The organism is Companilactobacillus pabuli, assembly GCF_014058425.1.
In the GTDB taxonomy this organism is placed as follows: Bacteria; Bacillota; Bacilli; order Lactobacillales; family Lactobacillaceae; genus Companilactobacillus; species Companilactobacillus pabuli.
The window spans coordinates 2,191,515-2,249,185 of the sequence record NZ_CP049366.1 but is presented as its reverse complement, the minus strand read 5'-3'; the positions used below and the strand labels follow the sequence as shown (position 1 = coordinate 2,249,185).

The following is a 57,671-nucleotide window of genomic DNA, read 5'->3' as shown; positions in this document are numbered from 1 at the left end:
CTTGTGGATGATTTTCATAGCGTAGCAAAGCACAGACATCTGTATCTCGTAGCCCATTTAAATGAGAGAGCGGAACAAGCCTAGGAATCTCTGAGCATTTTCCTAACTTCATAATTTTCTCCATCAAAAAAGGACCATCCAAACGGATGATCCAATGCGAATGATTTAAATTTTGAATTTATATTATAGAACCTTAACAGCGAATGAAGGCATGAAGTAGCTTGAGATTGTTGAAATCTTAACTGATTCGCCTGGTTGTGGTGCAGCGATGTATTGGTTGTTACCTAAGTAGATAGCTACGTGGTAAGTTGAACCTTTGCTACCCCAGAACAATAGATCTCCGGCTGATGCTTGAGAAACAGCTTCTTGTGTACCAGCAGATTCTTGAGCTACTGTGTATGAACCAATGCTCTTACCAGTTGCTTGTTGATATACGTATGATGTGAAACCTGAGCAGTCAAATCCTGCAGGTGTCTTACCACCCCATACATAAGGTGTACCTAAGTATTGTTTTGCAGTACTGATAACACTGTCAGCAGTTGAAGCTGAAGTTGTGTCTGAGTTTGATGCAGCTTGTGTAGTAGCTGTTTGTGTAGTTACATCACTACCCTTAACCCATTCGTCTGTAGCAACAAGATACCACATGTTACCTTGGTCATCTTTAGCAGCTTCACCAACACGCCATGCACTATTTGAAGCTAAAGCACGACCAGCAGTCTTAGCTGATGATGATGGTGATGTGTAAAGCATTGCCATGTTCTTTGTTGTTACAACTGAAGGAACATTTTCTGTAACGATTTGTGTTGCGGCTTTAGTTGTAGTAGCGTTTGATAGACCTAAACCTGTAACTGCCAATGCAGCAGCTGCTGTAAATGAAACTAGACTTTTTTTAACGTTTGTATTCAAAATTGAAATCCCCCGTAGTAATTTGCTTTTTAATTTTTTAAATTTTTATTAATTATTAATTTCTTATCACTCAACGATGACTATAATACTCTATGAATATTGCAGAATTGTTACAGCAATTGAATAAGAATGTTACACTTTGTTATTCACAAAATAGAAAGCGCTAATCACTGATATATCAATGATTAGCGCTTTCTTGTGAAATTATTTTTTATTAATTTTTTCGTTTTTTAGTATTTTGTTGACGTTTTCTTTGGTTTTTTCGATGTTTTTGTTAATAATCTTATAGCATTTGCCTGATAATTCGTCAGGAATTTGCAGATCTCGTTGGAATTCATCACTATTAATTCGGGCTTTAAGACGATGAGTTTCATCGCCACGGTTCTCCAGACGTTTTGTCACAGTTTCCAAATCGACCTCTAAGAAAATCACGACTGCATTTTTACCGTACTTCTTTTTATATGAAATAGCACCTTGAGTATCGACAACGATGCTTGCTGTATCATATTTCTCCCAAGTTTTTTTAAGGCTTTCTTCTGAAGAACCATACCAATTGCCACTATATTCGACTTTTTCTAGGTAATGGTTCTTTAAAAAGCTTTCTTTTGTCTCAAAATAGTAGTCAATCCCGCTTTTTTCGCCTGCACGTGGTAATCTAGTAGTGTGAGTAATAACACTTGGTATATGATAAGTATCTTGCAGATATTTACTAATGGTAGTCTTGCCGGTTCCGCTGGCACCGGTTATAACAATAATCTTTTTATCCATCTTGGACTCCTATAATTTGAAATATTTCTTCTACTATATTATTATACTAATCTGTTAATTAATTAATCCGAGGAGACTTTACATATGAAAATTGAAGACCTAAAAGTTGGTAATGTTTACGATTGCTCCGTTGATGAAGATATGGATTATCCATTCCAAGGTAAAGTTGAAAAGATTTATGAACATTCAGCTTTGATGGAAATTGTCAAAAATGATCCTAAAGATAACTCCAACAAAATGGAATTGAACAATAAGATCGTTGTCAGCATCAAAAAGATCAAAAAAGCTAAATAATTAATACCTTAGGCAGTGTTCCTTTATCGGAATACTGCTTTTTTAGTCACCTTCATTTAAGTCAAAGTCATCATAAGTATCATAATAATCGTCATCTCGGTCGTCTGCAAAATCATACGTCTTGGATTCTATCTTATTATTTGGCCTTTGATAATATTCACTAGTTGGTTCTTCAATCCCCATCTTTTTTAAAGCTTGTTGTTTAGGATCCTTTTCCAAATAATACAATTGGTTCGTTGCATCATCCTTCAAACAAGTAGTCGATTTTTTAGAAAAAGTAACGTAATATTCAGTCGAGGCGTCATTAAGATTCAAAGTTTTTAACACGTATTTACCATTCTTAATCAAAACCTCCGTATGAAAATACCGCGGAAATTGCAATGAACCGTCACTCTGAACTATTGCTTCATAAGAATTACGAACTCCAGTATTGAAACTAATATAATCCCGAAAATCCAAACTATTAACGTAGTATTTATTATCTAAATCTTTCGGGGACAAGCGCAACCCATCTGGTAAAGAACCTAAATGATATAGTTTCTTATCCAAAGATTTCAGCGCTACTTGATAATCATCCCTACTTTCAAATAATTCTAAATCTTGATTATCCAATAAACGAATCTTTCGAAACAGATTTCCATTGTATAGTACATAAGTGTTCTTTTTCAAACGACGATACGAAACGTCAGATAATTCTTCAGTTTCCTGATCACTAGTTAAGTCATTGAGTAATATTTCATCTGATTTAATTATCAATTCTGACAATTGATCACTTTCATCCGAAGCATCACTAGTCGAATACTGATAAAAAGTATTCTGAAGCTGTCCTGGAATTCCTTTGGTAAAATCTAAAGTCTTCTCAACACTCTTTTTAGTAACATTAGCCTTCCTTTGAGGGTGATGTTTCACTTGAGAACATCCCCCAACAAAAAATACTACAAGGATTACTACTAAGCCCCACTCTTTTTTCATTCAAAATCCCCTCGTATCAAGATAAACATTAGTCTATCATGAGGTACGAGAATTTTTACCATAAATAACCGTTTATATCAAAATCGAATAAAAACCCCACTAGAACAAAAATCTAGTGGGATTTCTTAATTATTTTTCAACTTCAATAAATGATCTAGCTGGAACTCTCAAAACACGATATTCCATAGCGTAGCGGTTAGCTTTCAAACCTAAACCATTGATGAAATTATTCTTATATTTAGCTTGTACAGTAATTACATAAGCATATTGATATTTAGAATCTAGTTTTCTAATCTTCTTCATTGGCCAGTCTAAATGGATGCCAGAAACCGTAAATGGCAAGGTAGCATCTGAAATAGTTGAATCACGACTAGAAACAGTATAAGTCGAGTTGTTCAACCAATATTGATACACATCAGTACTGGAGTTAGATTGTTTCTTATCGATTTTTACATAGTATCCTTGACCGTCTTCAGTCGTTTGTACGATCATCGGATCATACTTGTACGAGACTGATACAGCTTCTTTATCAGTCAAATCAACTCTCGTAAATAAGCTCGTATACAAGAGTCCACTGACCATTAAAATTATTACTACAATTTCTAGCAGATCTGTCAAAATCGTCTTCCAAGTAATTTTTCCCTTTTTAACAACTAAAATATTTAAATGACGATTTCTAATATTGAATACAACAAAAATTAAGAGCGCAATTACAATGATCCACGCTATAATTCCTACAAAATTCCAAGAATTCATAGTCTTCTCCCAACTAAAATTAATTGTCTTAAACACTTCATAACTTTATAATAGTCATTACGCTAATTTTACCACGAATCGAAAAAATAATTGAAATAGAGATGCAAAACGATACAAATTCTGTGGGCATACTAGTTTGCGCGTTTTTTGTAATGACAGTATAACCACGCTATATCGTGTATATATCCGTTACAACGAGCACAATATATTGTGTTTATATTTTTTAATGATTATACTAAATGAGAATATGAGAGGAAGTAATACTATGAACAACGTAATCGTCTATAGCAAAAACAATTGCATGCAATGTCGCATGACTAAAAGATATCTAAAGGAACATAATGTACCTTTTGAAGAAAGAAATATCAATCAAAATCCACAATATCTTGATGCTCTAAAACAACAAGGTTTCCAAAGTGTTCCTGTCGTTATGAATGAAGCAATGGACCCAATCGTCGGTTTCCGTCCAGACAGCTTAAAGGAATTAGTTGGATAAAGTGAACTTAGCCTACTACTCTATCACTGGCCAAACTAAGCGTTTTGTTGACAAGTTGGGAATAGATGGATATGAAATAACCGATGCCGATCCGTTTTATCAAATGGGTCGGTCATTTATTCTCATCGTGCCTTCTTATGATGACGACATGATGGACCCAGTGATCGATTTTCTTCAATATGAAGATAATGCTAAAAATTGCGTCGGTGTAGCTGGTGGGGGAAACCGCAACTTCAACACCCTCTATAACCACACAGCTAAAGACATCGCTGCCGCTTTGAATGTTCCTGTCGTCTTCGAGTTCGAATTCAATGGAACAACTAAAGATGTCGAAAATTTTAAGAAAGTAGTGAATGAAATTGGGATTAAATAACCTCGATGCAACTAAACTCAGTTATTTCAAATTGAATAACGAAATCAACATCCCCGTTGATGGTAAGATTCCTTTGAACAAGGATAAAGAAGCTGTTCAAGCCTTCTTTAAAGAAAATGTTCAACCTAATACGAAAAAATTTGATACTTTCAAAGACCACATCGATTTCCTAATTGATGGTGACTACATCGAAAAGCCCGTCATTGATAAGTATCCTTTATCATTTATCGAAGACTTATACCACGACTTACTAGACCAACATTTCCAATTCCAATCATTTATGGCAGCATACAAGTTTTACAACCAATATGCTCTCAAAACAAATGACGGCGACCTCTATTTGGAAAATTACGAAATGAGGATTCTTTTTAATGCCCTTTTGTATGCTAATGGTAACCAAGATTTAGCTAAAGCCTTAGCCACAGAAATGATTGCTCAACGTTATCAACCCGCAACACCTTCATTTTTGAATGCTGGTAGAAAACGTCGTGGTGAATACGTTTCTTGTTTCCTATTACAAGTAACTGACGACATGAACAGTATCGGTCGAACAATCAATAGTGCCTTGCAACTATCACGTATCGGTGGTGGTGTCGGAATTACTCTATCTAACTTACGTGAATCCGGTTCACCTATTAAAGGTGTTGAAAACTCATCATCTGGTGTTTTACCAGTTATGAAATTACTCGAAGATAGTTTCAGTTACAGTAATCAACTAGGCCAAAGACAAGGTGCCGGAGCCGTCTATTTGAACGTCTTCCACCCTGACATTATCGATTTCTTATCTGCTAAAAAAGAAAATGCCGATGAAAAAGTCCGTGTTAAAACTTTATCCCTCGGTGTGATCGTACCTGATAAGTATTATGAATTAGTCCGTAACAACGCTGACATGTATTTATTTAGCCCTTATTCAGTTGAAAAAGTCTACGGTGTACCTTTCTCATATGTTGACATCACCAAAGAATACGACAATTTGGTCAACGACGACCGTATCAAGAAGTACAAGATTCCTGCTCGTGAACTAGAGGATGAAATCAGTAAACTTCAACAAGAATCTGGTTATCCTTACGTCTTGAATATCGATACTGTCAACCGCGCCAACCCTATCGACGGTAAAGTTATCATGAGTAACCTTTGTACCGAAATTCAACAAGTTCAGGTACCTTCTGAATTAAATGATGCTCAAGAATATTTGAAATTGGGTACCGATGTCAGCTGTAACCTCGGTTCAACTAACATTTTAAATATGATGGAAAGTCCCGACTTTGGTAAGTCAATCCGTTCCATGACTCGAGCACTTACTTTTGTCAGTGACGCTTCAAATATCACTGCTGTACCTCCAGTTGAAAATGGAAATAAACTCAGTCACGCTATCGGTTTAGGTGCCATGGGCTTGCATACTTTCTTAGCTTGCCATCACCTCGAATACGGTTCTCCAGAAGCAATTGAATTCATCAATGTCTATTTCATGTTGCTCAATTACTGGACTTTAGTCGAAAGTAACAACATTGCTAAAGAACGTCACGAAACCTTTGCTAACTTTGAAAAATCTAAATACGCTGATGGTTCATATTTCGACAAGTATTTAGCTAACAGTTATGCTCCAAAATTAGATACAGTTAAGGATCTCTTCAAAAATATCTTTATTCCATCAACAGCCGATTGGGCTGCTTTGAAGGACAAAGTTGCTAAAGATGGTCTTTACAACGCTTATCGTATGGCCGTTGCCCCAACTGGTTCTATTTCTTACATCAACAATACTAGTGCCAGTTTGCAACCAGTAACTCGTTTAGTCGAAGAACGCCAAGAAAAGAAAAATGGTAAGTTATACTTCCCTGCTCCTTTCTTGAGTAACGACACGATCAAGTATTACAAGTCAGCTTACGATACTGATATGCGTGAAGTTATCGATACTTACGCTTCAGCTCAAGAACACATTGATCAAGGAATGAGTTTGACTTTATTCATGCGTTCAGAAATTCCTGCTGGCCTATATGACTGGAAAGGTGCCACGGAAACTAAGCAAACAACTCGTGATCTAAGTATTTTGCGTAACTATGCTTATTACAAGGGCATCAAATCACTTTATTATGTCAGAACTTTCACTGAAAACAATGACGAAATCGGCAGTAACGAATGCGAAAGCTGCTCAATCTAGGAGGAAATTTTTAATGGTTGATACATATTACAAGTCAATGAACTGGAATAAGCTTGAAGACCAAATCGACAAGGAAACTTGGGAAAAGTTAACTTCACAATTTTGGCTCGATACGAGAATTCCTCTTTCCAATGATTTAGACGACTGGCGCACTTTAAGTCCTGCGGAACAAACAGTTGTCGGTCACGTCTTTGGTGGTTTGACTTTACTAGATACTTTACAATCTCAAGACGGTATTCAAGCCATGTTAAAAGATGTTAGAACTCAAGCGGAAACGGCTGTCTTCAACAACATCGAATTCATGGAATCCGTTCATGCTAAGAGTTATTCTTCTATCTTCAGTACTTTGAACAGCGCCGAAGAAATTGAGGAAATCTTCGATTGGACCGACCATAATGAATATTTGCAAAAGAAAGCTAAGTTCATCAATGACATCTATCAAAATGGTGATCCACTTCAAAAGAAAGTTGCTAGTGTTTTCCTAGAAAGTTTCCTATTCTACTCAGGTTTCTACACGCCTTTGTACTACCTTGGGAACAACAAGCTGGCCAACGTTGCTGAAATCATCAAGTTGATCATTCGTGATGAATCAGTCCACGGAACCTACATCGGTTATAAATTCCAACTTGGTTTCAATGAATTGAGCGACGATAAAAAAGCCGAAATGAAAGACTGGATGTACGATTTGCTTTATACGCTTTACGATAATGAAGAAAAATATACTCGTGATCTCTATAAAGAAGTTGGCTGGGTCGATGAAGTAATGGTTTTCTTGCGTTATAACGCCAATAAAGCTCTAATGAACCTTGGTCAAGAACCTCTCTTTCCTGATGGAAACGCTGAAGACGTCAATCCTATCGTTATGAACGGTATCTCAACTGGAACTAGTAACCACGACTTCTTCTCACAAGTTGGTAATGGCTACTTAATGGGTAAAGTTGAAGCTATGAAAGATTCCGATTACGATATTGGAAGAACTGGCGATAATAAAACACCTAATGGCAGTTCTCTTTTTGACAAAGTTAAAAAATTGAAATAAAAAATAACGTCACTCCTGCAATCACAGGAATGACGTTATTTTTTTACTTGGTAATATTCTTAAACATTTTTTTGGATAGAGTTTCTAAAGTATTCCACTCTTCATCAGTGAAACCACTCTTCTCTATCATAATCTTAGGAAGATCATTAACAGATTCACGTTTTTGAACTCCAGCATCTGTCAAATGAACATTAACTACTCGTTCATCAGATTTACTACGTTCACGAATTACTAAGTCTTCTTTTTCCAAACGTTTCAAAAGTGGCGTTAAAGTCCCTGAATCCAAAGACAATAATGCCCCTAATTTCTTAACTGTTAGTTCTTTATATTCATACAGAGCCACTAAGACTAAATACTGCGGATAAGTTAGTCCATTTTCACTCAACCCATCATGATACAATTTCTGAATTGCACGTGATGTTGCATATAAAGAGAAACACAAGTGATCATTCAGAGGGATTGGCCGACTTAAATTTATATCAGGCATAACCACGCCTCCTTGTCATTAATTTATAGTCCATATTTTATTCCTTTATAAAGAAATTGTAAATAATTTGATTTGGTACAATTAAATTGCTCTCCAAAAAGTCATTTTATCAAAATATTAGTAAATAATTATTTTATTTCACAATATAATTGATATATTTTTATGCTCTTATTTAATATATTTTATATCATAATATAATGGTTATTTTATGCTAAAACAGCAACTATAATTCACAAACCTGTTACAATTTTTATGAATAATGACGAAATGTCTTTGATGTGAGGATTTTATTATGAATAAGCATAAAATTAAATCAAATCCACTATACATTTTTTTATTTATTATTTTTGAGGGATTATTTATGATTTCTACTCTGAATCAAGTTGTTTTTGCGGCTACCGACGTTAATCCTACCAATAGTGTCATCGATGCTGGTAACGAGCAAAATTACAAGGATGCTTTAGCAAAGACCCCCAAAGGTTTGCATTGGAGCGATAAAGACTTCATTAAAGCAAACTTTGAGGATAATTCGGCCGAAATCGTCAATTCGACTAATCCTGCTACTTTAAACACTAGCGTTATTAAAATGACTAATACTAATTATCAAGTTGGAGGTATTTGGAGTAATTTATCCGAAGACAACTTCTTCAATATTAACGAAAATCAAACTGCTTCTATGTGGCTTTATTTTGGTTCGTACAAAAATTCCAACTATCCTGACAGTCTCTTCCCTGGTGACGGAATGGCTTTCGTCATGCACAATGATCCACGAGGAACAAATGCTCATTCAATCGGAAAAGATAAAGATGGTACAATCGAGCCCGGTAATGGTGAAACTTTAGGAGTTTGGGGAACAGATTGGGACTGGAATGAAACTAATCCTGCTAATATTGCTAAAAATGCTGTTCAAAACAGTTTAGCGATTGAATTTGATACCTTCGTCAACAAATTAACAACTTATAAAGATGTTTCTGGCGAGGGTGTTTCCTTTGATGCCCAAGGAATTAATGGCCAACACATTGCTATCGGTTATCCTGGGAATCCATCTGATGGAACTTTCCCAATAAATACCTACTTCCACAATTCCATAAAAAAGCCTGCTGGCGATACTAGTGGTGGACCCGCAACTAAAAATTATTTTACTATGTTACATTTGGCTGCGACTGATGGTCTAAATTTGGTCGATAACAACTGGCATCATTTAACGATTCAATGGACTAAACCCGCCGCCAACAGTAATCTTGGAACTATTACTTACAAATACGATGACAAAAATACCGATGGAACACCAACCAACTCAGCTAAAATTGCTTCGACTGTTATCGATACTAACCAATTCAAAAGCACTGATGGCAAGCTATATTGGGGCTTTACAGGATCAACGGGTAAATATACTGAGAACAACTTACTAGTCTTCGAATCTTTGCCATCTTTCGTTGACGCTCAAGCTACCGCCGATATTCACAATGATACTGAGAACACTGAAGTAAAAGACGGTGGCCATGTTAATGCTAATGATGACATTACTTACAACTACAATTTGAAATATATTGGTTGGACAAGAGAATGGACCAATATTAAAACTAGAATGCAAATCCCTGAAAATATGACCTTTACTAGTGGTGAAATCACCTACGCTAATGGTGAAAAAGAAACCATCCCTAGCAGTGTATTCTCTGATACTACCGACCCTAATCACTTAAATTATCAATTACTCCAAACTTTAAATAAGGATAATCGTACTGCAACAGTTTCTCTTCACGGCAAAGCTGCCAAAACTACAACCAACACTTTGACTGTGCCATCTGCCCACGCCCATTTCGATGGAGATAATTTAATCACTGATACTGATGCTCCTTCATTTGTTATCGATCCTAAATCAATTACGCTTGAAAGTTCTACTCCATACATTATCAGAATCAAAAAAGGTGAGGATGCTCAAATCAAAGCCCACGTTAATTACTTAGGAACTAATGCTACTCCTGATTTAACTAAGTTAACCGTTTATCAAAAAATTGGTGATCAAGATTACACCGCTCAAAAAGGTATTGTCGACTCAGCTGGAGATTTCACTTTAAACATTCCTAATTCGCAATTAAATGACTCCTCTACGCCAGTTTCATTTTATGTCAAAGATGATTCTGGGAATCTTGGTCAAACCAACACTTTGGAACGGACAATTCAATTCGGTGGGACAGTTTACTTTGGAGAAGTTTCTAGTAATGTCAAATTTAAAAACATCAACTTTGGTAACAAAAATAAATTGGTACCAAGAATTGATGATTGGAATGTTCATGTAATCGATAGTCGTGAAAAAGGCGCCAGTTGGACTGTTCAAGCTAAAGCTTCACAACTAACCAATCTAACTACTGACAAACCTTTTGACGGCAGCCTAGTTTTCAGACCAACTCCCGATAGTCAGCCACAAACTTTAAGCAATGCAACAAACATCGCTCAATATACTAAACCGGATGATCAAATAGAAACCAACAATATAACGCTATCTTGGACTGATCAAAGTGGTATTCTTCTAGCTTTAAATAATAATGCTAGTCCTGCTGGACAGTATAACGGCGTTATATATTGGACTTTGCTAGATTCTCTCGCCAATAAATAAAAATAAGTTATGTGATTTTTATAGTTCTTTCTTAAATTAAGTTACTGTTAAATGTCATCGTTCGTTCTGCTTTTCAGTTCAAAAAAAATAAACCTCAGAGATTTTTCTCCAAGGTTTATTTTTTTAACTCCGATATCCCAAAAACATAGCGAACATCAGAATAACTAAAACGATTGTTGTAATAATAACGTATAAATTGTCATGTTCTTTATAAAAGGCATAAATTGAAACGACGACCCGCAAAACTGGTGTCAAAATCAATAGGAAAACACCCAACATAATAACAGCATATGATTTACCTGCCATGATACCGGCAAAAATATCTGAAAATCTTCTTGGGAAATCAACCATGGCTTTACCATTTTGCATAACAGTCGGATAACCGGAACCATTCATAAAGTATAAGCCCATGCCAATCAAAATAACGATGGCCGAAACAATAACACCGATTCGCAAAATTTTACCAATAACTACTTCAACTTTTCGAGTCTCTTCATGTGTATCCATTAGATGTTCACCCCGAATCCTTTAAGAGCCATTTGCACTCCCATATAGAGAATAATTGGAATAAAGATCATTCTGATTACTCTTGGTTTCAAAACTTGCATCAATCTAGCACCAATAGTAGCACCAACTAAAACACCAATTGCTAAAGGTGCAGCAATATCTGGGCGAATCGAACCATTAAAGAAGTACACTGTAGCACTGGCGGCAGCAGTTACACCCATCATCAAATTACTAGTGGCACTTGATGGTTTCAAAGGCATCTTCATAATTGTATCCATGGCAATAACTTTAAAAGCACCACTACCAATACCTAATAATCCACTAGCTAAACCGGCAGCCCACATCATGATGAAACCACCGGGAACATTTTTCATTGAATAGTCGACTTGTTTTTGCTCTGACTTATCATAATAAGTACTTGCTAACTTAAATTTATCGACGATTGGATCATGACCAGTGAAAACTTGTTCACCTTTCTTATCGAACAATTTTCGAATCATATTGTAAGTTGAATACAATAAGAAAAATCCAAATAAAACATACAAGAAATTACTTGAAAATACTCCTACCAACAGAGCACCCATAATCGCCCCGACGGTAGTAGCAATTTCCAAAAACATCGCAACACGCAAATTAAGCATGTCATCTTTCAAATAAGCAATAGTCGAGCCAGAACTTGTCGCAATAACTGAAATGATACTAGCACCGATGGCATATTTGATATCCAGACCCATCATAATAGTCAAAACCGGCGTGATGATCATTCCACCACCAATACCCAAAATTGCACCAAGAACTCCAGCTCCCACTCCCATTACTAAGAGTAGCAACATTGAATTCATTATTTTTCCTCTTTTTCTTCTTCCTTGTTATTAAAATTCTCTACGGAAGTTTCATAGTTACCTTTCATTATATCCATTGCGTATTTAATTTCAGCATTTTCAGGCAAGTTTTCTGAAATTAAATCAATATGAAATTTTGAGGCATTTAAATAATCACAAGCAGTCGAAAGATAAATCTTAGTGTCAACTTCAGCATCATCATCGAAGAAATGAGTGACTTTCTTAGCATCATCGAATGGCAAATTGATAACGCCTGTTTCTAGATAAAAATTAATTTCAAATTCAGCATCAGCCACATGAATCAAAACTTGTGAAAGTTTATTATCCGCAGCATCTTTTTCCAATTGTTCTTTAGCTTTATTCAAAGACCAAAGATCTTCTTGTAATAAATCATCCTTACTAATTTCTAAACTAGTTTGGTTAAATTTTCCTTCTTGAACATTTTCGATAAAATCAGTAATTTTTATTTTCATTTTCTTCTCCTAAAGATACTTTTTGAAAAACTTATCCACAGCCTGTTGGTAGTTTTTTGAATCAACATAGTAGCTGCGAATGTGAACACCAAGGCTTCCATACGACATTTTCGGGAATTGTCCACATGTGGATAACTCATCTCTCATTTTGAAAGGAACAGTAAAATCATTTTCCCCATGCATGAACAATATCGGCAAATTGTTTTTTTCTAGTGCCTTACGACAATCTGTCTGTCGATACGAAAAACCAGCTCTTAAGCGTGACATCAATGAAATACCAGCAATCAATAATTTACCCTTGATATGGTATCGCTTTTGACAGTGATAACTCAAAATATCTGCTGCACTAGTATAGCCAGAATCCTCGATTATTAGTTTAACATTTTTTGGTAGGTCATTGTCTGTTGTCAACATAACCGTTGCAGCTCCCATTGAAGCTCCAAATAAAACGATTTTATCGTCCGGACGTCTACGCAAGACTTCTTGAATCCAATCTAATAAATCCTGACTCTCTATATAGCCGAAGCCAAGATACTTTCCTTCACTTTTACCGGCTGCTTGATCATCAATTTGCAAAACATTGCAACCGAGTTTATCAAATAATTGCGCGTGAACGTTCAATGAATTGTGATCAACACCAAAACCGTGTACTAAAATAACCGTCGTCTGCGCATCATTATCGGTGAACCATCCAAATAATTTACTCCTGTTGTAATGCGACTCTATTTGCCATTCATCTTTATTCTTTGCTAAAAATCTAGCCGTATTCTCTTCCAATCCTGCATCCATCTTAACTTTAGGTGCTTCTGATCCTAAAGCCTTGGAACCTCTTTGTTGAATATACAAAAAAAAGGCGTTCAGAATTAGAACGACTAGCAATAACAATATCAACAAAATAATTATCATGATATTACCTCACTTATCCTAATTCTTTCACACCTATCATCGCGATAGCAACAATTATCATCGAAATAGTGATACCAACGAACAAAGTTGAAAAAGACAATGCTGTGATAATCAAACTACCTGCATAAGGTCCAATTGCTCTTCCTAATGAACCAAAAATACTATAGAAACTTTGAAAAGTCCCACGATTTCGATTAGTTGACATCTTACTCAATAAAGCTGGAATAGTTGGGAAAACCATTGATTCACCAACAGTCAAAACTAACATACTAATAATGAAAGCTAAATAAGTTTTGGCTCCTGGAAGTAACAAGAATGACAATCCCATAATAATTGTTCCTAAGAAAATTTGATACTTTAATAATTTGAAAACTTTTGAAACTACACGATTCATTACTGGTTGAATAATCAATAATGAAGCAGCGTTTACTGTAAATACCAAACCATATTCACGAGTTGTATAACCTTGGTTTAGCATGTAGGCTGACAAGTTACTGTCCCATTGAGAATAACCTAGCCAAACGATAAAAATCGAAGCACAAATCACAAAGATATTTAATCTGAAGCGATTTACACCAATTTCAATTCTTGGATCTTTAACTTCACTACTCTCATAACGCTTAATATCTTCATCATCTTGTTCACGAACGTGATCTAAGACATTAGCTTTTAACATCAATATAACGACACTAATTACAAATAATAACATTGGAATGAAGAAAGTGAGAAAGATACTCCACTTAAAGATAAATCCAACTGCTGTCGAACCGATAGCAATTCCGATATTAGCAGCTAAATACATATTATTAAAAATCACTCGACTATTACCGGTCATTTGTTCCGCGATAAAGGCGGTATAAGCGTTGACGGCCGTATAGACCAGTCCCATTCCAAATCCTAACGTGAACAACATAATCGCATATGTTGGCCACACATGATGTACTGACATACCTAACAACGATATAATTGATATTCCGTAACCAATGTATAACGTTCCACGCTTGGAGAAACGGTCAAACATAACTCCCCCCAAGGCATTTCCAATCATCATAAAAGCTGAATATACCATTAAAGCAAATCCCGCTGTTACTAATGATTCGTGTAGATTCTTGTGAATAAATATTGTATTCACTGGCAAAATAAACCCCATTACTAAATTGAATGTGATATTTAAAATTAATAGCCACAATCTTTGAGCGCGCATCCTTTTCACCTCTTCTATTTAATTTTTTCAATAAAAAAACCATGGCCAAAAAGATCAACCATGGTTTTAGTTGGTAGTACTCAGATGAGTAAATAGTTTGCTGTTCACATCAGCGCTCTATAGATATCCCTCACAATCCGGTGAGTAGTGCTTGATACCCTACCATCATAAGTGCCGTCCAAATTCGACGGCTCTCGACTCATCGCACAACCTGTATCATAATATATTCTGAAAATAGTTGCAACACTTTTCACTTAAAGATTTGGATTTTCAGTAACCTTCTCTTCAGTCCAAATCTTATAAATCAAGTTCAACAAGCCACCCATTTGACCATCAACGCCATTATACATCCAACGATAGATGCAGGCATCTTTTTTCATTTCATCAGCTGGTGGGTTAGCACTGTTAGCTGTTACAACAATATCAGCTTCTTTAGGATCACTGACAATCTTAGCATATGGCAATGACTGTAAAGTAACTGCCAAATCTGAATATACTAAGAAGAATGATTCTAATTCTAAGTAAACTTTAACTTGTATGTTTTTGTTATAAAGTGAGAAGAAACGATAAGCAATTGCATAAATTGCTTCTGAAATTTGTTTAGCTTTGCCATTTAATGATTGATACTTATCACGCAACATCAAGTGTTGAACTGTTGAATAGATCTTACTTTCTAGACCCTCATCATTCAACTTGCTGATAGCATCTCCAAATCCTGAATATAAATTCAAAATTTCAATGTAATTGTGATCTAAAGCTAGAACACCAATAATACATGTCGTCAAATTGTACTTATATCTCAAGAATTCGCTATGTGACATAGCCATATCAGACACAGTTTGTTCCACATCAATTGGAATAAGTTCCAAGAAATCATCAATAAAGTTAGCAAATAGTGGATTATATCTAACCAATTGCTTAGAAACTGATTGTAAATAATCTTCTGAAACTTCAAAGGTTGCTGGTACGCACATTAATAGGATATAAAAATCAGCTGATTGGAACATTTGCTCTTCATAACTGACGTCTTCCTTAATAGCACGCTTCAATTCTCTAACTTTTTTACTGCCGGTATCCCCTTCAAGCATTGAACCAGCACTCTCAAAAATATTAGGGAAAGGATAATTGATGACATTCAAAGCATCCATATTTTGAACGTGATTGCCCTCAATAATTCGATATAAGTGCGCCATAACGACATAAGCATAAAACATCTTCGTAATATGGTTAGTTGGCTTGAGACGATATTTATCCAAAGCGATATCAACAACCTTGAAAGCTGTCTTTTGTGTAAAATCTTCAAATGGCCATACGTATCCCCTAGTAGCATTCCAATACAATGCTGCGATGGCCAAACGAATTGATTCTTCATCACCTACAAAACGCATTGGTTCATAAGCAATTCTGACACCAAAGCGTTTCAAATAGCCTCTCATGGGCTTTAAATGACGTAAAACAGTGGCCTTACTACTTTCTAAGGTTTCATAGAAATGTTTAAAAGAAGTTTCCTTATCCTTAACAATAGCGTCCAAGAACAAGTAACCATCAGAGTTAGTTGTCAAAAATGCATGGTAAGCATCCCTAGTAACATTAAACATCTCTTCTGTACTGTATTCGTCCTTATCTAGGATTCTCTTAAAGTCTTCTTGAATTCCTAGGAAAGTATTGTAAACACTGCCGTAACTCTTATTCATTTGATAAGCAGCCTTACGTAAATTGATATCCTTAACTTGAATATCACGATTCCGATAAGTTCCAATCAAGTCAGCACTAGCTAATTGATTAGTTCTGATCAATTTAATCTTGTTAAATAGTTGTATCTTTTCTATTTCCGATTTTGAAAGAAATAAGTCAGTAAAGCTATCCAAGAACTCCACCCCCGTAGATGCGATTAATTCTATTATAATAAAATACGCTCAAACATATTTTTCAATAATTATATTATAATAAATTATTTTCTATATAAGTAACCTACCACACTTTATTACTTAAATAAATAGACAAGATATTTAGTAAAATATGAACATAATTTATTATCTATACCAATATGTTATTTTACGCTTTATTTATAATAAGTATAGTCTTTTGATGTTCCTTAATTCGAAAAAAAACATATTTCATAAAAAAGAAAAAAATAAACTGATTTTTTTAAGTTTATTTTCGATTTTATATAAAAAATTATATACAATTTTCCTTCATTATAATACTAAATCAATCTGGGCAAATTTCATTTAGGATTGAATCAAAGGTATGAAAGTTCATCTTGAATTTTCACTTTTTTTTGGTGATCTCGTAGAGATCACCCTTCTTAATGTCCCTTTTTTATTACCGATATTTTATTCAAATTTATTTTATTTTCATAAAATATACTGATTTTTAGATACTTTATTTACATAAAATATGAAGACACAAAAAAAAGGAATCAACTAATGTTGATTCCTTACATTGCGTGGCAGCTCCCTATCCTCGCGGGTAGTTTCCCACCAACTACTTTCGGCGCGGAGAAGCTTAACTTCTGTGTTCGGCATGGGAACAGGTGTATCCTTCTCACTATCGCCACCACACTATTTTGCCTCGTACCTTCAAAACTAGATATTAAGTCAATGATTTAAAACACTTCAAACTGCTGTAAACTCTTACTCGATTAAGTCCTCGATCTATTAGTACTGCTCAGCTCCATGTATCGCTACACTTCCACCCGCAGCCTATCTACGTCATATTCTTTAACGGATCTTACTTCCATAAAGGAATGGGAAATCTCATCTCGAGGGGGGCTTCACACTTAGATGCTTTCAGCGTTTATCCCTTCCATACGTAGCTACCCAGCGATGCGCCTGGCGGCACAACTGGTACACCAGAGGTATGTCCATCCCGGTCCTCTCGTACTAAGGACAGCTCCTCTCAAATTTCCTACGCCCGCGACGGATAGGGACCGAACTGTCTCACGACGTTCTGAACCCAGCTCGCGTACCGCTTTAATGGGCGAACAGCCCAACCCTTGGGACCGACTACAGCCCCAGGATGCGATGAGCCGACATCGAGGTGCCAAACCTCCCCGTCGATGTGAACTCTTGGGGGAGATAAGCCTGTTATCCCCAGGGTAGCTTTTATCCGTTGAGCGATGGCCCTTCCATATGGTACCACCGGATCACTAACTCCGACTTTCGTCCCTGCTCGACTTGTCAGTCTCGCAGTCAAGCTCGCTTTTACGTTTACACTCTGCAAATGATTTCCAACCATTCTGAGCGAACCTTTGAGCGCCTCCGTTACATTTTAGGAGGCGACCGCCCCAGTCAAACTGCCCACCAGACACTGTCCCTCATCGCGCTGAGCGATGTAGGTTAGAGCTTTCATATAACAAGGGTAGTATCCCACCAACGCCTCCTTCGAAACTAGCGTTCCGAAATCAACGGCTCCTACCTATCCTGTACATGTCACACAAAAACTCAATATCAAGCTACAGTAAAGCTCCATGGGGTCTTTCCGTCCTGTCGCGGGTAACCCGCATCTTCACGGGTATTATAATTTCACCGAGTCTCTCGTTGAGACAGTGCCCAAATCATTACGCCTTTCGTGCGGGTCGGAACTTACCCGACAAGGAATTTCGCTACCTTAGGACCGTTATAGTTACGGCCGCCGTTTACTGGGGCTTCAATTCTCAGCTTCGCAAAAGCTAACTGATCCTCTTAACCTTCCAGCACCGGGCAGGCGTCAGCCCATATACGTCATCTTACGATTTAGCATAGACCTGTGTTTTTGATAAACAGTTGTTTGGGCCTATTCACTGCGGCTGGCTGTTACACCAGCACCCCTTCTCCCGAAGTTACGGGGTCATTTTGCCGAGTTCCTTAACGAGAGTTCACTCGCTGACCTTAGGATACTCTCCTCGACTACCTGTGTCGGTTTGCGGTACGGGTAGTTTATTTCTAACTAGAAACTTTTCTTGGCAGTGTGAGTTATTGTGCTTCGTTACTAAAATTTCACTCCCCATCACAGCTTGTCCTTAGAGATATAAGCATTTGACTCATATCAAGACTTACTGCTTGGACGCGCATATCCATCAGCGCGCACACATCATCCTCCTGCGTCCTTCCATCGTTCAAACAAAATAAACTAGTACAGGAATATCAACCTGTTATCCATCGATTACACCTCTCGGTCTCATCTTAGGCCCCGACTAACCCTGGGAGGACGAGCCTTCCCCAGGAAACCTTAGTCTTGCGGCCGACCAGATTCTCACTGGTCTTTCGTTACTCATACCGGCATTCTCACTTCTAAGAACTCCACTGCTCCTCACGGTACAGCTTCAATGCTCTTACAACGCTCTCCTACCACGTGTCTTACGACACATCCACAGTTTCGGTATCATGCTTAGCCCCGGTACATTTTCGGCGCAGAATCACTCGACTAGTGAGCTATTACGCACTCTTTGAATGAATGGCTGCTTCTAAGCCAACATCCTAGTTGTCTATGCGTTTCCACATCCTTTTCCACTTAGCATGAATTTTGGGACCTTAACTGGTGATCTGGGCTGTTTCCCTTTCGACGGTGGATCTTATCACTCATCGTCTGACTCCCGGGTATAGATCAATGGTATTCGGAGTTTATCTGAATTCAGTAACCCAAGACGGGCCCCTAGTCCAAACAGTGCTCTACCTCCACGATCCTAATCCCCGAGGCTAACCCTAAAGCTATTTCGGAGAGAACCAGCTATCTCCAAGTTCGTTTGGAATTTCACCGCTACCCACAACTCATCCCAGCATTTTTCAACATACACGGGTTCGGTCCTCCGGTGTGTTTTACCACACTTTCAACCTGGTCATGGGTAGGTCACTTGGTTTCGGGTCTACATCAACATACTTAGTCGCCCTATTCAGACTCGCTTTCGCTACGGCTCCGACTTTTCATCTTAACCTTGCATGTTAACGTAACTCGCCGGTTCATTCTACAAAAGGCACGCCATCATCCATTAACGGACTCTGACTACTTGTAGGCACACGGTTTCAGGATCTATTTCACTCCCCTTCCGGGGTACTTTTCACCTTTCCCTCACGGTACTGGTTCACTATCGGTCACTAGGGAGTATTTAGCCTTGGGAGATGGTCCTCCCGGATTCCGACGGAGTTTCTCGTGTTCCGCCGTACTCAGGATACTGAATGGAGTGGGTCAGATTTCGTTTACGAGGCTTTCACTCTCTTTGGCCAAGCTTTCCAACTTGTTCAACTATCATTACCTTTTGTTCTCACAACATCAGTCCTACAACCCTATGAAGCAAGCTTCATAGTTTGGGCTATTCCCGTTTCGCTCGCCGCTACTTAGGGAATCGAATTTTCTTTCTCTTCCTGCAACTACTTAGATGTTTCAGTTCATTGCGTGTTCCTCTTGATTGCTATGTATTCACAAACAAGTAAATATCCATTACGATATTTGGGTTCCCCCATTCGGAGATCCCCGGATCAAAGCTTACTTACAGCTCCCCGAGGCGTATCGTCGTTAGTTACGTCCTTCATCGGCTCCTAGTGCCTAGGCATCCACCGTGCGCCCTTTATAACTTAATCTTGACAAAATATGGAAATACATCCATTTTTATCGCGCAGTTTTCGGTGTTTCTTTTAAATCATTAATTCTTAATATCCAGTTTTCAAGGTACGAGTTTGAGGGTAGACCCCTCAAAACTAAACAAAGTTTTAACGTTGTGTATTTCCGTTGATGCTAAGCATCATATCCTTAGAAAGGAGGTGATCCAGCCGCAGGTTCTCCTACGGCTACCTTGTTACGACTTCACCCTAATCATTTGTCCCACCTTAGGCGGCTAGTTCCCCGAAGGGTTACCCCACCGACTTTGGGTGTTACAAACTCTCATGGTGTGACGGGCGGTGTGTACAAGGCCCGGGAACGTATTCACCGCGGCATGCTGATCCGCGATTACTAGCGATTCCAGCTTCATGCAGGCGAGTTGCAGCCTGCAATCCGAACTGAGATCGGTTTTAAGTGATTTGCTTGCCCTCGCGAGTTCGCAACACGTTGTACCGACCATTGTAGCACGTGTGTAGCCCAGGTCATAAGGGGCATGATGATTTGACGTCGTCCCCACCTTCCTCCGGTTTGTCACCGGCAGTCTCACCAGAGTGCCCAACTGAATGCTGGCAACTGATAATAAGGGTTGCGCTCGTTGCGGGACTTAACCCAACATCTCACGACACGAGCTGACGACAACCATGCACCACCTGTATCCATGTCCCCGAAGGGAAAGACTAATCTCTTAGCTTTTCATGGTATGTCAAGACCTGGTAAGGTTCTTCGCGTTGCTTCGAATTAAACCACATGCTCCACCGCTTGTGCGGGCCCCCGTCAATTCCTTTGAGTTTCAACCTTGCGGTCGTACTCCCCAGGCGGAGTGCTTAATGCGTTAGCTGCAGCACTGAAGGGCGGAAACCCTCCAACACTTAGCACTCATCGTTTACGGCATGGACTACCAGGGTATCTAATCCTGTTTGCTACCCATGCTTTCGAATCTCAGCGTCAGTTACAGACCAGAAAGCCGCCTTCGCCACTGGTGTTCTTCCATATATCTACGCATTCCACCGCTACACATGGAGTTCCACTTTCCTCTTCTGCACTCAAGTTTACCAGTTTTCGAAGCACTTCCTCGGTTGAGCCGAGGGCTTTCACTTCAAACTTAATAAACCGCCTACATTCTCTTTACGCCCAATAAATCCGGACAACGCTTGCCACCTACGTATTACCGCGGCTGCTGGCACGTAGTTAGCCGTGGCTTTCTGGTTGAATACCGTCAGTACGTGAACAGTTACTCTCACGCATGTTCTTCTTCAACAACAGAGTTTTACGATCCGAAAACCTTCTTCACTCACGCGGCATTGCTCCATCAGGCTTTCGCCCATTGTGGAAGATTCCCTACTGCTGCCTCCCGTAGGAGTTTGGGCCGTGTCTCAGTCCCAATGTGGCCGATTACCCTCTCAGGTCGGCTACGTATCATTGCCTTGGTGAGCTATTACCTCACCAACTAGCTAATACGCCGCGGGTCCATCCAAAAGCGATAGCAGAGCCATCTTTCAAGCTACGATCATGTGAAAGTAGTTGTTATGCGGTATTAGCACTTGTTTCCAAATGTTATCCCCCACTTTTGGGCAGGTTACCCACGTGTTACTCACCCGTCCGCCACTCACCAAAATCTGAATCATGAAGCAAGCTTCAATCTTCAGGATGGTTCGTTCGACTTGCATGTATTAGGCATGCCGCCAGCGTTCGTCCTGAGCCAGGATCAAACTCTCATATTAAAAGTTTGTGACTCATAAAAAATTATACTAGCGAATTGACTTCGTTGTAAATCCAACAAATAAATGTTGGCCTACACAATTTAGTGTTAAAACTTTGTTCAGTTTTCAAAGGTCTACCAGCTGATTAAGCGCTTACGCTCATCAGCGACTTAATTATTTTATCAAGCTGACAAGTTAATGTCAAGAACTTTTTAAAATAATTTTTCTAACAATTTAATGAAAAGATTCATCAAATTGTTAGCTCGTTGTTCTTACGAGTCAACTTAATTATCATAACAAGTTCATAACTCAATGTCAAGAACTTATTTGAAATAATTATTTCAACTTTCAAGCAAATATCTTGCTTATCCGTTGAAGCCGTTGACCTGTCGTGACAACAGGTAATATATTACCGTTTATGGTAAACCAATGCAAGTACTTTTTTCATTTTTTTTTGAAAATGACTAATTTTCTTTTATTTTTTCAATATCCAAGACCTTATCGATCCAATCACTACTATAGAAGTCCTCTTCGTGGGTAACTAGAATCATTGATCCATCATAGTTTTTGAGACCTTTGCGCAAAGCGGCCTTACTTTCATCATCCAAATGGTTAGTAGGCTCATCCATGAATAGAAAGTTAGTGTTATCGAACATCAAATCAGCAATCTTAACCTTAGTTTGTTCACCACCAGATAGAGAACGTAGTGGTGACATGATTTGTTGGTTAGTTAATCCAGTTCTAGCAAGAACACGTCTAACTTCCTTACCGCCTTCTTCAGAATGCTTATCACTAATGTATTGGAATGGTGACTCTAAGTTATTCTTCCAGACTAGATCTTGCTTGAAATAACCTATCTTTACAGTCTCTGAGAATTCAAAGTTACCATCAATTGGTTTAAGGATATTCAACAAGGTCTTAATCAAAGTAGACTTACCGATACCGTTGAATCCTTTAATAACCATTTTTTCTCCACTGACAATAGAGAAATTCAAGGCTTTATCAAAGAGAGCTTTCCCGTCATATCCAACTTTTAGATTATTAACGTCTAACATCATTCGTGAACTAGGTACTTCAACATATGGAAAGGCGAAGCTTGCAGCTGTTTTACTCCCTGGGGGTGTTAAGACATCCATATGAGCTAATTGCTTCTCCCTACTCTTAGCACTCTTAGAACGAGAACCGGCCTTAAACTTTCTAATATAAGCTTTAGTTTTAGAGATCTTTTCTTGTTGCTTGACGTAAGCCTTCATATAAGTTTCTTGATTAGCAGCCTTTTGCTTGAGAGCTTGCTTTAAAGAACCTGTATATTTAGTAATCTTACCGAATTCAAAATCAGCCACACAATTAATGATTCGATCTAAGAAATTGTAATCGTGGGAAATGACGATGAAGGCACCACTAAAGTTGTTCAAATAATCAGCCAACCAATCAATATGGTTAGTATCCAAATAGTTTGTTGGCTCATCCAATAAAATCATATCTGGTTGTTCAAGCAAAATTTTAGCCAAAATAATCTTCGAACGTTGGCCACCACTGAGTTTTGAGACATCGTGATCATAACCGATTGCATCTAGTCCTAAACCAGTCGCAACTTGTTGAATTTTGGTATCTAACTCGTAGAAGTCGTTGGCATCTAAGATTTCTTGAAGTTTTCCAGCTTTTTCAAGATCCTCATCTGTCGGATTATTCATGTAAATCTCGTTTAGCTTATCGCTTGTTTCATACAATTTTGAAAACGCTGTCTTTAAATATTCGTAGATGGTCATCCCTGGTGCCAATCTAGCTTGTTGGTCCAAATAACCAATCGTTAAATGCTTCTTCCAAGTGATTTTTCCTTCATCTGGTTCAATTTGACCAGTTAAAATCTTAATAAAAGTAGACTTACCCACTCCATTTTGACCAATTATTCCTAAATGGTCCTCTTTGTTAACTTGTAGATTAGCAGAATCATATAATTTCTTATCCAAAAACTGCTGACTTAAATCATGTATCTCTAAAACACTCATATTTATCTCCTTTATACATAAGAAAAGACTGAAACTATTGTCCCAGTCTTTATCCAAATTATTCTGACGTTTGATATCTTGTAAAGATTGTATAGTTTTGATTTGTAGTCCCACTGTCAAATGAGAATCCTCTAGCTTCATTCAATGTGTTTAATCTAGTTTCTTCATTATTCAGTTGTTCTTCAGAAAGGCCTAATTGCTTTCTTAGTTTGTTTGATACTCGACGCAATTCTTTAGTTGGGGCCACTTCATATGAAGATCCATTAATCATTGAGCCATATCCTTGAACATGATCAGAGTCGATGTTCTTAGCAGCTCCACGATAATTAAAGAAGACCGACTGCATATCACTAAAACTCAAATTAGTAGTCATTGAACTAGAAATACTATTCAAAACCTTTTGGTAATGCGTAAATGTATTAGCACTAGCAGCGCTCTTAATAATAGCCGTGATAACTTGACGCTGTCTCTTTTGACGACCGTAATCACCTTCAGGGTCTTCATAACGCATTCTAGAGTAATCTAGTGCTTGTTTACCATTTAAATGCATCTTACCCTTCTTGAAATGAGACTCTTTCTCACCGGTATCACCATAAGAGAAACTAAATGGTACATTAACATCTACACCACCAACAGCGTTAACAATCTGCTTAAGTGAGTTAAAATCTACTTTAACATAGTAGTCAATTGGTACATTCAACAACTTCTCTGTTGTCGCCACCGCACTACCTTCATTACCGATGTTGTAAGCTGAATTGATTTTTTGAATCTTTTTGGTGTTATTAGTACTGCTCTTCCAAATTTGAGCCATCGTATCACGTGGAACGGAAACCATTGTCGTTTTGTTAGTCTTAGGATTAACCGTTACAACGATCATCGTATCCGAATTTCCTCGATAATTAGTTTCAGTATCTCTAACCCCATTATCAGTCGTATCAACTCCCAATAAAAGAATTGAAATTGGCTTTTTATCATTGATTCTTGTTGAAACTTTTTTACCATCAATAGCCTTGTAAGTCTTACCCAATGAATTCTGAGCTTGAGCATAAAGTCTAAATCCATAAGCACCCATGACAAAAATCATAACTAAGAATACTAATCCTAGAATCTTAACGAATGGACGTTTGATTTTTCCACCGTTATTAGAAGCTAAGGCACTGTTACGAGATCTTTGCCGATGCTGCCTAGACATATTGTCGTTCTTATTGTTATCCATAATAAACTCCGATTAATTTGCTATCTACATTAAAAACAAATTCTCTCTATATTATAGTAGATAGGATGCAATTATACAGCTTAATTCAATTGAATTAAAATTAAATTTTAAATAGCCGCATTCCTAAATTATAATTTTTTGACACAATCTGTCAATTTTACAAAAAACATTTTAGTTAATTATTAATTAAAACATACTCAAAAATCTATCTCTTTATTTAAGCCTTTTTCTTGTATATTTCATGTATAATTTCTTCCGTAGGAGGATTTGAATAATGTCAGATGCAAGTAATGCAAAGACGTTTAGATGGTGGAATATTGCCCTATTAGGCTTTACCACCGTTTGGGGTCTTAATAATGTCATCAATAACTTTGCCAATCAAGGTTTAGCTGTTGTTACATCATGGATTTTAATCATGGTTCTTTATTTTGTTCCATACACTTTAATGGTGGGACAATTGGGATCCGCTTTTCAAGAGGCTGGTGGAGGAGTTAGTTCTTGGGTTAAAGCTCTTTCTAATAATAAACTGGCCTACTTTGCTGCCTGGACTTACTGGGTAGTACACGTTCCATATCTTGCTCAAAAGCCACAAATCATCATGGTTAGTTTGAGCTGGTTATTCAAGGGAAATGGTTCTTTCATCAAAACTGCTTCACCATTTATCGTACAAGGTGCAAGTTTAATTATCTTCTTGCTCTTCGTTTGGTTAGCTAGTAAAGGAACTGCTACCTTGAATAATCTTGGTAGTATTGCCGGTATTGCAATGTTTGCTATGTCAATGCTATTTATCATCTTAGGTGTCAGTGCTCCATTTATCACTCATGTACAAATTGCTACACCAAACATGACTGATATCCACACATATATACCTAAGTTTGATTTCCAATACTTTACGACGATCTCTATGTTAGTCTTCGCCGTTGGTGGTTCAGAAAAAATTTCACCTTATGTTAATAAAACTAAAAATGCTTCTAAGGAGTTCCCACTCGGTATGATTATCTTAGCCGTGATGGTAGCTGTTTCTGCAATCTTAGGATCATTTGCTATTGGTATGATCGTTAACTCAAATCACATTCCAGCCGATTTGATGGCCAACGGTGCTTACCAAGCTTTCCAATTTTTAGGTAATAGTTTCCACGTTGGTAACTTATTCGTTTGGGCTTTTGCCATTACCAACACAATTGCTTCTGCTGCGGCTCTAGCTATTTCTATCGATGCACCATTACGTATGCTTTTAGGCGATGCTGATAAGAAATACATCCCTAAAGGTCTTTTGAAGAAAAACAAGCGTGGCGTTGCTATCAATGGTTACAAGTTAACTGCAATTTTAGTTTCTATCTTAATCATCGTTCCTGCTCTTGGAATCAATGGAATGAATGATTTATACAACTGGCTATTGAACTTAAACTCAATTGTTATGCCTATGCGTTACCTTTGGGTATTCTTGGCCTACATGATGCTTTGTCGTCAACTAGACAAATTCAAGTCAGATTATATGTTCGTTAAGAATAAATACGTCGGCTTTGGTTTCGGACTATGGGCTTTCTTCTTAACAGCCTTTGCCTGCGTTCTAGGTATGGTGCCTAAGATGAACATGGCAACTGATCCATCATCATGGTGGTTCCAATTAGCACTTAATATCATCACACCAATCGCTTTGATTGCTTTGGGATTGATTTTACCTGCTATCGCTAAACGTACTAATAATGAATTAGATGAAATATAGTCAATATCTACTGCACGGATATTAAAAAGATCCTCTAGGAATTAATCTAGAGGGTCTTTTTTAGTTTGTAGTAGAAGTAGACGTCGAAGTGGTATTACCATTACTGTCAATTTTTAGATCAGGGACATTTCCACCATAACTTCTGATTTCATTCATAATATCGATCAATTTTTGTTTTTGATCTTCCTTATCAGAATCATTGTTCTTGTAAGCATCCTTTACCTTTTGAAGTTGTGAATTATACTGTGGCATCAACTTATCCACCATATTCTGGCGTTTCTTTTCACGTTGTTCTTCAATAGCTTCTTTTTCAGATTCAAATTGGGCTACCTTCTTATTATCTTTAGCAGCTTGGAACATCGCTTGACTCAAATTCAGATCCTTTTGAAGCTGTAAAATCTGCTTGTTAAAATCATTCTTGGCACTTTGTCGTTTAACATTACTATTCAAATAACGAATCTTTTGCAACTCATCTAATTTCTTATTGTACTGTGATTCTTTAATAATTGGATTGTCATTATACTTATCAATCGCCTTTTGAACTTTTCTTTCTCGCTTGAATTCTTCTTTCTTCGTCAAATGATAAATAATTCGATAATCGAGGTTGTACAAACGATTCTCATTCTTATTAGCTTGATTAGTACTGTATTTAGAAAAATCATTATCGATGATATCTTGAATACTTGGCTTTTCAGCTTTGGTATTAACTGACAAGTTGCTGCCACTAACCGTTACAGTACTTGGTTTCTTGAAATCAACATTCTTTTGCTTCATTTCATCAACCAAATACTCACCGACTGATTTAAAAGCTTTCATGGCAAGCTGACGTTCTGAAGCATTCAAACTATCTTCCTTCTTGTCATCACCAGTCCAGTTAGCAATCGTAAAGTCTGGTGTCATCCCTACGAAGTATGAATCGTAATTATCATCAGTTGAACCAGTTTTACCAGCAGTATATTTGTAATTATCCAAAGCAGCATCTTTACCTAGTCCATCACTAATAACTGATTGCATTGTATTGATCATCATATAACTGGCATTTTTAGTATAAACGTCCTTTTTCATATGAGTATTTTGATAAATGTAGCGATCATTGTCATTATCGTAAATGCTGGAAATATTGCTAGGATGAATGAACTGACCACCACGTGAAAACGAACTATACGCTGAAGCCATTTCCGTTGTCGTAACACCATTTCTAAAGGAACCAATTGCTAATCTTGGGTCCAATTTTTGAGTTGGCGACAATCGAGCAAATTCCATTTTGACCATATCATCATAGTAAGTACCCTTAGTATCTTGAGCTGCCAACTTATAAGCGATGGTATTGATTGAGTTTTCTAGTGCGTGACGAACCGTTGTACTACCCGTGTAGCCACTGTACCAGTTATGCACAACTGGATTACCGACAGCCGAATCAATGACTGTACTCTGTGGTAAATATCCTCGTTCAAAAGCAGGTGCATAAGCCACGATTGGTTTAGCCGTTGAACCCGGTTGATGATATCCATTTATCGTTCGATTAAATTGATCTCCATCAGTTGTTCGACCACCGACTACCGCTATAACGTCGCCAGTTTTATTATCTACTACCGTACTAGAAACCTGCGGTGTCAGTTTTCCATTGGCAGTTCGGCCAGTATAAGGAGAATAAACTTGCTTGATCAAGTTTTCCACTTTGTTTTGCACATCCATATCAATCGTCGTCTGAATCGTGTAGCCACCATCCATCAATTGACCGTGAGCACGTTCATATTCTTGTTGATACTTCGTATCGTAGGCTTGACGGTCTGCTGCATTTTTAAAATCATAACGCATCGTGAATCCAGATGACTTCATTAACTCTTCTGTCGCTCCATAGACTGCATAACTCAGAGCATAATTATTGGAGACATCGTTATCATATTTCTTTTCGTTTAGTTTCAATCCCAAAGGCTTTTTACGAGCTGTTTGATAAGTCTTTTTGGAAATCAAATCTCGCTGGTTAAAGATATACAGAATCATATTCCGACGTTTTTTAGTCCGTTCTGGATATTGAACCGGATCATAATACACCGGATTATTGGGAATACCGACTAGCATGGCTATTTTATCAATTGATAAATCATTTTGATCCTCTGAGAAATAGTAATCAGAGGCCGCACTAAAACCATACGATCCGTGTCCCATGTAGACATTGTTAATATAAAACTCCAAGATCTGCGACTTAGTAAATTTCTTTTCTAACTGTTGGGCAATGACCATTTCCTTGAGCTTACGAGTTAAGTTCTGCGACTGATCTTGTAAGATAACGTTCTTAACTAATTGCTGCGTCAGCGTAGATCCACCTTCAGTCCGACGATGCAACAAGGTTGAACCGACTGAACGCATAATCGCATATAGATCAACTCCATGATGAATGTAGAAACGTTGATCTTCGACATCCACCAATCCTTTACTGATCTTAGTGTTAATCTTATTGATTGGTGTGTAATCTGAACTTGATTGGGCTAATTTTTTTATCACTTTACCGTTACGATCATATATAACGGTTGAATTACGGGGATGAAAATCAGATTTTTTTAAACCTTGACTATAAGAATAACCATCAGCAATCGTATTCTTGATTTCATAACCATATTTCCACCAAAAAGCTCCGATACTTAAAACAATTAATAAAACTAACGTCAAAAGAATCCAGGGCCATTTTTTTCTTTTCTTGATTAATTTATGTTCCATTTTTTTCTTACGCATGATTACCCCTAATTAACAAAGAATGTCGTTCCTGAAGAAACTTGTGACATCAAATCGGATAAATCTGATGAACTAATTTGCATACCGTTGTTATAACTAGTTGACCCGGCATAAATGAAACCAATTGTTGAATTATCACCAAAGTAAATTGAACTAGTCAAAGCTGAATTATTCTTGAACCAGAAGACGGGTGTAGCTGAATTAAAGTCTGTCGTCGTATTGTCTGGGTCAGTTAAGCCCATTGAAGTTAATTCACTGATGCTTGCATTACTAATATATTGTCCAAAGTCACTACTATCACTATCAGTAACAATAGCATCAGAACTATTAGCATCCACAAGTTTTTTAACCGTATATTTACCAGAACTTACCTTGGAACTAATAACATTGATATAACCATCTTCAGCAACATATTTGCCAGAGACTCTCGTCATCAAAGCTAAAGTATTCTTATTAGAATTATAATAAAGCACATTCTTACTAGTAATATCAGCTTGATCCAATGCATCTGAAGCTCCACTAGTTGAATTCATGCTTGAAACGATATCGACACTAGCTGGCGTGTACTTTTCTGTCAGAGGTGAATTTTTCAAAGCTTCCAACTCTTCCTTAGCGGCAGCTACTCTAGAACTCTCACCTTTATTGTTGGCAAAATAATTATCCATTTGATTAACGGCTTGAGTCCAGTGATTCTTGGATGTTTTATTCTTGATCAATTTGTAATAAGTGTTAACCATTGAAATTTTCTTAAAACTCAAACTACTCTTATCGGAATTAAAGCTATCCCACGTTTTACTCAAATACTTATCAGCATCTTGGGTTTGTTCATACCAAATTTGAATCGTATCAAGTTTGTTACGTAATTTTTGATAAACGTCTTGGTTCTTTTCTTTTAACAATTTTTTATCTAAATCATTAATCTTAGTTTCAGTAACATCATCTTTATAATGACTCTTACCGTCATAAAAAGAATTAACTTCTTTGGAACGGTCTTTTCTAGCCTGAATATAAGCTTCGAGTTCTTGATACTTCTTCTCATTACTAGGAGTAATCACGATACCGTCGCTGACATCAATTAATTTACCAATGAAATCTAAAGTCTTATAATTCAAATCAGTTTTGAGAACTTCTAATTCTTTATCTTGATACTGACTAGATATTTTAGACGTGACAACAGCATTAACGACACCTCTTGAAAGCATGACAAAGAAAATGACTGCAGTGATTACACCGACAATCCCGGCACCCATCAATAAATATCGCTCAGATTTAGTTTTAGTCTTTAAATCTTTCTTATCTTTCATGATTTTCCCCAAATATCTAGTTCATCTTGTTATTATATATAGTAAATTATCCTGCAAATAAAGGGTGGAAATTTTGAAAAAATTAAACAAAAAATATATAAAATGGATTGTTATTTTCCTACTATTAATCGCCATTATTTTCTCATACGCCCTTAATTTAGGAAAAATCAAAGATAAAACAATCAATGGCATCTCAAGTTTAACCATTCCGTTCTCTTTGATTGTTAATCCTAACAATATCGACGAAGACATCGCACCCAAAGCCATCTCATTAAAAGCTGATTTGAATAATTCTAAAACAGAAGCTTTGAATCTAATCAGTTCTATCAATGATGACTATGATAATACAAAACAACTGTCGTTTTTATCCAATGACCAAGAAGAATCTTTATTAAAGAAGGTTCATCAAAAATCACACCGTTATATCGGTAAAATGACCTTGCTAAACTTTGGTAAAGACGCTCATGGAAAATATATTACTATCAGTTGTAACCGTTATGACGATACAAAGAATATCGTTAGCTATCGTTATCGCCTTTATTACAAGGGGGATAATATTACTTCAGCCAAATATCTCAATACCAAGTCTAACAAATATCCACCAAAATACATCTTTAAAGACGTTGAACTAGGCAAATTTGGTACAACTGAAGCGGATGCCTTTATGCAACGATTAAAGACAGCCATCATCAATTCTAATTTAACTGCTACCAATGCCAACGAACCTGGTAATTTCAATCAGATCTCAATTAACCTAGGTTTGAATCCAGACAAGAGCAACGTTGGTCTGTATACCTTGGCTAAAAATTCTAATTCGCGGGTCAGCAATTCTAGTATCGTCGGTTATCAAGTTTCCGATCTCCCTCGCTACACTAGAATTTATATTAAACAGTTAAATAAAGATAATAGTTATTACTATACGTTAACTTTCAGCCGTAATAGTGGACGTTTTATCAACTTGCAACGTGGTATCATTTCAACCGATTCTAAAAACCAATAAAATAAGCCTAATCAGAATTTGTTCTGACTGGGCTTATTTTATTTCTTCTTTTCATTATTGAGCAAAATTCCATCAATAATATCTTGTAAACTCACCTGTGACATGCTTTCTTCAGCATCGTTTTGTACCTTTTGATAAACCTCTCTTAAAGTATCTTGAATATTACCACCAACGATACATTTAGGATTAGTTTTTTCATCAACGTGGAGTAAGTTTTGATTATCTTCAATAGCTCGATAAACATCCAACAACGTTATCTCAGAAGCTTTCTTAGACAATTTTGGAGCAACTTTTCCAGGTGCGCTCTGTAACAATCCAGCTTTTTTCAATCTCGACATCATACGTCGCACTAAACTGGGATTGGACTCGATACTACTGGCGATTGCTGCACTTGAAAGATCACCATCTTTACAAATATCAACGTATGCCAAAATATGCACGCCATCACTCAATTTACTGGAAAACTTCAATATCATCACTCCTTCACACTTCTTAATATCATAAGGTATAAGGCGGGTCTTTGACAAACATTATTTACCAACAATTGTTTCGAGTGCTTCTGACAATGGTGTCAATTCTCTACCTAAAACTTCTGGCAAGTCATTTGTATCTTCCGTCAAATTACCTTGAGTAATCAAATCTTGAATGGAAAGAATCACTTGAATCGTTCCTTCATCCATCCCAGATTTTTGCAATGCTTGACTATATTCCACATCGCTTAATTTCGTAGCTTTAACTTTTAATGCATCGGCCAAATCTTGATAAGTTCGACTCTTTCCCGCAAATTCATAAACTTTCTTAGGATTATTTTGAGTCAATACTAAAGCAGCAGCTTCTGAATATTCTGATTCCAAAGCCCAACCGACTTTACCATCAGCTGAGTATACTAGTCCCTGTGTTGCAGCATTCTTTAACGAATCGGCTTCATTTTCCAAATACCAGTTATTACGTAAAAATGAATAATCAATTCCTGATTCTTTGATCAATTTCTCTGTCACTTGATGATCACTTGCCAAAGGAGCCGTAGCTGTATCAGCATGTGGAAAACTAGTATAGGCAATATACTTAACTCCAGCATTCTTAGCAGCCGTAACGACATTTTCATGTTGAGTAGCACGGGCAACTTTTCCACCAGGTTGTGATGAAATGAAGAGTAATTTATCGATACCTTGAAGCGATTCAGTCAATCTTTCCACATCGTTATAGTCACCTAAACGTACTTTCACACCTTCAGGTACGGTTGCTTGTGCCTTTTGAATGTTACGAGCCAAAGCTACTATATCTGTAGCAGGAACTAATTCAACTAATTTTTTGAGCGCATTTTGACCAAAATGACCAGTTGCACCTGTGATTGCATATTTTGCCATAAAAATCCTTCTTCCATAAACGTTTAATTTAATTGTTACTTTATTATTAACTTGTATTTATTATATTAACACGTTTACTTTTGAAAGCAAGAATTTAGAATTTTTACACACAATGACAAAAAAGCCACTAAGCATTATGCCTAGTGACTCAAATTTTTATAATTAGTTTTTCCAAACATCATTTACTTCAATAGTTTGTTCACGATCAGGACCAACTGAAACAGTAGCGTATTCAACGCCTAATTGGTCTTTAATGAAGTCAAGATAATCTCTAGCTTGTTGTGGCAAATCGTTGAGGCTCTTAGCTTGAGTCATATCTTCAGTCCAACCTTTGAAGGTCTTGTAAACTGGTTTGCACTTAGCTAGGACATTTAAGTTAGCGGGATATTCATCAATAATCTTGCCATTTAAGTCATAGCCTGTGCAGACTTTGATTTCATCTAAGCCAGTCAAAACATCCAAACAGTTCAATGACAAGTGTGTTACACCAGCCACGTTACATGAATGCTTCAAAACAACCAAATCAATCCAGCCAACACGACGAGGACGATGTGTAACAGTTCCATATTCATGACCTGCTTCACGCAAGAAGTCACCCGTATCGTTTAATTGTTCAGTAGGAAATGGTCCAGCGCCGACACGTGAAGTATAAGCTTTAACGACCCCAATCACGTTATCAATCAATGGAGCACCAACACCAGCACCAGTAGTTACACCACCAGCAGGATTTGAAGAAGTAACATAAGGATAAGTACCATGGTCGATATCAAGCATGATTCCTTGTGCACCTTCAAATAGAACATTTTTGCCATTTTTTAGTTCTTTGTTCAAATAGGCAGAAGTATCAATGACACGATCCTTTAAGTCTTGACCGATTTGGTAATATTTTTCAAAAATATCATCAAACTTCATTGGTTCAGCACCGTAAATCTTAGTAAACAATGCATTCTTTTGTTCAAGATTTTGTGTCAACAATTCTTTGAATAAATCTTTATCAAGAATATCAGCCATTCTAATACCAACACGTGAAGCTTTGTCAGTATAAGCAGGGCCAATTCCTCGGTTAGTTGTACCAACTTTAGAATCACCCTTAGCTTGTTCTTGCAACTTATCTAATTGAATGTGATAAGGCAAAATCAATTGAGCGCGGTTAGAAATCTTCAAATTAGTTGTATCTACTCCTTGTTCGTGGAGACGATTCAATTCTTCTTGAAGTGATTCGAGGTTTAAAACAACCCCATTTCCAATAACACTAGTTTTATCTGAATACAAAATACCTGAGGGAACAGATCTTAATTTGTAAACGTTGTTATCGATATTCAAAGTGTGGCCGGCATTATCTCCACCTTGGTAACGTGCAATAATATTAGCTTCACCACTGAAATAATCGGTAATCTTACCTTTACCTTCATCGCCCCATTGGGTACCTACTACAACAACTGTCGTCATTTCTTCTACACCTACACTATTTAATTTTCTGGAATATTCGCTATCGATGAAAACTTATTATAAGATTTCACGAACAATAACTTGGCCGTTCCACGTGGACCTGAACGGTTCTTACTGATGATTACTTCAACTTCACCGACATCTTGATCTTCAGGTTCTTCCTCATTATTGTCATCCCCATCTTCATCACGATAATAATCATCACGATAAAGAAAGGCAACGATATCCGCATCCTGTTCAATTGAACCAGATTCACGGATATCTGACAACATCGGTCTTTTGTCCTGACGAGCTTCGACACCACGGGAAAGCTGTGATAATGCGATTACTGGCACATGAAGTTCTTTCGCTAATTTTTTCAAATTACGTGAAATAACTGAAACTTCTTGTTGTCGATTTTCTTGACCAGTTCCTTCGATTAATTGCAAATAATCGATAACTACTAAGTCCAAATGTCCACTTTCTTTCAAAAGTCGACGACATTTAGATCTAATTTCTGCCATCTTGATACCAGGAGTGTCATCAATGTAAATATTAGTCCGAGATAAACTTCCCATGGCTACTACTAAACTATTCCATTGATTCTCGTCCAATTTACCCGTTCTCAGAGCGTTTGCGTCGATACTACCCTCAGAACATAGCATACGGTTAACTAACGACTCAGCACTCATTTCTAGTGAGAACATCGCTACCGTAGCATTGGACTTAGTAGCTGCATTTTGAGCTACATTTAAAACAAAGGCTGTTTTACCAACACCAGGACGAGCAGCTAGAATGATCAATTCATCTTTATGCAAACCAGTCGTCATCGCATCAAGATCCTTGTAGCCGGTGGAAAGCCCGGTAACATCACTATCTTGATCATACAATTTATCGATTTCTTCAAAAGAAGCCTTAACGACATCTGAAATACGACGGAACCCTTTATGATTTCGATTCTCAGACACGTCCATGATTTCTCTTTCGGATTGGTCGATGATACTGTCGATATCTTCATCTTCATCAAAACTACGTTGAACGATACCAGTCGCAGCATTGATCAAACGTCTCAAAGTTGATTTATTCTTAACGATTTTGGCGTAATAAGTTGTATTAGCAGCCGTTGGTACAGCATTAGCCAATTCAGCTAAATAACTAACACCACCAATATCTTCGATTTGATTTGCTCGATCCAATTCATTTTGAACCGTCACGACATCGACCGGTTCTTCAGCATCGTTTAAATTCATCATCGCTTGAAATACTAATTGATTGGCGTGTTGATAAAAATCATCGGCTTCAACGTATTCCATCGCTTCAATTAAAGCATCTTGACTTAGAAAAACCGCTCCTAATACGGCTTGCTCAGCATCCTTATCATTGGGCGGTATTCTTGAAGTTATATCATTATTCATTTATATCCTACTTCTTTTCAGCAACGTGAACTCTGATGGTAGCTTCGACACCTTCAAACAACTTCACCGGTACATTGATGTAGCCCAGTGATTTAACGCCATCGGAAAGTACCATCTTGTGCTTATCAACTTTGAGTCCATATTGTTTATTTAATTCTTCAGCAATCTTCTTGGTTGTTACTGAACCAAAGAGACGACCATCAGTTCCAGCTTTAGCCAAAATTTCAACAACTGTCTTGTCATCTTCAATTTGGACTTTGATTTTTTTAGCTTCTTCTTTTTCAGCTTCGTAATCTTTAGCTTCACGATTTTGTTCGGCCTTTAATTTAGCAACGTTTTGTTTAGTAGCTTCGATAGCCTTTTTATTTTTAATCAAAAAGTTTTGGGCATAGCCGTCAGCGACATTTTTTAGTTCACCCCTTTTACCTTTACCTCTTACATCTTCTAGGAAAATAACTTTCATTCTTAGTCCTCCTCTATTTCTTCTCCGAATCAGTCAAAACTGCAACTAATTGTTCCTTGGCTTCTTCTACTGTGGCGTCTGAAATTTGTGTTGCGGCATCAGACAAGTGTCCACCACCACCAAGTTTTTCCATAATAACTTGTACATTAACATTTCCCAAACTTCTAGCCGAAATCCCTACTCGACCATCAGGACGTTTGCTAATAACAAATGATGCTTCAACATTATCTAATGACAACAACGTATCAGCAGCTTGAGCTACGATGACAGGATCATAAGTCTTGTCCTCTTCACCGAAACATACTGCCATATTACCATTGACCATCGTAATTGTTTCAATCAAATGACTCTTCTGAATATATGAATCAACATTCTCTTTCAAAACATTTTGGATGACAGCTTCGTCAGCACCCACAGAGCGTAAGTAACTAGCAGCATCAAAGGTTCTCGTACCAGTTCTAAGTGAGAATGACTTCGTATCGACGGTAATCCCAGCCAACAAAGCTGTAGCTTCGATTTTCTCGATAGCTTTCTTATTCTTAGGTTGGTATTCAAGCATTTCAGTGATCAATTCACTAGTTGATGAAGCATATGGTTCGATGTAGATCAACATTGGATTCTCTGGGAATTCTTCACCACGTCTATGGTGATCGATGACAACAACTTTATTATTATCGCCGTCAATTAAATTAGGATTGATAGAAATGCTTTGCTTAGAATGGTCGACCATCACGATTAAAGTCTTTGGTGTCTTCATTGAAACTGACTCATCTGGTGAAATGATATCTTTTTGAATGTCTGGCTCTTCTTTAGCCATTGCCAAAAGTCGGCTGACATCAGAATGCAAAGTATTAGGATTGATAACGATTTTACATGGCGTGTTATTCATCAATGAAATCCGTCTAATACCTAAAGATGATCCTAAAACATCCATGTCGGGATGTGAGTGACCCATAACGATAACTTGATCGCTATCTTTCAATAATTCTTGCAAGGCTTCACTGATCATTCTAGCCCGGACACGAGTTCTCTTTTCCATTGGGTCAGTATTACCACCATAGAAACGAGCCTTTTCGCCAATTTCCTTAACGACAACTTGATCGCCTCCACGACCTAGTGCCAAGTTAAGATTCTTTTGCGCTTCAGTATTTAGTTTATCCAAATCATCAACACCGTAAGAAAAGCCCATGCTCAAAGTCAAAGGTACATTTTGTTGCGAAGTATATTCACGAATCGTATCAAGAATTTTAAAACCATTTTTCTCCATTGTAAAGATTTTACCTGTGTAAGCCATAATGAAGAAATGATCATCATCAATTCGTTTCAAGAACATTTGTTGATCAAAGGCCCAATTCGACAATTCATTCGTGACATAGTTGTCCAAATTAGAAATATCCCGATCACTCATTGATTGAGTAATTTCAGCATAATTATCCAAATAGACTTGACCAATGACCGAACGGTTATCTTCATATCTTTTTTCAATTTTAGAGTAATGCGTAATATCAAACAAATAGATTACTTTTAGTTCTGGTTGAATTTGAACCAAGAAATCTTTGTCATCAATTTGAATGGTACGACTATCTGCATGACCTACATCATCGACTAAATTAGATAATTGAGCCGATATATCAGCAATAGTCATACTATTAGATGGATTAAAGCCTGTCTTTTCGACAAAGTAAGGATTTACCCATTGAATTTGTTTATCAGTATCGTATAAAAGTATGCCTAAAGGATACTCAACGAAACTGTTGTCTGTTCCCCGATCAATTCGATATTGCAAATTGTTAGTATATTTACCCGCTTTTTCACCTAATAAAAGGAAGAGATAAACAAATAAAATCAACGAAATAATCACCAAAATAGCTTGGATATATCCGGCAATAGAACCGTGAATCAAGCCGACGATTAAAATCGAAAACAACATCACAATCAAAGAGATCGCTGTTAATTGAGTTGAATGATCAACTCGAGAAAGGAAGAATTTCAGATTAGCTTTTATCTTTTTCATAAATATCCCCTCTTAGATATACCCTTTAATTTTATCACAGCCGACTTCTTCTTTCTTCTATATATTACACCGAAAATCAAGTCATAAAATCATTAGCTTTTGGAAACAAAAACACCAGAATTTCTGACATAATTTGAGAATCCTGATGTTGATTATTTATTCGTCATCTTTGATGGTTTTTACATGCATTCTTTCATAAAGAGCCATAAAAATTGTGAAAAAAACTGTGAAAAACAAAGCTGAGATTATTTCTTTAAAACTGAATAGGATCTTAAAAAAGCCTTCATTAAAATAGAATAAAGAGTGCACTATCCAAAAGGTTACAAATTCAAGTGGTGCTAATCTGACCCAACTGTGTTGCAGTCCTTTAACAAACTCTTTTTTATCCTCTGGACTGACTTCTTTTACAAGGAGTCTTTTCTTTAGCCATAGATGAGAAAAAGTGCACCAATAGCTTGAACAAAAGTAGCTAAGTAAAATAAAGTTTCAAAATCTGCAGCTTAATTATTGGATGCATAAACACTGATTCCAAAGCCAAATACTAATTCAAAGACAAACAAAACAAATACTGTTTTCGTAGCAAAAATCCCAACTTCTTTTTGGATTCTCTCATCCACGAAGACATTTTTTCCAATGAACTATTTGATGAGTTTCTTATCTAGTTTTTTCATGCGTTCCATTCCCTTAATTTTAGGTATACTTTAACTTTCTTCTTTATCTATCCAAAACAACGTATTTAAATTTGCGTCTAATTCCCAGGCCAATTTCAAACATAAATCCAACGATGGGTTGTACTTATCATTCTCAATTAAATTGATTGTCTGACGAGCTACACCGACTTTTTCCGCCAGTGCCATTTGTGATAATTTCTTAGCACGGCGATATTCACGAACGTGATTCATAACTATACCTTTTTTCTTTCAAAAAAATGTCATATATATTTTACATTTACAGTATACAGTCTGGTTATTTATTTTGTCAAATATATATGACAAAATCTGGTAAGCGATATCATCGATACCATTGACTATTCATCTTAAGGAATATAAAAAAACATCTTTTAAATTGAGATTCCTCTCTTTCTAAAAAGATGCTTAATGCGTTTACAAATAGATGTGCAATTTACCTATGGTCGTGGAATAATGCACTCTGAGCGACAAAGCCAAAATAATGGTTCGCAAGATGACACGAGGTCACTTGCATAATGCGCTCTAAGCGGCAAAGCCGCAAAGAGCGCATAAAAAAAAGACCACCATTAAAGTGATCTTTAATTAATTGTGAAGAATTAGTCTTCAGCAACGAATGGTAATAGAGCCATGATTCTTGCTCTCTTGATAGCTACAGTAAGCTTACGTTGGTTCTTAGCACTTGTACCTGTAACACGTCTTGGCAAAATCTTACCACGTTCTGAGATAAATCTCTTAAGTAATTCTGTATCTTTATAATCGATGTATTCGATGTGGTTAGCAGCGATGAAGTCAACTTTACGTCTTCTACGTCCGCCTCTTCTTTGTTGGGCCATTATAGATTGCTCCCTTCTATATTAAAATGGTAAATCATCATCAGAAATGTCAATCGGTTTGCTGTTGTTAGCAAAAGGATCGCCACTATTATTGTTAGAATTGTTAGATTGATTATTGTTATTAGAATTGTTGTTACTATTATCGAAATTGCCGTTGCCAGCGTTATTTCCATAATTGTTGTTATTATTATTTCCAAATGGAGACTGATTTGATTGATTATTGTTATTATAGCTAGGTGCTTGATTGGAATTGTTACCGGCGTTTCTCTTTTCACTTTCGGCACGAGACTCTAACAAGGAGAAGTTTTCTACAACTACTTCTGTTACATATACTCGTTGTCCTTGTTGGTTTTCATAGTTACGTGTTTGAAGACGTCCATCAATACCTACAAGAGAACCTTTATTAGTGAAATTAGAAAAATTCTCGGCAGCTTTTCTCCAAATGACACAATTGATAAAATCGGCTTCACGTTCACCTTGAGAATTAGTAAATTGTCTGTTTACAGCAACTGTAAAACTGGCAACCGCTGCTCCATTAGCAGTGTATCTTAATTCTGGATCACGTGTCAGGCGTCCAACTAAAACTACTCGATTAATCATTTATCTGCCTCCTTAAATTGTTTCACGTGAAACAAGATTAGTCTTCGCGTCTAACGATCATGTGACGAAGAATGTTATCTTCGATCTTTGAAAGACGGTCGAATTCGTTAATTGCTTCATCGTTTTCAGCATCTACATTGATAATGTGGTAGATACCTTCTTTATAATTAGCAATTTCATATGCTAAACGTTTCTTTTCCCAGTCTTTTGAGTCGATTACTTTGGCGCCGTTGTCAGTAATGATCTTATCGAAACGATCGATCAATGCCTTCTTTGCGTCTTCTTCCATATCAGGTTTAATGATATATGTGATTTCGTAATGTGCTTCAGCCATGACTGTACACCTCCTTATGGTCTAATGGTTCTTTCTTTTTGAAAGAACAAGGAGCATAAATTAACTACATTTTATACTCACGAAGTATAAGTTTATCATAAACTTTCTAGAATTACTAGAACTAAAAATAAAAAAATCGTTTCTGCCTGACACGCATCCCTGTTTGGATACATTATCAAATTACGCAGAAACGATTATTTATTAATCTTCTTTATTTTCAGTAATTTCATTTGCTGATTCATCTGTATCTTCATCATTTGAATTCGATTCATCTTCAGCAATTTTTGTCATTGTTGAAACGATTGAATCATCATCAACCTTGATCAATCTGACACCCAATGTTGCACGACCAGTTTGAGAAACGCTTTGAACTTCAAAACGAATCATGACACCTTTGTCCGTGATCAACATGATATCTTCATCACCATTGACGACCATCAATCCAGCAATTGGACCATTCTTTTCAGTGACGTTGGCAGTCTTGATACCTTTACCACCACGTCCTTTGACTGGATACTCTTCAACAGAAGTTCTCTTACCATAACCTTTTTCTGAGATAGTTAGAACTTCTTGACCAGCTTCAGCGATTGAAGAACCAATAACGTAATCTTCATCACGAAGTTTAATACCACGAACACCAGCAGCGGTTCTTCCCATTGGACGAACGTCGCTTTCTTTGAATGTCACAGCATAACCCTTGTGAGTACCAATAACGATAACTTTGTCACCATTAGTTAAGAAGACATTAGTTAATTCATCTTCGTCTTTTAGAGTAATAGCACGAAGACCAGAATGTCTGATATTGGCAAAATCAGTTACAGGTGTACGTTTAACAGTTCCTTGTTTAGTAACGAAGAACAAGAATGATTTCTCTGGATCAATATCTTTGTCAACATTGATTACGGTTTGAATCTTCTCACCCTTTTCGATATTCAACAAGTTGATAACTGGAATACCCTTAGCAGTCCGTCCGTATTCAGGAACTTCATAACCCTTGATACGGTAAACTTTACCAGCATTAGTGAAGAATAATAGACGATCATGAGTTGATGTATAAATCATTTGTTCAATGAAATCATCATCGTGAACACCCATTCCTTGAACACCACGGCCACCACGATTTTGAACACGGAATTCATCCGCCGACAAACGTTTGATGTAACCATTGTGTGTCAAAACAACCAAGATGTTTTCTTCTTCAATCAAATCTTCATCTTCGATATTGGCAACTTCACTAGCACGGATCTCAGTTCTTCTGTCATCCCCGAATTTTTCTTGAATTTCAAGCAATTCGTCATAGATGATCTTATCAACACGTTCAGGTGTAGCCAAAATATCTTTGTAGTCAGCAATCTTAGTTAACAAGTCTTGATATTCAGCTTCGACTTTGTCACGTTCCAAACCTGTCAAACGAACCAAACGCATATCTAGGATAGCTTGTGATTGTTTGTCAGATAGTTTGAAACTGTCCATCAAAGTTTGCTTAGCAATCGCTGAAGTTTGTGAACCACGAATTATTTTGATGATTTCATCAATGTGATCCAAAGCAATTCTTAAACCTTCTAGAATGTGAGCACGAGCTTGAGCACGTCTTAATTCATATTCAGTTCTTCTTCTAATAACAACTTCTTGGTGCTTCAAGTATTCAACCAAAACGCCTTTTAGTGAGAAGACCTTAGGTGTCTTACCAACGATAGCAACCATGTTGATACCATAAGAAATTTGAAGTTGTGTCAACTTATAAAGATTGTTCAAAACAACGGATGCACTCATATCACGACGAAGATCGATAACGATACGCATACCTTCACGGTCAGATTCATCGTTTAGATCAGTGATTCCTTCAATCTTCTTTTCACGTGCTAAATCAGCAATTCTTTCAACCAACTTAGCCTTGTTGACCATGTATGGAAGTTCAGTCACGATGATTTGTTCAGCACCGCTCTTCTTCGTTACAATATCAACTTTAGCACGCAAGATAATTGTCCCACGGCCATGTTCATAAGCTTTTCTGATACCAGAACGACCCATGATGATACCACCAGTTGGGAAGTCTGGTCCGGGGATTGCTTTCATCAAGTCAGCGACTGTTGCATCTTTATTTCTCATCAAAATATGCAAGGCATCGATAACTTCTTTTAAGTTGTGTGATGGGATATTAGTTGTCATACCAACGGCGATACCAGTAGCTCCGTTAACCAAAAGATTAGGGAATCTAGCTGGTAAAACAGTTGGTTCTTTTTCTTCACCATCGTAGTTAGGAATAAGGTCAACAGTATCTTTGTTGATATCACGCAACATTTCAACTGCCATCTTACTCATTCTAGCTTCGGTATAACGCATAGCAGCAGGTGGATCACCATCGATTGAACCAAAGTTTCCGTGTCCATCAACTAGTGGATAACGATAACTGAAATCCTGCGCCATTCTAACCATTGATTCATAAATAGCGGAGTCCCCGTGGGGGTGATACTTACCCATGATGTCACCAACGAAACGAGCACTCTTCTTGTATGGTTTATCAGGTGTAACACCTAATTCATTCATACCATAAAGAATACGACGATGAACTGGTTTGAGGCCATCACGAACGTCTGGTAGCGCACGTGACACGATAACACTAGCAGCGTAGTCAACGAAGGAATTCTTCATGACTTCTGTCAAGTTAACATTTTCTATTCTATGATCTGCCATTAAATTGCCATCCTCCTTAATAATCTACTTCTGCATAACGTGCATTTGCTTCAATGAATTCTCTTCTAGGTTCAACTTTATCACCCATCAACATTGAGAAAATCTTGTTAGCTTCAATTGCATCATCCAAGTTAACACGGTCCAATCTTCTCTTTTCTGGGTCCATAGTTGTTTCCCACAATTGATCAGCATCCATTTCACCAAGACCCTTGTAACGTTGAATCTTTGGTTCTGGCTTTGGTGGCAATTGTTCAACGAAGTCATCTTTTTCTTTATCAGTATCAAAGTATCTCATCATCTTACCTTGACGAACTTGATACAAAGGTGGCTTGGCGATATAAACGTATCCTGCATCAACGACCGGACGCATGTATCTGTAAAGCAATGTTAACAACAAGGTTCTAATGTGAGCACCATCGACATCGGCATCGGTCATGATGATAACTTTGTGATATCTAGCTTTAGAAATATCGAAATCTTCTCCAAAACCAGTACCCATAGCTGTAAAGAGGGTTCTGATTTCTTCGTTAGCTAGAATCTTGTCCATTGAGGCTTTTTCAACGTTCAAAATCTTACCTCTAATTGGCAAAATAGCTTGAGTCAAACGTGAACGACCAGTCTTAGCAGAACCACCGGCTGAGTCACCCTCGACAATAAATAATTCTGAAATTTCTGGATCTTTACTTGAGTTATCAGCTAATTTACCAGGAAGATTACTGATTTCTAGACCGTTTTGCTTTCTAGTTACTTCACGAGCTCTCTTAGCGGCTAAACGTGCTTTAGTAGCAAGTGAACCTTTTTCAACAATCTTCTTTGCAATATCAGGATTTTCCATCAAGAATTTAGAGAAGTGTTCACTGAAAAGACGATCAGTAATAGTTCTAGCATCGGAATTTCCTAATTTTGTCTTAGTTTGACCTTCAAATTGTGGATCTGGGTGTTTGATAGAAACAACGGCTGTCATTCCTTCACGAACATCTTCACCGGACAATTTTTCAGTATCTTTCAATAGTTTATTTTTGTGAGCGTAATCGTTAATAACACGTGTCAAAGCAGTCTTGAAACCAACTTCGTGAGTACCACCTTCATAGGTGTGAATGTTATTAGCGAAAGTCATCAAATTAGTATGGAATTCGTCTGTATATTGCAAGGAAACTTCAACCGTAATTCCGTCTTGAACACCTTCAAGATAGATTGGTTGGTCAAATAGAACATCTTTTTCCTTATCCAAATATTCAACGTAACTTCTAATTCCACCTTCATAGTGGAAAACTAATTTTTCAGCTGTATCGGCTCTTTTATCGGTAAATGTAAGTTTTAATCCTTTATTTAAGAAAGCCAATTCACGAATTCTAGTTGTTAAAACTTTGTCATCGTAAACGGTTGTTTCCGTAAAGATATCTGGATCAGGTACGAAATGGACACGAGTTCCGTGATCGAATTCACCGGCATCACCTAAGACATGCATTGAATGCTTAACTTTTCCACGTTCAAAATCGATTCCGTAACGTTTACCACCACGGACAACTTGAACATCTAATTCACTACTCAAAGCATTAACTACGGAAGCACCAACACCGTGCAAACCACCAGAAACCTTATATCCGCCACCGCCGAATTTACCACCGGCATGCAAGATAGTATAAACAGTTTCTAGGGCAGGTTTTCCAGTCTTCTTTTGAATATCGACAGGAATACCACGACCATCATCAGTTACGGTAATGGAATTATCTGGTTCAACAGTCACTTCGATTTTTGTAGCAAAACCAGCTAAAGCTTCATCAATACCATTATCAATAATTTCCCAAACAAGATGGTGTAAACCTTGTTTACTAGTCGACCCAATATACATACCGGGACGTTTACGAACAGCCTCTAGTCCTTCAAGAACTTGAATTTGACTCGCGTCGTATTCTTCGACTTGTTCTTCTCTTTTTTCTAGCTCAGCTTTTCTGTCTTCAGCCATTAAATCTCCTCCTGTTGAACTTTGCCATTATTAATATTTAAAATATTAGGATTTTTAACTAATTCTGGATCGACATCATCAATTGAAGTCGTCGTAATGAAAGTTTGAATACCCTCTTTAATTGACGACAACAAATGCGTCTGTCTCTTATGATCTAATTCGGATAAGACATCATCCAATAACAAAATTGGATAATCCCCTACCTGATCTTTAATTAACTCAACTTCGGCTAATTTCAAACTCAACGCAACTGAACGCTGTTGACCTTGAGAACCGAAATCTTGGACATTTTTTTCATTGACTAAGAATTTAATATCATCACGGTGTGGGCCAAATAAGGTTACACCACGTTTGATTTCTTTTTGATAGTTTTGTTTGAAATTATCTTTGAAAATGTCGTAGATGTTTTCAAGGGTTTTTCCGTCAGTATTGAAAAAAGTATTGTAAACAATTTTGAGCTTTTCATTATCCTCAGTTATGTTTGCATGAATCTTTTCAATATGGTTTTGCAGCTTTTGCAAAAACTGTAGACGCGAAAAAACAACTTCAGCACAGTAAGCCGAAAATTGATCCGACAAGACGTCCAGATAAATCATATCGTTTGCTTGATGATGCTGAAGTTTTTTCAAGTAGGCATTTCTTTGTTTTAAAACTGATTTGAATTGACTCATTGTCTTCAAATATTGCGCAGACATTTGACCAAATTCCATATCAATAAACTTGCGGCGAATTCCGGGATTGCCTTTAACGATTGAAAGGTCCTCTGGCGAAAAAAGAACAACATTCAAATTACCGATATAACTGGATAACTTACGTTGTTCTAAATTATTCAATTTCGCTTTCTTACCTGACTTACTGATGACCAAATCCAATTTCAAACGACTGGAATTATCTTTGATCACCGTTCCAGAAATTCTGGCAAAATCACTGCCCCATCTAATTAAATCCTTGTCATTGCTAGTCCGATGACTTCTCGTCAGAGCTAAAAAGTACATAGACTCTAATAAATTGGTCTTGCCTTGAGCATTTTCTCCCAAAAAAACATTGATTGCGGGTGAAAAATTGACGTTTAAGGATTCGTAGTTGCGATAATTTTGAAGTTTTAGTTCTTTAACAAACATTTATTCAATTTCAAAAGTCTGCTCACCAACAACTACAACGTCTCCAGAGCGTAACTTTTTACCACGGCGATCTTCAGGACTGCCATTAAGTAATACTGAATTTTCTCGTAAAAACCACTTGGCTTGACCACCAGTAGCAATGACTCCGGTATCTTTCAATAGTTGACCTAAAGTAATGAATTCAGTTTCTAGCTTAATTTTTTCAGACATAGTAACACCCTATTTATTAGATTTATCCATTAATGACATAACAATATTATAGTTGTTTTCACAATAAAAGACAACTTAGAACGAAATATCAGGCGATTTAAGCAATTTTTGAAATAATGAGTATCCACCCACTAAAATCACTTGAAAAAAGTCCAATCGCTAATATACCGTCTTTAAATTTAAAATAACAAAAAAAATAGACCAAACCGAAAGTTCAGTCTATTTTGAGTTATTCACATTAAAATGTTCGTACTGGCGTGATAAGTTGAACGAAATTATCGCGATCTTCCACTGGTCTTAAAGTAAATGGATGTAATGGAGAAGTAAAACTCATTTCAATATTTGTGTTACTTCCGAATGATCTTAAAGCATCCTTTAGGTAATCAGGGTTGAAGGAAATTTCTAAGTCGTCGCCTTCGATGTTTTCACAATCAAGAACTTCTTCTACGGTACCAACTTCTGGTGAGTTTCCGTAAAGTGTAGCTTTTTTATCAACAGCCTTAATTTCTAGTTTGATAACGTTGTTTCTACTTTCATGAGAAAGAAGTGAAGCACGTTCAACTGAAGCTAGGAAACTTGATGAGTCAAAAGTTAAACGAGTATTTGATTCATCAGGAATTAAACGATCAGTTTCAGGATATCTTCCATCGAGCAGTCTTGAGTAGAACATGATGTTGTCAAAACTGAATAAGACTTGATTTTCTGAAATTGACATTGAGATTTCTTTGACTGAGTCGCTGATTGTTCTAACTAATTCAGTCAAACTCTTACCAGGAATGATTAAATTGTAATCTTCATCGCTTGTAATATTGATTTTTCTTTGTGAAAGACGGTGACTATCAGTTGCGACAGCTGTTAAGCCTTCACTAGTAATCAAGAAATTAACACCTGTTAGAACTGGACGACTTTCTTGAGTTGAAACGGCAATAACAGTTTGGTTAACAACTTCTTTGAAGACATCTGTTGGTAAAACTAATTGGTTATCAGTTTCCACTTCGGGAAGATGTGGATAATTTACTGCATCCAGACCATTGATAGTAAATTCTGAAACTCCAGATTTAATTAAAGTTTGATTGTTGTTCAAAACTTCTAATTCGAAATTATCACCTGGAAGTTTTTTGATGATTTCGTTGAAAAATCTAGCAGGCAAAACAATTGAACCAGTGCTTTCGATTTTTAAGTCATTATCGTTATCATCTTTTGAAATAAATGATGTGATAGAAATATCTGAATTACTTCCTGTAATTGTTAAGCCTGATTCCGAAAGATCTAATTTCATTCCTGTCAAAATAGGAATAGTTGTCTTTGTCGAAATTGCTCTTTGAACGTTATTAGTTTGATTAATGAACTTTGATCGATCAATAGAAAATTTCATAGGTAACTCCCTTTTTAATTAATTAATATAAAGATAGAAGTAGTAGTAGGCACTGTTAAAACTGTGGAAAACTCTTCTGATAGTTGATTCTTAGTGAAAAATACATGTTATTAACAGTTGTGGATAACTGTGGGAAAAACTTAAAGTTGTTAACATGTTAATTTCTGAGGTCATCTTTTAGTTCGTTGACTGAACGTTTCAAGTCAGCATCTTTAATGAGCAATTCGGATATTTTATCACAAGAATGCATTACTGTCGTGTGGTCCTTACCGCCAAATTCCATTCCAATTTGTGGTAGAGACTTATCAGTTAATTCTCTGGATAAATACATCGCGATTTGTCTTGGAACAACGATTGATTTTACACGTTTTTTGCCTTTAATATCTTGAACAGTCACATGATAAAATTTAGCAACTTTGTTTTGAATCTTACTGATTGAAAGTCCGTTGCGATCGCTAGTTCGTTTGAAATCTCTTAGAGCATCGGCGGCGACTGATTTGGTAATATCAGTGTTTTGAGTCGTCGAATAAGCTTGAACGCGAATAAGTGCACCCTCAAGTTCACGTACATTCGTGTCAACTTGCGCTGCAATGTAAGATAGTGTGTCATTTGGAATTTCTAGATGTTCAGCCTTTGCTTTGTTGCGTAGGATTGCGATTCTAGTTTCAAGATCTGGTGCTGTAATATCAGCTGAAAGACCGCTAGTAAATCTGGAAACTAAACGTGCTTGCAATTCTGGGATTTCTTTTGGCAAACGATCTGAAGTCATCACGATTTGCTTGCCATTTTCGTAAAGCTCATTAAATGTATGGAAGAATTCTTCTTGAGTCCCCTCTTTTTTAGCGAAAAATTGAACGTCATCTATTAATAGTAGATCGACGTTTCGATATTCTTGTCTAAATTCATCTTGAGTTCTCGTTTGAATCGAATTGATAAAGTCGTTCGCGAAGGTTTCACTAGTAACATATTTAACTTTTGCCAATGGATCTAGTTTGATCATTTGGTGACCAACGGCTTGCATTAAATGTGTCTTTCCTAAACCAACGCCCCCATAAATAAAGAGTGGATTGTATACTCCACCTGGATCTTCGGCAGCTGCAAGTGCAGCTGCATGTGCCATCTGATTACCACTACCAACAATAAAAGAAGAAAAAGTATACTTCGGATTTAAATGTGAATTATGAAAGACATGTTTAGGTTGAGTAGAAGTAGTTTCTGGTTCAACGTGAGGAGCAATTGTTTGTTCCTCTTTTTTTGTCGATTCTTCATCATTTTCAATTATTGGATTCAGTTCAGTTCCATTTAATTCATATGAGTAAATAGCAATTTTCTCTGTGTAGTTACGTTCCCAATAATCTTTATGAAGTTTAGTAGGTACAGAAATAAAAATGTTATTTCCATCAATGTATAAGGGATTAGCACTTTCAACCCAAGTCGAATAGCTGACTGGAGTTAATTGAGATCTTAACTTATTAGTAAAGAAATCCCAAAATTCAGTCAGTTTTGGATCTGTTGAGTTATTAATATTTTGCAATTATTTCCCCCCAATCTGTAGTTGTGGATAAGTTTTTCCCTAAAATGACAATTTATAGTTTATCATTCTAAGTAATAGTTTTCCACAGAACACACGTTTAAATTTAGAAGAAATAACAACGGGTAATTTCTTAATACACACCCTTGTGGAAAAAGTAACCTGTGGATAATTATTAACATCTTTGTCCACAGTGGATAACTAATACAAGTCATGTGTATCAACTGTTACAGAGAAAAAACAAGAAGTAAACAAGCTTGTGGAAAACTAAAACACAGTAAAAATCCACAGGGTAAAACTCTGTTAAAACGTCTGTGGATAAAATGAGTTATGAAAGTTTTATTTTTTTATCCACAGTTGAAATTGCGAAAAACTTTCTAAAAAAACTTGTATTTATAGGAAATTAGTTATTTAAAAAATCGTCATAACATGATATGCTAGTTAAGCAATTGTCTGAAGAAGTGAATTTTAATTAAATATAAGAGTCAGGAGGTTTACTGATGACTACAAAGAGAACATTTCAACCAAAGAAGCGTCACCGTGAACGCGTCCATGGTTTCATGAAGAGAATGAGTACAAGTAATGGTCGCAAAGTTTTAGCAAGACGCCGTAAAAAGGGTCGTAAAGTATTATCAGCTTAGTTTTGAAGGATCACTAAACATTTGGTGGTCTTTTTTTATTACAAAACGAGAGTAGACTGGTGACATATGAGAAAAAGCTATCGAATAAAAAAAGAAAATGAGTTTCAATATGTCTATTCCAACGGGGCTTCGGTTGCAAATCGCAATTTTGTCTTATACAAGATGCCTAAAGAGGGGCAGAAACATTTTCGTGTAGGACTTTCAGTCGGAAAAAAAGTTTCACATACAGCAGTTGGTCGTAATCGTATCAAGAGATATGTACGCCAATCACTATTAGAGTTGAAGCCAGAGCTTCCTGCTGAATTGGATTTCTTGATTATAGCTAGAAAACCGGCAGTAGATTTAGATATGTTTGAGACGAAAAAAAATATTATACATTTATTGAAATTAGGTAATGTATTAAAATAGAGTTAAAAAATATGACTAATAGGTGTAAAAGTGAATAAAAAAAGCTTAAAGAAATACATAGGTGTTGCGCTACTGCTTAGTGTTGTCTTGGTTTTAGCTGGATGTTCAAACCTAAACGAGCCAATCACAAGCAATAGTACAGGATTCTGGGATCATTACGTTATTTATAGTTTTTCTAGATTCATTCTTTGGTTAGCTTCATTAGTAAATAACAGTTATGGTTGGGCCATCATAATCTTCACTATTTTAGTGAGAGTTATCTTGTTGCCACTTAACTGGTATCAAATCAAGAGTATGAATAAGCAAATGAAGATCCAACCTCAAATGCAGGCTCTTCAAAAGAAATATTCTGCTAAAGATGTGGATACTCAACAAAAACTACGTGATGAGACACAAAAACTTTATAGTGAGGCAGGAGTAAACCCTGTAGCTGGATGTTTGCCATTGGTAATCCAACTACCAGTTATGTTTGCTTTGTATCAAGCTATTTATAAGACAACTCAACTTCGTAATGGTAGTTTCTTATGGATGCAACTTGGTAAAGCTGATCCATACTACATTATGGCTATCTTAGCGGCTGTATTTACTTTCTTAAGTACTTACATTTCTAGCTACTCACAGCCAACACAAAATTCGACGACAAAGATCATGACTTGGGTCATGCCAATCTTTATCTTCGTACCAGCATTAACGTTCCCATCAGCTATTACTATTTACTGGGTAGTAACTAATGCATTCCAAGTTCTCCAGACATTGGCTTTCCAAAATCCGTTCAAGTATCGTCGTGAACAAAGAGAAGCTGCGGAAGCTGAGAAAGAAAAACAACGTCGACTTAGAAAAGCTAAGAAGCGTATTTATAAGAATCGAAAATAATTGACAATTTTAAAAAATCTCGTTAAGATGTTTTTTGAAATTATTCATATATCGTATATAGAAAAGTAGTCAAGGTGCTTTTCCGTCAAACATTGGCGGATTATGCACTTTTTTTATGCTCAAAAATAAGGAAGGAAATAATTTATGCCAAGTTCAGTAACCGAATATGACACTATTGCTGCAATTTCGACACCTCCTGGGGAAGGTGCTATCTCAATCGTTAGGATGTCAGGAGATCAAGCAGTTGATGTCGCTAAAAAAGTTTTCAAGGGACGTGATTTAGCCAAAGTTGCTAGTCACACGATCAATTACGGTCACATTTATGACCCCAGCGATAATTCTTTAGTCGACGAAGTTATGGTCTCCGTAATGCGAGCACCAAAGACTTTTACGCGTGAAGATATCATTGAAATAAATACCCATGGGGGTATAGTTGCTACCAATAAAGTTCTCCAATTATTGTTGGCTTATGGCGCTAGAATGGCCGAACCAGGTGAATTTACTAAACGGGCCTTTTTGAATGGTCGAATTGATTTAACACAAGCTGAATCTGTAATGGATTTGATTCGTGCTAAAACTGACAAAGCTATGCAAGTCGCAGTTAATCAATTGGATGGAAATTTACATCATTTGATTTCTAATTTGCGTCAAGAAATTTTGGATTCATTGGCTCAAGTTGAGGTTAATATCGATTATCCAGAATATGATACTGATCAGATGACTACGAAGATGCTTTTAGAGAAAGCTAAAACTGTCAGCAAGAGTATCGACGGTCTATTGAAGACTGCTGATAGTGGCGAAATTTTGCAACACGGTTTAGCTACCGCAATTGTTGGAAAACCTAACGTTGGTAAATCAAGTTTGTTGAATCGCCTTTTGGATGAAGATAAAGCTATCGTTACTGATGTTGCCGGTACAACTAGAGATGTGGTCGAACAATACGTCAATATCGATGGTGTGCCTTTGAAATTGATCGATACAGCTGGTATTCGTGATACTGACGATAAAGTTGAAAAAATTGGTGTTGAACGTTCTAAAGCGGCATTAAAGGGTGCAGATTTAGTGATTTTGGTCTTAGATTCTAGTCGTGAATTAGAAGAAGATGATTTGGAATTACTTGATGCTACTCAAGATAAACGTCGAATTGTGATTTTCAATAAAGTTGACTTGATGCCAATTATTACTCCAAATTCAGTCGTGCAATTAAAAGCTGACGATGTGATTTTGAAGACTTCAGCCATTAAAAATGATGGGATCGAAACAATCAAACAAACTATCAGTAAGTTGTTCAATGCCGGAATTGAAGACAACAGTAGTAGTAACGTAATTATTACTAGTGCTCGTCAAGCTGGTTTGCTCCGTAAGGCCAAAAATAGCCTCAATGACGTTATTTCTGGAATTGAAGCAGGAATGCCTATCGACTTAGTACAAATCGATATGACGGCTTGCTGGGACACTCTCGGAGAAATTACGGGTGAAAGTTATCAAGATGAATTGATCACGCAATTATTCTCACAATTTTGTTTAGGAAAATAAGTATATAGGTGAATAAAGAATGGATATTAAGGAATTTGATTCAGAGACTTATGACGTCATCGTTGTAGGTGCCGGTCACGCTGGTTCAGAAGCTGCATTAGCTGCTGCCAGAATGGGCCAAAAAACACTTTTAATTACTATCAACTTGGATATGGTCGCTTTCATGCCATGTAATCCTTCTGTTGGTGGACCCGCTAAGGGAATCGTTGTTCGTGAAATCGATGCCTTGGGTGGAGAAATGGGTCGTAACATTGATAAGACCTACATTCAAATGAGAATGCTTAATACTGGTAAAGGTCCAGCGGTTCGAGCTTTGCGTGCTCAAGCTGATAAGAACATGTATCACCGTATGATGAAAGATGTTCTAGAAGACGAACCTAATTTGACACTTCGTCAAGGTATTGCCGAAAAGTTAATTGTTGAAGATGGTGTCTGCAAGGGTATCGTCACAGCTACAGGTGCTAGATATCATGCCAAATCAGTTGTTTTGACAGCCGGAACTTCTTCACGAGGAAAGATTATTATTGGGGAATTGATGTATTCATCAGGTCCTAATAACAGTATTCCTTCAATCAAACTTTCAGAAGATCTTGAAAAACATGGTTTCAAATTAACACGTTTCAAGACAGGTACACCTCCACGTGTTAACAAGAACACAATTAACTTCGACAAAACGATTGAACAACCTGGTGATAAAGAACCAAATCATTTCTCATTTGAGACACCCGATTCAAATTATTTACAACATCAAATTTCTTGCTGGATGACTTATACAAATGCTGATACTCACAAGATCATCCGTGAAAATCTTGATCGTGCACCAATGTTCTCCGGTGTGATCAAGGGTGTGGGACCAAGATATTGTCCTTCAATCGAAGATAAGATCGTTCGTTTCGCTGATAAGCCAAGACACCAAATCTTCTTGGAACCAGAAGGTAAGGATACTAAGGAATATTACGTTGGGGATTTCTCAACTTCAATGCCTGAAGAAATCCAATTGAAGATGTTGCATTCTGTTGCTGGACTAGAAAATGCTAAATTGATGCGTCCTGGTTACGCTATTGAATACGATGTTATTGAACCTTGGCAATTGAAACTAAACCTTGAAACTAAGATTGTTAAGAACCTCTTTACAGCTGGTCAAATGAATGGAACTTCTGGTTATGAAGAAGCTGCTGGACAAGGAATCATGGCTGGTATCAACGCTGCTTTACGTGCCGAAGGTAAAGATCCATTTATCTTGCGTCGTGACGAAGCTTATATCGGTGTCTTAATTGATGACTTAGTTACAAAGGGAACTAATGAACCTTATCGTTTGTTGACTAGTCGTGCTGAATATCGTTTGATTTTACGTCATGATAATGCCGACCTACGTTTGACAGATTATGGTTACAAGTTAGGTTTGATTAGTGACAAACGTTATGAAGCCTTTAATAAAAAGCGTCAAACTATCAAGATGGAATTAAACCGTCTTTCACGTAAAATGATCACACCTAAGATGGCCTTACCATTCTTAAAAGAACATGATTTGAAACCATTGAAAGATGGAATTTTAGCTGATCATTTCTTGAGAAGACCAGAAGTACACTATTCAGATATCATCGATATGATTGGGGAAGCTGATTATCCAGTTGATCGTCGTGTAGCTGAACAAGTAGAAATTGCTACTAAGTACGCCGGTTACATCAAGAAAGAAAAAATGCGTATCGAACGTTTGAAGAAGATGGAATCAAAGAAGATTCCTGAACGTATCGACTATACAAAGATTGATAGTTTAGCTACTGAAGCTGTTCAAAAGCTAAGCAAGATCAATCCTCAAACAATTGCTCAAGCTAGTCGTATCAGTGGTGTTAACCCAGCTGATATCGGAATTCTGAGTGTTTATATTGAACAAGGCAAGATTGCCAAATTGCCTGAAGCAAAATAATTAAAAAAAGAACGTCATTGGGATGTAAAAGCGGTTCTTTCTTAAGTTAGATTAGTGGTAATATCCGTCCTCCATAGCAAAGAAAATTTGGCTGGAACGTAGTGGGCACGACTTGGAGCCTTTGCTAAGCCCAAAACCGGGCAAAGTCTTCAAGCTCGGCCTTATTCTAAGCAACAAGTTGCTAAGAATAATTTCACTACTGAGCCAATTTTCTTTGCTATTCCGGACTAGATAGTGATTTTCAATTTTTATAGAATCAAACAAATAAGCATCTATTCAGATATAATCGATCGACTATATCTGAATAGATGCTATTTTTTTAGTTTGAATTACTTGAAATAAATAATAAATGTCGTTATTTAGTCGGTAGTGGCAGCTTTGTGGATGCCAGTGTTCCAGCGTCCACAAAGCGGAACGGACGACGACATCTAACGGTAGTCTAACTTAAGAAAGAAAAAAAAATCCTGATGGCGTTCTTTTTTGCATAATTTTAGCGCTATAACGCTATGAATGACTATGAATTAAATTTTGACAAAGTGTATTGTACCGATATTTATTTTTCTGAAAAAAGTGTGCCTATTGAATGAAAATCCTATGTTAGCAATGTTCGACTGATTGAATAAAAAAATATTAATTTTAATAATTCACTTGATTTTATATTTTACGAACGATAGAAAATAAATTATTGACATTGTTCGTGTTTTAGTATAATTTGTTGTGTATCAGATCAAATAGAAAGGTTGAACAATTTTGAAAAGATCTACCACTTTTCTTTTATTACCAGGTTTATTAATAATTATTATTTTGTTGATATACCCAGTGTTAAGAATATTTATTCCAACTTTTACTAGTGGAAGTTCCCTGTTTGAAAACTATCAATTGTTCTTTTCAAGCAGTAACAACTTAAAAGTGATTTACCGAACATTAATGATTGCTGTGGTTACAACGTTAGTAACTTTAGGTTTGGGATTGCCGACTGCTTATTGGATTTCACGCTTGAACGGAAATTGGCGAAAATTAGTTAGTATTATCGTCCTGTTTCCAATATTAACTAATGCGGTCGTGAGAAATTTTGCTTGGATAATGATTCTTGGTAAGAATGGAGTGATCAATAACTTCCTAATGAAGCTTCACTTGATCAAGGCACCGTTGACGTTACTTTATACGAATCTTGCCATCATTATTGGAGCGGTTTACTTGTTCCTACCAATCATGATTACTTCATTAGTCAGTTCTTTTTCACAGCTGAATGGTGAAATAGAAGAAGCCTCTGAAGTTTTGGGAGCTAGACCGATAGTTGTTTTCTTCAAAGTTATCTTGCCACAAGTATCTTTAGGAATATTTACTGGTTCCATTTTAGTTTTTGTAGGAGCACTGACAGCTTATACAACACCGCAATTATTAGGTGGAAATAAGAATATGGTTCTGGCTACTTTATTACAGCAACAATCGATTACTTTGGGTAACTGGACTAGTGCCAGTGTGATAGCAATTGTTTTGACGGTTATCGCCGTTGTAACGATGTTTGTTTTGAATAAAGTTTCTAAGATGCTAGATCGGAGGAATAATCTTGAAATCAAAAATTAGATTTTCATCAGTGATAGGTTTCATCGTTTTGTTGTTGTTAATTTTGCCACTGATGATAGTCATAATTACTTCCTTTGGGACAGAAACAGCAATATCTTTTCCAATTAAAGGTTTCACATTGAACTGGTATCACAATGTATTTCAACAACCAGATTTTGTCGACGGAATGAAAATGAGTTTTATAGTCGCTATTTTGGCCGCAGCGATTGCCTTGTTAATTGGGATTCCTGCAGTTTATGCATTAACACATTTTCAAATTCATCATAAAAGTTGGTTTCAAAACATCTTCTTGAGTCCAGCTTTAATACCAGAAATCGTTATTGGTTTTGCACTTTACCAAACATTAGTAATTAGTTTTGGTTTGCCATTGTTTTTGAGTTTGTTAGTTGGTCATTGCTTATTGTGTTTACCATACGTCATTCGTTTACTGACAGCGGGGATGATGGATTTTGACAATCGAATTGAGGAAGCCGCTTGGATGGTTGGATATAACAAATTTGTGACGTTTTTCAAGGTTGTTATTCCTAATATCAAGCAGAGTATTTTGGCAGCGTTCATTCTCTCGTTTATTACTTCCTTCAACAACATTCCAATTA

General features: G+C 36.8%; 46 protein-coding genes and 3 rRNA genes (1 of these 49 only partly in view). 15 read left to right on the top strand and 34 right to left on the bottom strand.

The annotated features are described in order from the left end of the window. Nucleotides 1–183 precede the first annotated feature (183 nt). Together G6534_RS10910 and G6534_RS10905 are read right to left on the bottom strand one after the other, a co-directional pair. On the bottom strand, nt 184–906 hold the full coding sequence (locus G6534_RS10910) for a C40 family peptidase (protein ID WP_059074810.1): 723 nt from the start codon (nt 904–906) through the stop codon (nt 184–186). A 204-nt stretch (nt 907–1,110) separates the two neighbouring features. Continuing rightward, complete coding sequence (locus G6534_RS10905; RefSeq protein ID WP_182082842.1) at nt 1,111–1,674, bottom strand: guanylate kinase; 564 nt, start codon at nt 1,672–1,674, stop codon at nt 1,111–1,113. Nucleotides 1,675–1,758: 84 nt separating this feature from the next. Between G6534_RS10905 and G6534_RS10900 the strand changes: the two genes are divergently transcribed. Next, nucleotides 1,759–1,968 carry a hypothetical protein gene (locus G6534_RS10900; RefSeq protein ID WP_010019054.1) on the top strand — a complete coding sequence of 70 codons (210 nt, stop codon included), beginning with the start codon at nt 1,759–1,761 and terminating at the stop codon, nt 1,966–1,968. 42 nt (nt 1,969–2,010) lie between these two features. Here G6534_RS10900 and G6534_RS10895 read toward each other — a convergent pair whose 3' ends face one another. Both G6534_RS10895 and G6534_RS10890 read right to left on the bottom strand, forming a co-directional pair. Next, nucleotides 2,011–2,940, bottom strand: a complete 930-nt coding sequence (locus G6534_RS10895) for a hypothetical protein (RefSeq protein ID WP_182082841.1) — start codon at nt 2,938–2,940, stop codon at nt 2,011–2,013. A 129-nt stretch (nt 2,941–3,069) separates the two neighbouring features. Then, nucleotides 3,070–3,696 (bottom strand): LVIS_2131 family protein, encoded by a 627-nt coding sequence (locus G6534_RS10890; RefSeq protein WP_059074813.1) that lies wholly within the window; start codon nt 3,694–3,696, stop codon nt 3,070–3,072. Between the two features lie 265 nt (nt 3,697–3,961). Here G6534_RS10890 and nrdH point away from each other — a divergent pair, with 265 nt between their 5' ends. Genes nrdH through nrdF form a run of 4 tightly spaced genes read left to right on the top strand, consistent with a single transcriptional unit; the run spans nt 3,962 to nt 7,762 of the window. Then, nucleotides 3,962–4,192 (top strand): glutaredoxin-like protein NrdH, encoded by a 231-nt coding sequence (nrdH, locus tag G6534_RS10885; protein WP_182082840.1) that lies wholly within the window; start codon nt 3,962–3,964, stop codon nt 4,190–4,192. 1 nt (nt 4,193) lies between these two features. Then, entirely contained in the window at nt 4,194–4,565 is a 372-nt protein-coding gene (nrdI, locus tag G6534_RS10880; RefSeq protein ID WP_182082839.1) for a class Ib ribonucleoside-diphosphate reductase assembly flavoprotein NrdI, read from the top strand. Further along, entirely contained in the window at nt 4,546–6,723 is a 2,178-nt protein-coding gene (gene nrdE / locus G6534_RS10875; RefSeq protein WP_182082838.1) for a class 1b ribonucleoside-diphosphate reductase subunit alpha, read from the top strand. The genes nrdI and nrdE overlap by 20 nt, the downstream gene beginning before the upstream one ends. Nucleotides 6,724–6,736: 13 nt before the next feature. After that, nucleotides 6,737–7,762 (top strand): class 1b ribonucleoside-diphosphate reductase subunit beta, encoded by a 1,026-nt coding sequence (gene nrdF / locus G6534_RS10870; protein WP_057811954.1) that lies wholly within the window; start codon nt 6,737–6,739, stop codon nt 7,760–7,762. A 43-nt stretch (nt 7,763–7,805) separates the two neighbouring features. Here nrdF and G6534_RS10865 read toward each other — a convergent pair whose 3' ends face one another. Next, the gene (locus G6534_RS10865) at nt 7,806–8,249 is read right to left on the bottom strand and encodes a MarR family winged helix-turn-helix transcriptional regulator (RefSeq protein WP_059074815.1); all 444 of its coding nucleotides are present in this window, start codon (nt 8,247–8,249) and stop codon (nt 7,806–7,808) included. 292 nt (nt 8,250–8,541) lie between these two features. Between G6534_RS10865 and G6534_RS10860 the strand changes: the two genes are divergently transcribed. Next, on the top strand, nt 8,542–10,866 hold the full coding sequence (locus G6534_RS10860) for an L-type lectin family protein (protein WP_182082837.1): 2,325 nt from the start codon (nt 8,542–8,544) through the stop codon (nt 10,864–10,866). Between the two features lie 123 nt (nt 10,867–10,989). Here G6534_RS10860 and G6534_RS10855 read toward each other — a convergent pair whose 3' ends face one another. From G6534_RS10855 to G6534_RS10805, 11 genes are all read right to left on the bottom strand, one after another. After that, on the bottom strand, nt 10,990–11,373 hold the full coding sequence (locus G6534_RS10855; protein ID WP_182082836.1) for a DUF1634 domain-containing protein: 384 nt from the start codon (nt 11,371–11,373) through the stop codon (nt 10,990–10,992). Next, a complete protein-coding gene (locus G6534_RS10850; protein WP_369833246.1) occupies nt 11,373–12,215 on the bottom strand; it encodes a sulfite exporter TauE/SafE family protein in 843 nt (280 codons plus the stop codon). The genes G6534_RS10855 and G6534_RS10850 overlap by 1 nt, the downstream gene beginning before the upstream one ends. Further along, nucleotides 12,215–12,688, bottom strand: coding sequence for a hypothetical protein (locus G6534_RS10845; protein WP_182082835.1), 474 nt, complete (start codon nt 12,686–12,688; stop codon nt 12,215–12,217). Before G6534_RS10845 ends, G6534_RS10850 begins: the two co-directional genes overlap by 1 nt. A gap of 9 nt (nt 12,689–12,697) precedes the next feature. Next, nucleotides 12,698–13,594 carry an alpha/beta hydrolase gene (locus G6534_RS10840; RefSeq protein ID WP_182082834.1) on the bottom strand — a complete coding sequence of 299 codons (897 nt, stop codon included), beginning with the start codon at nt 13,592–13,594 and terminating at the stop codon, nt 12,698–12,700. Between the two features lie 13 nt (nt 13,595–13,607). After that, a complete protein-coding gene (locus G6534_RS10835; RefSeq protein ID WP_182082833.1) occupies nt 13,608–14,798 on the bottom strand; it encodes an MFS transporter in 1,191 nt (396 codons plus the stop codon). 254 nt (nt 14,799–15,052) lie between these two features. Continuing rightward, the gene (locus G6534_RS10830) at nt 15,053–16,675 is read right to left on the bottom strand and encodes a helix-turn-helix domain-containing protein (protein ID WP_238788897.1); all 1,623 of its coding nucleotides are present in this window, start codon (nt 16,673–16,675) and stop codon (nt 15,053–15,055) included. A gap of 570 nt (nt 16,676–17,245) precedes the next feature. Beyond that, nucleotides 17,246–17,362, bottom strand: a 5S ribosomal RNA gene (rrf, locus tag G6534_RS10825). Nucleotides 17,363–17,438: 76 nt separating this feature from the next. Beyond that, a 23S ribosomal RNA gene (locus G6534_RS10820) occupies nt 17,439–20,356 on the bottom strand. Between the two features lie 173 nt (nt 20,357–20,529). Then, nucleotides 20,530–22,096, bottom strand: a 16S ribosomal RNA gene (locus G6534_RS10815). The 16S, 23S and 5S rRNA genes sit together here, the layout of an rRNA operon. Before the next feature lie 443 nt (nt 22,097–22,539). Then, complete coding sequence (locus tag G6534_RS10810) at nt 22,540–24,084, bottom strand: ABC-F family ATP-binding cassette domain-containing protein (RefSeq protein WP_182082832.1); 1,545 nt, start codon at nt 24,082–24,084, stop codon at nt 22,540–22,542. A gap of 58 nt (nt 24,085–24,142) precedes the next feature. Continuing rightward, nucleotides 24,143–25,276, bottom strand: a complete 1,134-nt coding sequence (locus G6534_RS10805; protein WP_369833492.1) for an LCP family glycopolymer transferase — start codon at nt 25,274–25,276, stop codon at nt 24,143–24,145. Between the two features lie 298 nt (nt 25,277–25,574). Here G6534_RS10805 and G6534_RS10800 point away from each other — a divergent pair, with 298 nt between their 5' ends. Then, nucleotides 25,575–27,026 carry an amino acid permease gene (locus tag G6534_RS10800; protein ID WP_059074763.1) on the top strand — a complete coding sequence of 484 codons (1,452 nt, stop codon included), beginning with the start codon at nt 25,575–25,577 and terminating at the stop codon, nt 27,024–27,026. 60 nt (nt 27,027–27,086) lie between these two features. On the opposite strand, the gene G6534_RS10795 is transcribed toward G6534_RS10800, so the two are convergent. Both G6534_RS10795 and G6534_RS10790 read right to left on the bottom strand, forming a co-directional pair. Further along, on the bottom strand, nt 27,087–29,759 hold the full coding sequence (locus G6534_RS10795) for a transglycosylase domain-containing protein (protein WP_182082831.1): 2,673 nt from the start codon (nt 29,757–29,759) through the stop codon (nt 27,087–27,089). Nucleotides 29,760–29,767: 8 nt separating this feature from the next. Next, the gene (locus G6534_RS10790; RefSeq protein ID WP_182082830.1) at nt 29,768–31,063 is read right to left on the bottom strand and encodes a hypothetical protein; all 1,296 of its coding nucleotides are present in this window, start codon (nt 31,061–31,063) and stop codon (nt 29,768–29,770) included. 73 nt (nt 31,064–31,136) lie between these two features. On the opposite strand from G6534_RS10790, the gene G6534_RS10785 reads away from it, so the two are divergent. Continuing rightward, complete coding sequence (locus tag G6534_RS10785; protein ID WP_182082829.1) at nt 31,137–32,063, top strand: hypothetical protein; 927 nt, start codon at nt 31,137–31,139, stop codon at nt 32,061–32,063. 38 nt (nt 32,064–32,101) lie between these two features. Here G6534_RS10785 and G6534_RS10780 read toward each other — a convergent pair whose 3' ends face one another. The 16 genes from G6534_RS10780 to dnaA all read right to left on the bottom strand — a co-directional run bounded on the left by G6534_RS10780 (nt 32,102) and on the right by dnaA (nt 50,106). Continuing rightward, nucleotides 32,102–32,533, bottom strand: coding sequence for an Rrf2 family transcriptional regulator (locus G6534_RS10780; protein ID WP_059074766.1), 432 nt, complete (start codon nt 32,531–32,533; stop codon nt 32,102–32,104). Between the two features lie 60 nt (nt 32,534–32,593). Continuing rightward, complete coding sequence (locus G6534_RS10775; protein ID WP_182082828.1) at nt 32,594–33,430, bottom strand: SDR family oxidoreductase; 837 nt, start codon at nt 33,428–33,430, stop codon at nt 32,594–32,596. Between the two features lie 162 nt (nt 33,431–33,592). Further along, nucleotides 33,593–34,879 carry an adenylosuccinate synthase gene (locus tag G6534_RS10770; RefSeq protein WP_059074768.1) on the bottom strand — a complete coding sequence of 429 codons (1,287 nt, stop codon included), beginning with the start codon at nt 34,877–34,879 and terminating at the stop codon, nt 33,593–33,595. Nucleotides 34,880–34,899: 20 nt separating this feature from the next. Beyond that, nucleotides 34,900–36,273 carry a replicative DNA helicase gene (dnaB, locus tag G6534_RS10765; RefSeq protein ID WP_010017907.1) on the bottom strand — a complete coding sequence of 458 codons (1,374 nt, stop codon included), beginning with the start codon at nt 36,271–36,273 and terminating at the stop codon, nt 34,900–34,902. Between the two features lie 7 nt (nt 36,274–36,280). Next, a complete protein-coding gene (gene rplI, locus G6534_RS10760; protein ID WP_059074769.1) occupies nt 36,281–36,736 on the bottom strand; it encodes a 50S ribosomal protein L9 in 456 nt (151 codons plus the stop codon). Between the two features lie 13 nt (nt 36,737–36,749). Next, nucleotides 36,750–38,750 carry a DHH family phosphoesterase gene (locus tag G6534_RS10755; protein ID WP_059074770.1) on the bottom strand — a complete coding sequence of 667 codons (2,001 nt, stop codon included), beginning with the start codon at nt 38,748–38,750 and terminating at the stop codon, nt 36,750–36,752. Between the two features lie 701 nt (nt 38,751–39,451). Further along, nucleotides 39,452–39,652 (bottom strand): helix-turn-helix transcriptional regulator, encoded by a 201-nt coding sequence (locus G6534_RS10750; protein ID WP_182082827.1) that lies wholly within the window; start codon nt 39,650–39,652, stop codon nt 39,452–39,454. Between the two features lie 383 nt (nt 39,653–40,035). After that, a complete protein-coding gene (gene rpsR / locus G6534_RS10745) occupies nt 40,036–40,272 on the bottom strand; it encodes a 30S ribosomal protein S18 (RefSeq protein WP_010017915.1) in 237 nt (78 codons plus the stop codon). Nucleotides 40,273–40,293: 21 nt separating this feature from the next. After that, nucleotides 40,294–40,872, bottom strand: coding sequence for a single-stranded DNA-binding protein (gene ssb, locus G6534_RS10740; RefSeq protein ID WP_182082826.1), 579 nt, complete (start codon nt 40,870–40,872; stop codon nt 40,294–40,296). A 37-nt stretch (nt 40,873–40,909) separates the two neighbouring features. Continuing rightward, nucleotides 40,910–41,206 (bottom strand): 30S ribosomal protein S6, encoded by a 297-nt coding sequence (gene rpsF, locus G6534_RS10735; RefSeq protein WP_059074773.1) that lies wholly within the window; start codon nt 41,204–41,206, stop codon nt 40,910–40,912. Nucleotides 41,207–41,407: 201 nt separating this feature from the next. Further along, nucleotides 41,408–43,900, bottom strand: coding sequence for a DNA gyrase subunit A (gyrA, locus tag G6534_RS10730; RefSeq protein ID WP_182082825.1), 2,493 nt, complete (start codon nt 43,898–43,900; stop codon nt 41,408–41,410). Nucleotides 43,901–43,916: 16 nt separating this feature from the next. Further along, a complete protein-coding gene (gyrB, locus tag G6534_RS10725) occupies nt 43,917–45,866 on the bottom strand; it encodes a DNA topoisomerase (ATP-hydrolyzing) subunit B (RefSeq protein WP_059074775.1) in 1,950 nt (649 codons plus the stop codon). Beyond that, complete coding sequence (gene recF, locus G6534_RS10720) at nt 45,866–46,987, bottom strand: DNA replication/repair protein RecF (protein WP_182082824.1); 1,122 nt, start codon at nt 46,985–46,987, stop codon at nt 45,866–45,868. Before recF ends, gyrB begins: the two co-directional genes overlap by 1 nt. Continuing rightward, on the bottom strand, nt 46,988–47,197 hold the full coding sequence (yaaA, locus tag G6534_RS10715) for a S4 domain-containing protein YaaA (protein WP_010017924.1): 210 nt from the start codon (nt 47,195–47,197) through the stop codon (nt 46,988–46,990). Between the two features lie 238 nt (nt 47,198–47,435). Beyond that, entirely contained in the window at nt 47,436–48,572 is a 1,137-nt protein-coding gene (gene dnaN, locus G6534_RS10710; RefSeq protein WP_182082823.1) for a DNA polymerase III subunit beta, read from the bottom strand. Nucleotides 48,573–48,729: 157 nt separating this feature from the next. Then, nucleotides 48,730–50,106, bottom strand: coding sequence for a chromosomal replication initiator protein DnaA (gene dnaA / locus G6534_RS10705; protein WP_369833245.1), 1,377 nt, complete (start codon nt 50,104–50,106; stop codon nt 48,730–48,732). Nucleotides 50,107–50,603: 497 nt separating this feature from the next. Between dnaA and rpmH the strand changes: the two genes are divergently transcribed. The 7 genes from rpmH to G6534_RS10670 all read left to right on the top strand — a co-directional run. Continuing rightward, nucleotides 50,604–50,744, top strand: a complete 141-nt coding sequence (rpmH, locus tag G6534_RS10700) for a 50S ribosomal protein L34 (RefSeq protein ID WP_010625561.1) — start codon at nt 50,604–50,606, stop codon at nt 50,742–50,744. Between the two features lie 66 nt (nt 50,745–50,810). Continuing rightward, on the top strand, nt 50,811–51,152 hold the full coding sequence (rnpA, locus tag G6534_RS10695; protein WP_182082822.1) for a ribonuclease P protein component: 342 nt from the start codon (nt 50,811–50,813) through the stop codon (nt 51,150–51,152). A 30-nt stretch (nt 51,153–51,182) separates the two neighbouring features. After that, a complete protein-coding gene (yidC, locus tag G6534_RS10690; RefSeq protein WP_059074777.1) occupies nt 51,183–52,025 on the top strand; it encodes a membrane protein insertase YidC in 843 nt (280 codons plus the stop codon). A gap of 144 nt (nt 52,026–52,169) precedes the next feature. Further along, complete coding sequence (gene mnmE, locus G6534_RS10685; protein WP_059074778.1) at nt 52,170–53,561, top strand: tRNA uridine-5-carboxymethylaminomethyl(34) synthesis GTPase MnmE; 1,392 nt, start codon at nt 52,170–52,172, stop codon at nt 53,559–53,561. A gap of 19 nt (nt 53,562–53,580) precedes the next feature. Continuing rightward, on the top strand, nt 53,581–55,488 hold the full coding sequence (mnmG, locus tag G6534_RS10680; RefSeq protein ID WP_182082821.1) for a tRNA uridine-5-carboxymethylaminomethyl(34) synthesis enzyme MnmG: 1,908 nt from the start codon (nt 53,581–53,583) through the stop codon (nt 55,486–55,488). Between the two features lie 819 nt (nt 55,489–56,307). Then, nucleotides 56,308–57,075, top strand: a complete 768-nt coding sequence (locus G6534_RS10675) for an ABC transporter permease (RefSeq protein ID WP_338025387.1) — start codon at nt 56,308–56,310, stop codon at nt 57,073–57,075. Next, a protein-coding gene (locus G6534_RS10670; protein WP_059074780.1) for an ABC transporter permease crosses the window boundary here: on the top strand, nt 57,056–57,671 show its 5' portion. 170 nt of this gene lie beyond the right edge of the window; 616 of the gene's 786 nt are visible here — the first part of the coding sequence; it begins with the start codon at nt 57,056–57,058; its stop codon lies off the right edge, out of view. Before G6534_RS10675 ends, G6534_RS10670 begins: the two co-directional genes overlap by 20 nt.

Bases quoted from the DNA above. Each gene is read 5' to 3' on its own strand.
- G6534_RS10905 (WP_182082842.1), bottom strand. From the start codon at position 1,674: ATGGATAAAAAGATTATTGTTATAACCGGTGCCAGCGGAACCGGCAAG.
- G6534_RS10900 (WP_010019054.1), top strand. From the start codon at position 1,759: ATGAAAATTGAAGACCTAAAAGTTGGTAATGTTTACGATTGCTCCGTT.
- G6534_RS10895 (WP_182082841.1), bottom strand. From the start codon at position 2,940: ATGAAAAAAGAGTGGGGCTTAGTAGTAATCCTTGTAGTATTTTTTGTT.
- G6534_RS10890 (WP_059074813.1), bottom strand. From the start codon at position 3,696: ATGAATTCTTGGAATTTTGTAGGAATTATAGCGTGGATCATTGTAATT.
- nrdH (WP_182082840.1), top strand. From the start codon at position 3,962: ATGAACAACGTAATCGTCTATAGCAAAAACAATTGCATGCAATGTCGC.
- nrdE (WP_182082838.1), top strand. From the start codon at position 4,546: ATGAAATTGGGATTAAATAACCTCGATGCAACTAAACTCAGTTATTTC.
- nrdF (WP_057811954.1), top strand. From the start codon at position 6,737: ATGGTTGATACATATTACAAGTCAATGAACTGGAATAAGCTTGAAGAC.
- G6534_RS10865 (WP_059074815.1), bottom strand. From the start codon at position 8,249: ATGCCTGATATAAATTTAAGTCGGCCAATCCCTCTGAATGATCACTTG.
- G6534_RS10860 (WP_182082837.1), top strand. From the start codon at position 8,542: ATGAATAAGCATAAAATTAAATCAAATCCACTATACATTTTTTTATTT.
- G6534_RS10855 (WP_182082836.1), bottom strand. From the start codon at position 11,373: ATGGATACACATGAAGAGACTCGAAAAGTTGAAGTAGTTATTGGTAAA.
- G6534_RS10850 (WP_369833246.1), bottom strand. From the start codon at position 12,215: ATGAATTCAATGTTGCTACTCTTAGTAATGGGAGTGGGAGCTGGAGTT.
- G6534_RS10845 (WP_182082835.1), bottom strand. From the start codon at position 12,688: ATGAAAATAAAAATTACTGATTTTATCGAAAATGTTCAAGAAGGAAAA.
- G6534_RS10840 (WP_182082834.1), bottom strand. From the start codon at position 13,594: ATGATAATTATTTTGTTGATATTGTTATTGCTAGTCGTTCTAATTCTG.
- G6534_RS10835 (WP_182082833.1), bottom strand. From the start codon at position 14,798: ATGCGCGCTCAAAGATTGTGGCTATTAATTTTAAATATCACATTCAAT.
- G6534_RS10810 (WP_182082832.1), bottom strand. From the start codon at position 24,084: ATGAGTGTTTTAGAGATACATGATTTAAGTCAGCAGTTTTTGGATAAG.
- G6534_RS10805 (WP_369833492.1), bottom strand. From the start codon at position 25,276: ATGTCTAGGCAGCATCGGCAAAGATCTCGTAACAGTGCCTTAGCTTCT.
- G6534_RS10800 (WP_059074763.1), top strand. From the start codon at position 25,575: ATGTCAGATGCAAGTAATGCAAAGACGTTTAGATGGTGGAATATTGCC.
- G6534_RS10795 (WP_182082831.1), bottom strand. From the start codon at position 29,759: ATGCGTAAGAAAAAAATGGAACATAAATTAATCAAGAAAAGAAAAAAA.
- G6534_RS10790 (WP_182082830.1), bottom strand. From the start codon at position 31,063: ATGAAAGATAAGAAAGATTTAAAGACTAAAACTAAATCTGAGCGATAT.
- G6534_RS10775 (WP_182082828.1), bottom strand. From the start codon at position 33,430: ATGGCAAAATATGCAATCACAGGTGCAACTGGTCATTTTGGTCAAAAT.
- G6534_RS10770 (WP_059074768.1), bottom strand. From the start codon at position 34,879: ATGACGACAGTTGTTGTAGTAGGTACCCAATGGGGCGATGAAGGTAAA.
- dnaB (WP_010017907.1), bottom strand. From the start codon at position 36,273: ATGAATAATGATATAACTTCAAGAATACCGCCCAATGATAAGGATGCT.
- rplI (WP_059074769.1), bottom strand. From the start codon at position 36,736: ATGAAAGTTATTTTCCTAGAAGATGTAAGAGGTAAAGGTAAAAGGGGT.
- G6534_RS10755 (WP_059074770.1), bottom strand. From the start codon at position 38,750: ATGAAAAAGATAAAAGCTAATCTGAAATTCTTCCTTTCTCGAGTTGAT.
- G6534_RS10750 (WP_182082827.1), bottom strand. From the start codon at position 39,652: ATGAATCACGTTCGTGAATATCGCCGTGCTAAGAAATTATCACAAATG.
- rpsR (WP_010017915.1), bottom strand. From the start codon at position 40,272: ATGGCCCAACAAAGAAGAGGCGGACGTAGAAGACGTAAAGTTGACTTC.
- ssb (WP_182082826.1), bottom strand. From the start codon at position 40,872: ATGATTAATCGAGTAGTTTTAGTTGGACGCCTGACACGTGATCCAGAA.
- rpsF (WP_059074773.1), bottom strand. From the start codon at position 41,206: ATGGCTGAAGCACATTACGAAATCACATATATCATTAAACCTGATATG.
- gyrA (WP_182082825.1), bottom strand. From the start codon at position 43,900: ATGGCAGATCATAGAATAGAAAATGTTAACTTGACAGAAGTCATGAAG.
- gyrB (WP_059074775.1), bottom strand. From the start codon at position 45,866: ATGGCTGAAGACAGAAAAGCTGAGCTAGAAAAAAGAGAAGAACAAGTC.
- recF (WP_182082824.1), bottom strand. From the start codon at position 46,987: ATGTTTGTTAAAGAACTAAAACTTCAAAATTATCGCAACTACGAATCC.
- yaaA (WP_010017924.1), bottom strand. From the start codon at position 47,197: ATGTCTGAAAAAATTAAGCTAGAAACTGAATTCATTACTTTAGGTCAA.
- dnaN (WP_182082823.1), bottom strand. From the start codon at position 48,572: ATGAAATTTTCTATTGATCGATCAAAGTTCATTAATCAAACTAATAAC.
- rpmH (WP_010625561.1), top strand. From the start codon at position 50,604: ATGACTACAAAGAGAACATTTCAACCAAAGAAGCGTCACCGTGAACGC.
- rnpA (WP_182082822.1), top strand. From the start codon at position 50,811: ATGAGAAAAAGCTATCGAATAAAAAAAGAAAATGAGTTTCAATATGTC.
- mnmE (WP_059074778.1), top strand. From the start codon at position 52,170: ATGCCAAGTTCAGTAACCGAATATGACACTATTGCTGCAATTTCGACA.
- mnmG (WP_182082821.1), top strand. From the start codon at position 53,581: ATGGATATTAAGGAATTTGATTCAGAGACTTATGACGTCATCGTTGTA.